Raw genomic sequence first — 57234 nt, 5'->3', positions numbered from 1 at the left:
ACCTTCGATAAATACGAATAGTTAAAAAGTCGAATTTATCAACCGAAACTTTGTACTGAAAAAGACCCTCGACAGTCAAAGGGTATTATTCGTTTTTTTACTTATTTTTTTCTCGAGGTCGCAGACTGGTGCTGACGAAGGGTCTCTGTGAGAGCCATAGCCGTCGCAACAGAGGCGTTGTAACTCGCCGCTGCAGAAGACTGCGGAATGTACACTAATTCATCACAAAGTCTCTCTGTGGTGACTCTCATTCCCTTGTCCTCAGAGCCAATCGCCCATACGACTTTCTCAGGCAGCTGGAGATCGAAGATCGACTTCTTTCCACGAGGGCTAAGACCATAGATCCAGTATCCCATTTTCTTAAAGTCTTCTGCGTACTTAGCGAAATTTGTGGTCTCTTCAACAGGCACGTGTTCTGCGCCTCCGCAAGCCACTTTGTGAACTGTCGGAGTGAGGCCCACTGCCCGATCTTCAGGCACTAAAACACCCTGAACACCGATCAACCAAGAGGTTCTGAGAATCGCACCGAGATTGTGCGGATCTTCGATCCCGTCGAGGATCAGCATGATGGATTTTTCGAAGTTTTCGAGGCCTTCCATGTCGAGTGTCGGCGCGCCATTCATAAATACCACGGCGCCCTGATGGGATGAGCCAAAACGGTCGATCACACTCTCAGGTTTGATTTCGATTTTCACTTTCGCCTTCAAAGCGAGCTCTTGAATCTCGCGAAGTTCGCCCGAGGACTCCCAGCCCTGACGGAGCCACATGATTTTTGCCATTTGCGGGCGCACATTCAGAGCTTCATTGATGGCGTGAGTGCCGATGACAGGACGCCAGTCTTTCGGAATCTCGGGCTCTTTGCCTCGACCCATGCCGCCTTGAGGACGCTGTCCTTGCTGAGGGCGAGAGCCCTGCTGTGGACGGCCGCCTTGTTGCGGGCGCGATTGGTTTTGAGATTTATTGCCACTGAATTTACCTGAATTATTTTTTCTCATAGAGTGCCATCACGTAGTCTGTCGCTGTTTCAAGGGGATTTTTTGCCTCGATGATAGGGCGTCCGACGACAAGAGCCGAGGCTCCTGCGTGGATGGCTTCTGCCGGGCCCATCACGCGCTTCTGATCTCCAAGGGAGTCCATACTAAAACGAATTCCAGGAGTTACAAGGTACAGGCCCTTATTTTGTAAAAGATCTAGCTCGTGCGGAGAGCACACAAGGCCCGTCATACCCGATTCAAGAACCAAGCTCGCCAGATCGGTCACGTGCTGGGAAATCGGTTGTTGTTTGAGATTCGAAGGCATGGAGTTTTGATCCCACGAAGTCAGAATCGTCACTGCGAGAATTTTAAAAGGACGCTGCTGATTGAGCTCTTTTTCGACGGCCGCCATCTTGGTGAGGGCCTCTTTTCCAGCGAGAGCATGGACTGTGACGAGGGTTGCGCCGGCTTCGAAGCTTGCACGAACAGCTGCCTCCATGGTCGAGGGAATATCGAAGTGCTTGTTGTCGACGAAGACCGGGCCACGCGCGGCGATTTCTTTAACCAGATCTTGGCCGTAGCGAAGACATAATCTTGGGCCGACTTTGAATCCTCCGACCACATCGGCGAGCTGATCTGCAAGCTTGAGGGCTTGCTCGCGACTGTCGACGTCAAGGGCTACGATGATCGGATTTTTCATGGGATGAGAGCGTTGGTTGGTCTTCACAAAGATCTCCTGGTTGACCCATGTTAGGAGTTTTCCCCAGGGGACTCAAGAGATAAGGCGGCGGGTGACGCCGCCGCCGCGGAGTGCGCTTATTTCATCAGCGCGAGCATGTGATCATACGCAAAAATACGAAATAAGAACGCCAAAACAACGATGGCCAACAATACTTTGATACCTTTTGCTTCTGCTTTAGTCATAAAAACCCCTTTTTAAACGAGAAATAAAACTGCCTGGGTCTTCCAGGACGATCTGGATTACTGAAACTGGAATGGTTTCGGTGAGCCTAATAGCTATGCACCGGAAACTATTTTTGCGAAGGGTTTAGATTGGCGGAGCACGGGAGTTGTACGCAGTGAAAATGAGCAATCGATTGAATTCATTGACTCGAGTTATGCGCCAAAAACAGGCTTTTTGTGGGCCGGATGTCGGCGTTGAGTTTGCGAAAATAAAGGGCTGAAAGTTTTTTTCCGGTGGGTGCAGCGTACGAACTGCGAGCGATTCCGTGGACGGTAGTGAGTGGATGAAATCATGAGCTGCGACTTTAAGGAACTGAGCTTGCACGAGAGAAAGCCACCTCTCTTGCGGGAGGAGATAGCTCATAAACAAAATCGCTAAAATAAAATGCAAAGCCTTCACGGGCTTGAGTTTAAAGTCCCAAGGGAGGATTTATCACCGTCCCCGCTTAAAAAAGCTTTTACTTTCCTTTAAATTCCGGAGTGCGCTTGGCTTTGACGGCCTCGAGCGCCTCGAAATGATCCTGAGTCCGCTGTGTGATTCCCTGGAAGGATGCGAGCAAATCTAGAGAAGTTTGCAAGTCATGCAGATAGGAGATCTTCATCGCTTTTTTTGCCATTTGCTGAGCCACCGGCGCGTTGTTGGCGATTTTCGTCGCGAGCTTTTCGGTTTCAGCTATGAGCTGCGATTCTTCCACGAGAAAATTCATCAGGCCGAAGTCTTTGGCTTTTTGCCCTTCGTAAATATCTCCGGTCAAAGTCATTTCCATCGCCTTGGAGTAACCCACTACGCGTTGAACGAAAAAGGTGCCGCCGTCACCAGGGATAAGTCCGATTTTTGTAAAGGTCTCGCCAAATTTTGTGGTGCTTGTGCCGATGCGGAGATCGCACATCATTGCAAGGTCGCAGCCAGCACCGATCGCAGCACCATTGACCATCGCGATCATCGGCGTTGAAAGATCTTCGATCGTTTTGGGGATTTGCTGAATGCCGTGCATGTAGCGCATACGAAGTTCATTGCTTTCACCCCGGAACATGCCGTTTTTTTCCTGCATCGCCTTCACATCGCCGCCGGAGCAGAAGTTTTTTCCTTCGCCAGTAACGATAATCACGCGGATGCTTGGATCGAAGTCGGCGTACTTCAAAACTTTGCAGAAAGAGTCGACCATCTCAAGAGTGATCGCATTGCTTTGCTCGGGATTGTTCAGCGTAATCCAAAGCTGATGATCACGGCGTTGAAGTTTGATGTGTGGATAAGTTTGCGAATAGAAAGAATCCATGGGCTACCATTTCTCACTGCGCATACGTTTTTTCTGCGAGTCTTTTTTCTTCGAATCCAAGCGCTTGCGCTGAGAGGACTTCGTCGGTTTGGTTTTGATGCGTTTTTTAGGCACAAAGAGTGCTTTTTCGAGAATCTCTTCGAATTTACGAACGGCTTCTTTGCGATTGCTGTCTTGATCGCGATGAACTTCGGCGCGAATCAAGAGCTCTCCCTCTTTGGTGAGCTGGGAGCTGAGTTTATAGATCAAACGATCTTTTTCTATTGGAGAAAAGGCGCGGGTTTCGAGGAGGTTCCAGCGCAGAATCACGGCGGATTCTGTGCGATTCACATGCTGGCCCCCGGCGCCACGGCTGCGGGTGAACTCAAAGCTGATTTCTTGATAGAGCTCATTCTTCATGAGCTCTATTCTAGAGGCCTACAAAGAGGTCATTCAACTGTTTTTGCAGTTCCGTTTCAACATATGCGGCTTCGTCTTTGAAATACTGATTCAAACGCGCCTGTTGATCGGCTGTCAGCTGGTAGGTACGGCCCTTGATAGTGCCTTGTCCTTTTGCAATGGAATCCAAAACCATTTGCAGGTCTGTCGTTGTCCAGGAAGAGCTCACTGGCGTTAGCAAGTTCTTCGCATCAGCGAACGTGCCGACTTCCGCAAGATCGTCTTTCAGCATCTGATCCAACGCGGGATCCGCGTCTGATTTCAAACCGCGTTGAATGACATTCTTCCACTTATCGAGACTGACAAAACCCGCATGGTTCTTTTGCATTTCAAGATAGGCCTTGAGATCTTTGAGCCCCAATTCCGTGTGGTTTTCGTTCAGGATGATATCGAGGTTGCCGGTGTAGACCTCTTGATCTTCAGGGAAGAGCGACGCAAGGATCGCATCATACTTCGTCTGCAACATACTCTGACGATTACGTAGGTGATTATTGATAAGGGATGTCAGCGTGCTGCCAGTCGCATCACCTTGCTGGCAATCGAAGATGGTCACGTTGTCGCGACCTTGAGAAATGATCAAGTCCTCGTCGCTGCAGTATTTTGAAACTGCAGGGTTCAAACCGTCGACCCCTTGGGAGTAGGCCCACTTCATAGCCATCTGGTCATAAGGAAGTGGGTGGTTTTTGATATATTTACCCAAAAGGATGTCTTCCGTGCCTTTGAGGTAATCCATAACTGTCGTGCCAGTCATAACGCTGTCGTTATTAGCGTCATGGAGGTAATCACTGACGGCCTTCAACACACCTTTTTGTGTAAGCGATACGCTCGCAGAGGCCGCGAAATTGTGGCGCAAACCAAGTGCATGCCCCGCTTCGTGAGCAACAACAGAGCGAACATCGTCTTGAGCAATGCGGAGCTCATCCGGGTTGCTCGGAAGGAAATCGCCTTTGTTGTAGGACTTCGTCAAATCACACGCCACCAGAGGGTTGATCACTGGAGTGAGCTTTTTCACATAACCTTTTGTGTGCGCGAAGGCCGGAGTCAGGAACAGCTGACCGCGGAGCATTTCACCCGTGAGTGGATCGTTCTGCGCCTGCGCGTATGCAAAGCCCGCGTCTTCCCATGGAATCCACCGAACCATGACGGCGTGCAATGGCGGCACTGAAGAGTCATCCACGCCCGTCTCTACACGAACGGCCTCGAAGCCGAAAACTTTGTTCCAGTAGAGCAAGCCCTCACGAACAGACTCGAGATATTCTTTTGGCGTATTTGCAGAAACCAAAAAGCGCACAGGGCCTTTTGGCGCACTGAAGTCCCACTTCGTGATGAAGATCTGTTTTTCATCTGCAACTTCAGGAGTCGCGATCTTCGTTACGAAGAAGCCAACGGTACGGGACTTGTCGGCTGCTTTTGGTGTGAAGTTCGGATTTTTCGAGTAAGGATAGAATTGAACATTGATGTTCAATGTGCTTTCCGTCACGTCGATCTTTGGCTTTCCTTCGTCTTTAGGATCAAAAGGATTGTCTTTCTTTGAAATGAGCTTTGTCTGAAGGATCTTGGAGATCTGACTAACTTCGATGAGATCTTTTGAAATACTGACACTCTTCACAAAAGAGTTCAAAATCTGCAAAGACGAACCGTTGGTGCCGTCGTCATCACCCATATCGATCTCAGTATCAAAAGTACCTTGGGTTCGAAGACTTGTAATACCGGCACCCCAATCGAAAGTAACGGAGTCCGCGTCGTCGGCGATGACATCGAAACTTTGGATCAAGTTCTTTGCATCCTCGTTGCCGTAGATAGCTTCGGTTGAAACTGCGAAGAGGCCGACCTGCGCGCCTGACTGCTGGAAGATCACAACAGAAGGTTTCAAGTCCATCCATTGAGGTGTTGTGTCGATTGACTTACCGGAGATCATCAACAAAAACGTTTTGTTCAAAGAAGACTTTGCGATTTTCACGCAGTTCTTTTTTGCACACGTTGCAGTTGAGAAAGACTCGAGAACATCTTTTGGCGGATATTGGTAAACGATTTCTTTTTCGGTTTTCGTGCATGCAGTAAGAGCTACTGCCAATGTCATTGCTACGACCGAAATTCCCATGAGACTTTTCATAAGATCCCCCTCAAAAAGCTTGAGAGTGATTATGTCTAATTCTGGGAGCTGTCAATCTATACGGCGATTCGAAGCGGTCGATTTACCACAGGAGCAGTCCCACCCGCGGTTGCGCAACTGATCTCTAGATCCATAGTTGCGTTCTGCAGAGTCGGCTGAACGATTAAGAAATTTTCATCTCCGTAGTAAAAAAGCTGGTTGGCGTCGTCCTTGCGATGCATGGCCCGGCCGGCAGAGCTGCTATGAATACCACTGGAAGTGATTTCATAGGTTTTAAAGCCAAAGAAAGACTCCGGAATCTCTTGCACCTGCGAGCAGTGAACGTCGCCGGAGAATAGGGCCACCGGTTTTTTCCGGCTGCGCAACATCGTTTGCAGTCTCAATAAACTTGGTTCGGCGCTTTTTTGCAGAGATTCCACAGTGAAGAAATAGCGGAAGAACTGAATGCCGTTTAAAAGCCAAACCGGAAGGTTACTGGAGTTAAAATCTTGATTAAACCAAGCTTCTTGAGCATCTCCCCATTGAGTTTTCTTTTTTTCAAAGAACGAGCGCCCATCCATGAAATAAGAGTCCATGCCGAAAGCTCTCAAGCGAAAGGCGGTCCCTGGGCCGAGCGAAAGGCGGCTATGCTGATCCGGGAGCGGATAGAAAGAACGGAACATTTCTTTCATCACTGCTTTGTAAGGATGATTGGCTCCACCATTGTTGGTTCCATAATCATGGTCGTCCCAAACTGCAATCGTCGGGATCAATGGCTCGAGCTGGTACATGTTTACGGTATTCCATGTTTGCACATAGCGCTCGAGGGCCGTGCTTGGGTCTTCGGGTGTCCCGATCACAGAGCTGACTCGGGAATTGCTGTAAACGATGTCACCGATAAAGAAAATCATATCCGGCGACTGCTGTTGAACTTGGTTGTACATCGCCTCTTGCAAATCGAGCTTGCGATAATTTGCACAGGAAGCGACCGCAATCCGTGGCGACGACATTTGAAGATCAATCCCCTTTAGGCTGCGTGTATCGAGGAGGACTCCGTTTGCATCATAGACGCCGATGGGGCTATAGGCGATCGTGGAAAGGCCCGTGACCTGCAGACGGTATAAGACGTAATTTGTATTGCTGATATTCTGAGTTTTGACGACGTTGACTTGAATGCGGCTCCCGGAAAGAGATTTAAAAGACCATCCCGCGGCACCTAAGACAACAATCAGACTTTCCGTTTCATCAGTCCACCCTTGCAACATCGGAACCCTGCGAGCTTTTTGAAGCGAGGGATCTGTTTCTTGAGCGGACGCCGCGCCGAAGGTGAGCATCAGTGGTGCAGCAGCCAAACCTTGGAGAAACTGGCGTCGCGCCAGTTGGGGATCTTTTTTGTGAGCCATAAATAAATGCTCTCAAAGTTGTTTGCTGAAGGCACTTGCGACGAAGTCCAGTCCAGTGGTAACAAGAGAGAGCAGATGGAGGCCTCATGACAGACTCATTCACCCTACTCACCGGCGCGAGCAGTGGCATTGGTTTTGAACTTGCGAAGATTTTCGCAGCTAAAAACCACAACCTCATCCTGACAGCCCGCTCGAAAGAAACCCTTGAGAAGCTGGCTGAAGACTTACGGAACACGCACAAAGTAAAAGTCGAAGTTGTTGCCTTGGATTTAGGTCTCGATTCTTCGCCTGAAACCTTGTTCAACTACTGCCAAGAACATGGCCTGAATGTAGATATCTTGGTGAATAATGCCGGTTTCGGAGACAACGTTGTTTTTGCGAGATCAGAGTGGCGCAAGCAGGCCCAGATGATGGACCTCAACATGAAATCCCTGACCCATCTTTGTCACCTTTTCATTCCCGAGATGATCGCCAACCGCGAAGGGGCCATTCTGAATGTGGCATCGACGGCGGCTTTCCAACCTGGACCTTTTATGGCGGTTTACTATGCGACGAAGTCCTATGTTCTGAGTTTCTCGGAAGCACTGAACGAGGAGCTTCGAGGCACCGGAGTGCACGTGACAACTCTGTGCCCGGGACCGACGATCTCCGGCTTTCAAGAGGCTGCCGGCATGGATACGACGTTGCTTTTCAAAATGCCGATTCCAAACAGCCGCATTGTTGCTGAGTATGGCTATCAATCTTTGATGGCGAAAAAATCGGTCGCTGTTCAAGGCTGGGCGAATAAGCTGATGGCATTTTCTGTACGCCTTTCTCCGCGCGGGCTGCTTGTACGAGTGGTTCGTCTTCTGCAAGAAAAGCGCATGGGAGCATCCTGACATAGGTCTAAGAATCCACTGAGAACTGTGTACAGAGCTTGGTTCAGAGAATTTCCCGCTAGATGATTTCAGTCTGGAGGGGATGTCCTATGAATGCACTCAAATCACTTTTCGTGATCTTGCTTTTCTCACAAATTACTCAAGCAGAATCACTCATCAACGTTAACAATCTCAATGAAACCCTAACGAAGAAAAATGCCACTTGGTTTGCGCGGGAAAACTCACTGACTCGCCTGCCGAAGCAAGATCTTCAGCGCATGATGGGCGTAAAAGATGATTTCTTTTCGGATGTCGAATTCGAAGCTCCCGAAGAGCTTTCTATTCAGCAATCTCTTCCTTCTTCTTTGGACTGGCGTAATAAAAATGGTCGTAACTGGGTGCCGCCGATTCGTAATCAAGCCAACTGCGGAAGCTGTGTCGCTTTTGCTTCGATAGCAGTGATGGAGACTCAGCTCAATATTTCGGCGCTGATCCCAGGGATGAATATCCGCCTTTCTCCGCAGCATCTTTTTGCTTGCGGTGGCGGTAGCTGTGACAACGGCTGGTATCCACTCGGCGCAATTGAGCAGTTGCAAAATGTCGGCGTCGCTGATGAGGCTTGCATGCCTTATACTTCAGGTGCAACTGCGAAAGATGCCGCTTGCGATGGCGCTTGTGCGGATGCTGCGAAACGTGCGTATAAAGTCACCGACTTCGGCACTCCAACTCGCTTCTTTAAAAATGTCACTGCGGTTAAAAAAGCTCTGCAACATGGTCCTGTGATGGCAACTTTGAGAATCTATACAGACTTCGTTGGTTATGCCGGCGGAGTTTATAAGCAGACTACGGGTGATCTATTGGGTGGCCATGCGATTGCCATCGTCGGATATGATGATAGCAAACAGGCTTACATCATTCGTAATAGCTGGGGCACGGATTGGGGCATCGACGGTTATGGCTATGTCGCTTATGACAATGGCGGGGCTCAGCTGGGTAAATCTACTTGGTGGATGGATGTTGATCTTGGGAATGGGGCTGCGATCGTGAACTACCCTCGCGATTACAGCTATATCACCGGCAAAGTTTCTTTCGATGCTTCTTCGACGAATAACAAAGCAGAGGGCATGCGCTACTCGGTCTTTGATAAATCCGGCAAGTCTGTTTGGACTGGAGAATGCCAGGGCCGCGGAAGCTGTAAAACGGACTTCGACAGCACCGCTTTTGCAGAAGGCCGCTATGAAGTTCAGGCTGTGGCGGTGAATGCGCACGGCGATAAGCTGGTATCTTCTACAAGACAGTTCTTCTATGTGGTGAATCAGAAGCCGACGATCAGTCTGTCTTTCAAAGGCGCTGACGGCGTTGATTTCAGTAAACCACTGGTTGATCGCCCGGAATTGCTCTTGAGTGTAAAATCGTCGAGCGTGCCTTTGAGTGGCGTTGAGTTCCATATTAAAACTCCGGCTGGCAAAGAGATCATTCGTAATTCCGAGACAGTTTTGGATCAGATGAAAATAGGCTTTAGAACCACGATTTTCCCGAATGGCAACTACGAAATTTGGCTCGTCGGTCGTGTGAAGAGCAACACAATGGACGTCTTCACAGAGACGCCGCACTTAAAAGTAAAAATAGCCAACTAGATTTCTATTTCAGAGCGCAAAAAAAAAGAGGAAGCCTTAGGGGCTTCCTCTTTTTAATTTTAAAAGATTCTAATTAGTAAGACTTCGCAAAAATAACACGTTTCTTAGACGGCTTACCAGTAAAGATACAGATGCCGTCTTCCGCCGGCCCATCGAGAGGGATACAGCGTGGAGTGACTTTTAACTTCGCGAGGATCTCGTGACCGATCGCCGCCTCATTCCAGTGAACAAGCGCAAAGCCACCCGCTTGAGACTCGGCATCGCCACCGAAGAAGGCTTCGAAGTCTTTCAGATTATCGATCTTCTTGGTATTGGCCTCACGATGTGCTTTAGCTTTGTTGAAGATGTTTTGCTGAATTTCTTCAAGGATCTTCGGCAAAGATTCTACAAACAAACCACGAGCCATTCCTGATTTTTCTTTAACACCTTTATCACGACGGCCGACGAATACTTCGCCTTTCGCCATATCGCGAGGGCCCACTTCTACACGAACTGGAACACCTTGCTTGATGTACTGCCATGCTTTATCGCCGCCGCGGATATCGCGGTCGTCGACTTTCACCATGATCGGTTGACCATCGTAGCGTGAAGCGCGGATTTCTTTTGCCAAAGTATTTACGTACTCAAGCACTTGTGTGCGCTCTTCATCGTTACGGTAGATCGGCATGATGGCTACGTGAAGTGGGGCAATTTTTGGCGGCAACACCAAGCCGTCGTCATCACTATGGGTCATGATGAGGCCGCCGATCATACGAGTCGACATACCCCAAGAAGTCGTCCATGCAATCTCTTCTTTGCCCTCTTTACTGAGGAACTTAATGCCGGAAGCTTTTGCGAAGTTCTGTCCCAAGAAGTGAGACGTGCCTGATTGCAAAGCCTTATTATCCTGCATCATCGCTTCGATAGTGTAAGTATCAACTGCGCCTGGGAATCTCTCGTCTGGAGTTTTCATCCCTTTCGTCACTGGAATCGCCATGTAGTTCTCGGCAAAGTCAGCGTAAACGTCCAACATTTTCAGAGTTTCTTCTTTAGCTTCTTCAGCTGTCGCGTGAACAGTATGCCCCTCTTGCCAGAGGAATTCCGCTGTGCGGAGGAACATACGCGTACGCATTTCCCAGCGCATAACGTTGCACCATTGATTCACGAGAATTGGCAAATCACGGTAAGACTTAACCCATTTTGCGTATTGGTGACCGATGATCGTTTCGCTGGTTGGACGAATGATCAAAGGTTCTTCGAGTTTACCGTCTGGAATCAATTTGCCGTCTGGTCCGGCTTTCAAACGATGATGAGTAACCACCGCGCACTCTTTTGCGAATCCCTCAACGTGTTCAGCTTCCTGCTCAAGAAAGCTCAATGGAATCAAAAGTGGGAAGTAAGCATTCATGTGGCCGGTTTCTTTGAACTTGCCATCGAGAACCTTTTGCATGTTTTCCCAGATCGCATAGCCCCATGGTTTAATCACCATGCAACCGCGAACCGGCGAGTTCTCAGCCATATCAGCGGCCTTGATGACCTCCTGATACCATTCTGGATAATTTTGCGCGCGTGTAGGAGTAATTGCTGTTTGTGACATTATGATACCTCGATGCCGTAAGACTTAATCTTACGATGTAAATAGCTTCTTTCAAGTCCAATCACTTCAGCGGTCTTGCTGATGTTGCCGCCGTTTTCAGCAATTTTCTTGAGAAGGTATTCTTTTTCGAAACGCGCACGAGCTTCACGGAAGGTCGACATCGCGTCCATGCTCATTTTATCGTCTTCTTTGCCGACAAGACCGGCAAAGCGCACGTCATGCAAATCAACGAACTCGCCTGGAGTGAGGATGTACACGCGCTCGATGAAGTTCTTCAACTCGCGCACGTTGCCCGGCCACTCGTATTTCATCATGGCCTCCATCGCTTGCTCCGAGAAGGCCTTTTTCAAATAACCACCCTCACGAGCTACGTGGTCGCTGAAGTAAGAAGTCAAAACTGGAATGTCCTCTGGACGCTCGCGCATGGTCGGCATACGGAACGGGATGATGTTGAGTTTATAGTAGAGGTCTTCACTGAAACGGCCTTCTTTAACCATTTTTTCAAGATCTTTGGTCGTCGTGGCGATGATGCGAACGTCGCCACGGATTTCTTCAGAGCCACCGACACGGTAATAAGCTTTCGTCTCGTAGAATTTTACGAGACGGTGTTGAACTTCCGGAGTCAAAGCCGCGACCTCATTGAGGAACAACGTCCCGCCCTGAGCGAGATCGAGCTTTCCTTTTTTAACTTTTTCCACACCGGGCATTGCGCCCTTCTCGATACCGAAGATTTCGCTCTCGAGAAGATCTTCAGGAATCGTACCGCAGTTCACGTCGACGAAAGCTTTACCTGCGCGCGTGCTGAGGTAGTGGATGTTTTGCGCCGCCAGCGCTTTACCTACGCCCGGCTCGCCGGCAACGAGAATCCAAGACTGCGTCGGCGCCATCTTCGCGATGATTTGCTTTGTCGCCATGATCGCCGGCGCTTCACCGATGAGAGCAATGCTCTTACGGAGTTTATTTAAGAGCAAAACCTTCTCTTCACGCTCAGCTTGGTAGTTCAAGATGTTTGAGATGATGATCGTGATCTTGTCCATTGAAAGCGGCTTCTCGATAAAGTCGTAAGCGCCAAGCTTCGTTGCTTTTACGGCAGTCTCGATCGTTCCGTGGCCGGAGATCATCACGAAGTCCACTTGCGGGAATTCTTTGCGGGCTTGATTCAAAACCTGAATCCCATCGAGATCGCCCGGCATCCAGATGTCGAGGAAGACGATGTCAGGATTAAACTGACGAATCGCCTGAAGGCCCGAAACGCCATCTTGGGCGCTAGAAACGGTGTAGCCTTCATCTTTGAGAGTCGCGCCCAAAACCTCGCGGATCGGTGCTTCGTCGTCGATAATCAGGATTTTGTATTTTTTGTTTTCGCTCATACTTTATTCCCTGCCTTTGACGGGCTCCAGGCGTCAACGACGTTTACTGGAAGTTCCATCAGCATTTTAGTTCCTTTAGGCTCATTCGCAGTCGCGCGGATGAAGCCATTATGATCTTCAATAATTCTTTTAACGATCGGAAGGCCGAGACCGGTGCCTCCCTCTTTAGTGCTGTAATAAGGCTCAAAGATGCGGTTGCGTTCTGCTGCCGGAATCCCCTCGCCGTTGTCTGCCACGGTCAGGCGGACGATCTTAAGATCCGCATCGTAGCGAGTGGTGATCGTAATCACAGGCTCAGCCTCTTTGCTGAGAGCTGCCACGGAGTTGTCGATCAAGTTCACGAACACGCGACGGATTTGATCCGGGTCGAATTTAAACTCTGGCAAGTTCGGATCCTCTTGGAAGTCGAACTTCACATTCGGATGCGCCTGACGGAAGACCATCAGAGACTCTTCGATGACTTTGTTGAGCGTTCCCGTCACAGGTTTACTTTGCGGCAAGCGGGCGAACTGACTGAACTCGTTAACCATTTTCTTCAAATCATCGACTTGGTGAATGATCATGTTCGTGCATTCGCTAAATGCCGGATCCGTGACCTGCGCACCAAACTTGCGTTGCAGGCGTTCTGCAGAAAGTTTGATGGGTGTCAGCGGATTCTTAATTTCGTGGGCGATACGACGAGCGACTTCCGTCCAAGCCGCCGCACGCTGAGCATTGACGATTGGGCTCATGTCGTCGAAGACGAGAATCATACCGACTTCCTGACCACGTTCGTCTTTCAAGATCGATAGATTCATTTGCAGCGGGATCGATTGGCCTTGAACATTCACATGGAATTCTTTCGAGATGTTTTCAATCTTGTGATCCTGCATGGTCTTGAGCAATTCAGAGAAAGTGCGGAAATATTCAAGAGTCAAAAGCTCACGCACTGGACGGCCGACGTATTTCGCTGGATCGATCTTAAGCAGATCCGCCGCGTGACGATTGATCGTTGTGACCTGGCCGTTTTGACCTACAGAGATCACACCCGTGCTGACGTTCCCGAGCACAACTTCGATGTAGCGATTGTGCTGATCCAAATCTTGCAAAGTATTATGTAACTCACGCTCGGACGTTGCGAGAGTCTCAGTCATTTTATTAAACGACGTGATCAGCAATGAGATCTCTTCACTGCCGGAGCTCGTTTCAATTTTCTGTGTGTAGTCTCCGCCGGCAACTCGCAAGGTCGCTTTACCCAGCTGCACGAGCGGCACCGCCAGCTGACGAGCGAGGTAGAAACCAAACCAAGTCGCGGCGAGCAGAATCACAAATGTGATCAAGAACAAGATGATCAGGTAAATAGATTTGAGCGGATATTCAAGCGGATTGATGTCGCGGAACTCTTCGTAGGCGGTCCCCACGTCGTTCATCCGCGAAATCAACGACAGCGGAACGAAGCTTGATACAACGATGGCACCACGATCTTCGCCCTCTTTCACCGGCACGATCACGCGAACGAGATTTCCTTCACCGAATTGATGAATGGTACTCCACTCGCGATGGGCCTTGACGCCCTTCTGTAAGAACTCAAGAGAGACCGGCGGAATTGGCGGAATGTTGTCATCCTCAGAGAACGACGACATGCGGCCCTGGAACAACGAAGGATAGTATTCAACCGAATCAAGAGCATATTCTTTACGAAGCTGATTGATGGTTTTTTGAATTGCGGCCGGGTTCCGTTCTTTTTGAACACGGTTCGCGATCTGGTGAGCAAAGTGATAGTTCTTGGTCTTTGTCCCCGCGTAGTACGCGTTGGTCACTTCGAGCGAACTCTTAAGAACTCCGACCATTTTTACGCTGAACCACTTATCGAAGCTCGAGTTGATATAAAACACCGAGATCACGAACATCAACAAGGTCGGGATTGTACTAAACGCCACGAACGCGGCAATCAGTTTGGCCTTCAAACTGCTGCCAAAGATCTTGCCCCGTCGCTCAACGAAAACTTTTACGACGTTACGGAAAATCAGGAAGATCAAAAGCAACAACAGGATGATGTTGAAGTTAACCAGACCAAAGAAGAAAATGCTGTGTACGAAAGGCAGCTGCTTGCTGGTTGCAAGAATGCGGATTTCAAACCAAGTCAGAAAGAAGACGAGCAAAGACAGCAGCGCGATGGTAATGAGCTCTCGGCGCCGTTTGCGGAACTCCATCTTCGGAGAAAGATCCACGACTTTGGCTTCGCGGATCTCGCTGTCTATTTCGACTTGGTTTTTCTTGTCTGCCATTTATGTAAGTTTATTTCTTTTTTGCTTTCTTGGTAGGCTTTTTTGCGGCCTTTTTCTTAGTGGCTTTTCCACCACGACGCTCTTGAGCCGACGAAGTCTTTGGTGCGCTCTTCACCGCGGCTTCTTTGCCGAGCTCAGTCAAAAGACCCATCATCTCTAAAACAACTTGAGCCGCTTCTGCACCTTTGTTGCCGTGTTTACCACCGGCACGGTCCATCGCTTGCTCTTCGTTTTCTGTCGTCAACACACCGAAGCCGATGGGTCTGTTGTATTCCAGCATCAGTGCTGTCACACCGCGCTCAACGCTGTTGCAAACATAATCATAGTGAGAAGTCTCGCCACGGATCACTGCACCCAAAGCAACAACACCCGTGCAGCCAGCATCGAATAATGCTTTACACGCCAGAGGAATCTCTACTGCGCCAGGAACTTTCACCGCTAAAACTTCAAGGCCTGTGCCTTCAAGATAGCTGAGAGCTCCTTCTTCCAATTTGTCTGTTACTTCGCTATTGAAACGAGCCGTAACGACTCCGACTTTGAATTGTGTCATGCTGATCCTCTTACTGAACAAGTTGTTTACCGGCCTCAGTTGTGCGGCGGTATTGAATCAAATCGACAATCGTGCCGATTTTTAGATTGTGCTTCTGTGCAAATTTTTTGAGATCCGGAACGCGCGCCATGGTGCCATCATCATTGATGACTTCACAAATCACCGCCGCCGGATTAAGCCCCGCAAGAACTGCAAGGTCCACGCTGCCCTCCGTGTGACCCGGGCGCTTCAACACGCCACCGTCTTTTGCACGGATCGGAAAAATATGACCCGGCATATGAACATCGGCCGCCTTCGCGTTTGGATTGGAGGCGACACGAATCGTGTGCGCGCGGTCTGCAGCCGAAATTCCTGTTGTCACCCCTTGAGCCGCTTCGATACTGACGGTGAACGCGGTTTTGTTAGATGAATGATTTCTGTCTTCGGGAACCATCTGCGGCAATTGCAGACGCTCCACTTGCTGGGCGCTCAACGGCAAACAGATCAGACCGCGAGCTTCACGCGCCATGAAGTTGATCGCTTCAGGAGTGACGTGATCCGCAGCCAAAACAAGATCACCTTCATTTTCACGATCTTCGTCATCAACCAAGATCACCATCTTGCCGGCGCGGATATCTTCGATCAGCTCCGTGATAGAATTGAAACTCACACTTAAACTCATGGAGCCTCCACATTTCTGGTCGCGGCGACGACAGCACGAGCCATGTAGTCTGGCTCGATGTTTGCGACCTGACCCACTTTGAGTGCGCCCAAGTTTGTACGTTTTAAAGTTTCAGGGATGAGACAAACTTCGACCACGGAGCCTTTGAGCTCATTCACCGTGAGGCTCACGCCGTTGATTGTAATGCTGCCCTTTTTCCAAACATACGGCAGAACTGACGACGCCACTTTCACATCAAGGAAAAAGGACTCGCCTTGCAATTCTGCACGAGTGACTTCCGCGAGACTATCGACATGACCGGTAACGAGATGACCATGAATGCGGTCTCCGAAACGCAAGGATCTTTCAAGATTTACTTGTTTGCCGATCCAGCTAGTTGGATTCCAGTTCAGAACGCGGATGGTTTCAGCCGCCAACGCAAAGGTCATTTGCTTTTCATCAAAGGCCTCAACAGTTAAACAAACGCCATCAACAGCGATGCTATCGCCTAAATGAAGATCATTGAAGTGCGTGGGTTTATTGATCTGAATGCGGTAAGCATTTACGAGCTCTTGCGAGCTTTGAATTTCGCTGACAGCCTCGACAATCCCTGAAAACATAAAAAGGCCCCTTTTGATGGGCCGGAAACTACACTCTTTACAGGGACTTGGCAAGAAAACGGGGGCCTTTTAAGCCCCCTTTTTTGTGGTTTTTTCACTCTCAGAGCGATTCAGCACTACTTTGAGCTTTTAGCCGCCGTTTTTGCCGTCGCGTCTGGAGCCAATTTGAGAATTTTCACCTTCGCGCCAAGGACAGGATTTTCATCTGTTTGGCTGATCACTTTACCGAAAGAAATCTCATCTCCAACTGAATCGAGTTCGATGGTCGCCACTGGGTTTGAGCCAGCGCCACCGTAATATTTTGAATTACATGGATCGCCTTCCCAGTAGTAGATCTCGTTGTAGATATTGAACTGATCACCGACTTTGGCGCCCACGTTGTTACCACCGAGGATCACCAAGTGAGTGTCGTGATCCATCAACACGCGAGAATACCATTCTTCTTTTGCTTTCAAGCCGTCGTACAAACTATTAGACGCCGTCGTCAGAGCCGTCTGCGTAACTTTTGCGAGTGGCGTTTGATAGTATGCGCTTGGGCCAATCGAGAACGCGCCGACATTCAAAGTGAAATTCACTTTTGTTTTCGTTTGCTTTGAAGTCACGTTCGCTGCTGACAAAAGACCCGCTGTCAGCGGATGAGTGGCCATCATGCTTAGATCCAGTTGTGCCCATTCAATATCAAAACCCAAACCCGTCAAACCGGACACATCCAAAGGACCCGCCGCATTGAAACCGATTTGCACGCCCACGCCACCGATCATCTCGAAGGCATTTACAGATCCTCCGATGCGCGCGTTTGGCAAGTTGATCAAGCACTCTGCATCTTTAGAGTACTGAGGTTTCTCGGACACACCATTATTCAACGCCGATGCTTTCATCATCACTTGGTCATTGCGTGATACATTCAGAGCTTTAGACTCCACACTGCTTGTGCTGACAGGAACTACTGGAGTTCCATATCTCAGAGCAAAGTGATCGCTATTTTGTAGTACGGCGTAGATTTGTTGATTAGCGACGTATTGGAAGTCGAAGCTACCGCCTTGAGGCAATGTAATAGACGGAGCGGTGATCTTACCCATTTCAACGATACGTTTGAGTTCGCGGGTTGCAACTGCTTCTTCCTGGCATGATTGGTTACCCATCATCATACCTGCTGCTGAACAAAGCATCCCGGCCTTTAGTACGTTCTTCAAAAACTTATTCTGTGGTCCCATCTGTTCCTCCCGTTTCCTTTGGTGACGATGGTGATTCTCTTTTTTCACTCGACTTAGATCCTTTCGGCCGGACTTTTGGTGCAGTTGAGGACTTTTTTCAACCAAAGTCGGGATCATGGAGTTTCGTCAAAAAGTTTTCCTGTATTAAAAAATCTGCGCGTGGCCACACAAAACACCCGTGGTCCAGTTTTCAAAATTTCGATCAGAGTTTAGCCATCTCGCTTTGTGATGCGTCTTTTTCAAGACGACTGTCGGAGCCAGAAAAGTCCGCAGCGAGAGTTCCGGAATGTTCGCAAACAACAGTTCCACATTTAGTGCAAATAATTGATTTTGTTAAGTTTATAACAGCGCCGCCGATAATTTAAAAAGGCAAAGGAAGTGTTCATGAAAGCTTTAGGGTTAAAGGCAAAAATCCTTTTATCAACAATTCCCCTGGTAGCAGCGGCTATCTTAGTGGGAGTCAAAATCTATCAATTTGGATTGGTGAAAGATCCTGAGATTGAACGCGCACTCGAAATTTCACGCATTATCAGTCAACAAGAGCTGCAAATGGTGAAGATGTCAGAGCATCTCCGCGGTTATCTTTTAAATCCGCAAAACAAAAAAAACTATGAGCTCAAAAAACAGGCCGATGATGCCTATGCAAAGTTGTCCGAGGATCTCACAGCTTTAGTTACAGACAGTGCTGAAATTACCGAGATCAATAAAAAGATGGCCGACTATGACGCCACAACTTTAGATAAAAAAGAAACAGAAGTGGCTCAGCTTGTGGAAAAAGGCGATGCCGGAGCGCTCGCCTATTATATGAACGAGTACGTCCCTGCGAGAAAAATCCAAGAGGACAACTTCGCCACGTTAAAAGAGAGCGCCGATAAGTTTTCACATGAGTTGATTGAAAAGATTGAAAAGCGCAAAGCCCAGTCCTCATACACGGCTTTGGGTGTTTTGATTGCGAGCTTCCTAATTGGTTTTGCGATTATCTTCCTCGTTCTGAATTCCGCGGTGACTGCGTTCTTAAGATCTATGACGACGCTAACCAAGACGACTCAAAACATGGACTCTACAATTGTGAACTTGAACACCCAAGGAGTGAACCTGTCCGGCAACTCAAATACGGTGGCGGCTTCTCTTGAAGAGACCGTGGCTTCCTTGGAAGAGATGACGTCGATGATTAAGATGAATTCCGAAAACGCAAAACAAGCGGCTTCTTTATCGACTCAAGCGCAGGAAGTTGCGGTTCGCGGCGAACAAGGAGTTCAAAATCTTGTGTCTTTCATGAATGAGATCGCCAAGTCTTCAAAGCAAATTGCGGATATCATCAATGTGATCGATGATATCGCCTTTCAGACCAACCTCTTGGCGCTCAATGCGGCAGTTGAGGCCGCTCGCGCCGGTGAGCAAGGCAAGGGCTTTGCGGTCGTTGCAGATGCAGTCCGGACGCTGGCACAAAAGAGTGCCGAATCGGCAAAAGGCATTTCAACTTTGATTAAAGACTCGGTTGAGAAAATGGATAAAGGTGTTCTCGTTGCCTCTGAAAGCGGCACGGTCCTTGCCGAAATTGTTCAATCGATTAAGAAAGTCAGTGCTTTGAATGAGGAAATCTCGACCGCGAGCCAAGAGCAATCACAAGGCGTTGGTCAACTGACTCAAGCGATGAATCAAATTGACCAGTCTGTGCAGTCTAATGCCTCTGCCACGGGCGAGATCAGCAATATTGCAAAAGAAGTGAATGGCCAAAGCGAAAGCCTCAAGACCGTCGTTCAACAGCTCACTCACCTGATCACAGCGGCTTAATCGCCGCCTGGGAATTAGTTACCTCTGTCTTCGTGATCGGTGTCGCCATAAACGACACCGTTCAAATACACGTAGCCGTCAGGGCGATTGTGTTTTGGGTCATCATGCAACCAGTGGATTAAGCCGCCGTTGGGAGTTTGAATATACTGACCACCCACGCCGAACTTATCGCCAATCTTAACTGGAACACGAGCTCCCATATCTGAATTGTAAATCACCGTGATCGTCTGACCATCCGAAAGCTTGGCTTGCCATTTCTGATGTGGCAAACCCGTCGTATCATCAGGCAAAATGTTTGAAACCGTGAGATTCCCGGCCTCGACATAATACACATTCTGATGACTTTCTTCGGCTGCTACGAGAGCTGAATCGTCCGAGATTTTTCCTGGATGATCGCCGCTTTGGGCGAAGCTCAAAGAAGTGTTAAAGATCAAAGCTATCGTGATAGCAATGAGAAACTGCTTGTTCATGATATCCTCCGTAGACGGACTTTTGCGGAGCCCGGTAGAAACACCCCGCCAATTCGGGGTTTATACGTTTGGCAGGAATAAGATCATGGTCTACAGCCGACTGTCATCACCAGAAAATGGGTCTGAACGAGAAGTAATCTTGGTGTAATGTAGAGTTAATAAAAGCGTCTATTGAAGCTTTGGCAGAGCTCAGCCCGCCCGTTGAAATTAATTCCTGATTCCAAGGCTATAAAAAAAGCCCGGTTCATCACCGGGCTTCTTCTTAGTGAGCATCGACCACTTTCGTAGGGCCTTCTTTCAGACGAATTCTCCACAGAGGGATGAAACCAATGGCTACGATGAACATCAGGATAAAACAGAGCTGTAAGAAGCTCATCATGAAGACTTGATTTTGCACGCGTCCCCAGATGCTCTTAATCGCTGCTTCAGTTCCATGATAGAAGCCGACTCCGTCGGACATCTTGCTGTTCATGCCGTTGACAGTGTTGTAGTACTGCGCTTGCACAGCGGGATTCAACAATGACACCTTGTTAGAAATATCCGCGTAGTTCTGATAGTTGTGCTTGGTAAGAATGGTCCCCACCATCGCGACACCAATGCTGCCGCCGATTTGACGGAAAAGATTCAGCAAGCCTGATACCTGCCCTAGATCCGGCCCCTTAAATTGGCTAAGGATCGATGAATTGATTGGCACGAACAAGAAGGCCATCCCGAAACCGCGCACATAAAGCAGATTCAGCACCTCTGCCTTCGACGATTGTGGAGCCAGGCCCGACATCATCCACAAACAGACCTCCAGGGAAAGGAAGCCGATCGCAATCAGGTACTTTGGATTCACACCCTTCATCATCATGCGACCGATAAACGGCATCATTAAGGCCGTTAAGAGCGAACCCGGAATAAACAGAGCCCCCGTCTGGGTGGCATCGTAATGGAAAACGCGCCCCACAAAGACAGGCAAGATAAAGACCACGGCGTATAGGAAAAATCCCAAGCAGCCCATCAACATCACACCGTTTTGCACGAGGGGATTTTTGAACATGCGCATATTGATGATAGGATTTTTAACTTTTAGCTCCCACCAAATAAAGGCCGGGATACACACTGTTGCAATGATGGTATTGAGCAAGATCACTTTTGACGAGAACCAGTCGTCGGCTTCACCGCGTTCAAGGACGAATTGCAGACAACCGATACCGAGGACCAACAAAGCAAATCCCGTCCAATCGAGTTTTGGCTTTTCAGCAGCGGCTTCACCGGCTTGCGGAGCACGATCAAAGATGACACTCATACCAACAACCAAGGCCAAAATACCGAGTGGAAGATTGATATTGAAAATAGATCTCCAACCGAAGTTATCAGTCAGATAACCACCCATCACCGGACCCAAAGTAGGGCCGACCATGACACTCATCCCGAAGATGGCGCCTGCAATACCTGCTTTTTCTTTCGGGAATTGTTCATAAATCAGCGTTTGAGATGTCGGCAACAAAGCGCCACCGAAGAGACCTTGTAAGATACGGAAAACAATTAACGTCGTTAAATTCGGTGCGAGACCGCAAGCCACGGACGTCAAAGTAAATGCCGTGATACATCCGAGGAAGTATTTGCGGCGACCGATGCGTTCACTGAACCAGCCAGAGATCGGCAAGACGATGGCGTTCGCGATCGCATAGCCGGTGATCACCATACTGATATCCTCGAGCGTCGCCCCGAGATTCCCCATCATGGTCGTGAGTGCCACGTTCACGATGGAGGTATCGATGATTTCCAGCAATGAGGCTAAGACCGCGACAAATATAATCAGCGGATTCGGCTTATTCATAAAACCCTCAGGTTATTAGTTCTTTTTCACTTTCACGTAAGCAGAAAGACCGGCGCGCAAAAGCTCAAGATCCGCATCCGCGAGATTCTCAAGTTTGATTTTCACTGGCACACGCTGCACCACTTTTGTGAAGTTGCCTGTCGCATTGTCTGGAGGCAAGAGCGTGAAAGTAGCTCCCGTCGCCGCACTCAACGCTGAAACGCTGCCGTGATAACTTTTGCCACCGATGGCATCGATTTCAACATCCACGGTGCTGCCAACTTTGATAGAGCCGATTTCGGTTTCTTTAAAGTTCGCCATCACCCAGCGCTCAGAGCCGCCGACAAAACCAATCAAAGGAACGCCTGCCGAAGCCAACTGACCGACTTCAACCGATTTCTTTGCAATCGACCCATCCATCGGAGCTTTGATTTTGGTATTTTCAAGATTCAACTTCGCTTGATCGACTTGTGCAGAAACAGCTTCATACTTCGATTTTACTTCCGAGTAGTTTGCAGTTGCCGTGTCGTACTGTTGAGTACTGACGGCGCTCTGTTTGTAGAGCTCAGAAATACGCTGGTAGTTGCGCTCGGCGTCTCTGCGGCGTGATTCAAGGCTGAGCAGCTCACTTTGGACCTGCTTCAAAGTGTTTTGGTAATCGCGGCTGTCGATTTCAGCCAGCACATCCCCGGCTTTTACCTTTTGACCCTCAACCACTTTGACCTCAACGATATAACCCGGCACTTTCGCCGCTAGCATCACCACCGGCGCCTCGATCTGCGCGTTGTCCGTTGTGACATACATGATTTGCTCGAACCCGAAGTACGCAATTGCGACAGCTGCAACCGCTCCTGCGCCCATTAAAATCTTCTTCTTATCCATAAATCCCTGCTTTCAAAAAATTCTTAATTAAAATTCAAATATTTATTACCGGTGGTGAGTTCTAGATTGACCAAGCTTTCAAGGGAACCCATCTGCGCATTCACCATCAATGCGCGGGCTCTGAAAAGCTCCGCTTCGGCATCCAGCAAATCCGTGTCAGTTCTGGTTCCGACTTTCTTCCCTTGGCGAGCCAAGCGAACGGATTCTTCTGCTTTTACAACGTCGTTCTGACGAGCCTTGAAAACAGTTCCATAATAGAGATACTTTCTTTTCCAGAACTCAAGATCCTGCTGCGCTTTCAAACGCGCCTGTACGAGAGTTTTCTCTGTTTGTACGGATTGCTCAAAAGCCTGATGGTCACGGGCAATCGAAGTCATCCCGTCAAACAGGTTCCAAGTCATACTGAGACCCACTTGATAGGCATTACGGAAATTATCCCAGTCATCGTACTTATCATTACGGTTATTATAATATTGATATTGGCCAAATACAGACAAACGTGGCACCCAGTAGCTGCCGGCCGCTTTTGAAAGGCTTTGCGAACCCTCGGTGCGTAATTCCAACGCTTGCAAATCAGGACGTGAGCTCAAAGATTCTTTACGAAGACCTTCTGTGTTCTTAGGGTTAAACGCCGGCCAAACGCCAGTCAGAGCGCGCTCGTCTTTTTCAAGACCCATCACTTCTGCAAGCTTCGTGCGGGCCACCGCAAGGTTGTCCGTCGCATTGAGAACTTCAGACTCAGCTTCACTGACTTGCACTTCGACGCGAAGAACGTCATAGTTCGTCGACATTCCTGCTTTCTTAAAAAGATTCACGTCACGCAAGTGATCTTGCAACGTCTTTAAGTTTTGCTCCGCGACCTGAAGAAGATCTTTTGCCGCGAGTGTTTTATAAAACTGAAGAATGACCTCACGGCTTAATTGAAACTCCGCCCAGTCGTATTCTTTTTGAGCTGCAGAAGAGAACGAACTTGCCGAAGAATAACGACGAACGCCCGCCATGCCTTCAAACAACGGATAAGTTGCTGTGATGGCAAGATTTGTCGTTGGAACAACGCCCGGTACAGAAACCGGTGCGCCACCGAGAGAGATATCCGTAAAGACATATTTCTTATCAAAAAGGTAACTTGCTGAGGCCTGCACAGAAGGCAGGAAAGTATTTAACGCTTCGGTCTTTTTCCAAGCGACTTCTTCTTGCGCAGATTTTGCTTTCTGAATACGCGGCGAGTGAGTCTCAGATTCACTGATCGCTTGTTGCACAGTCAGCTCTTGCGCAAACGATGTCGATGCAAGTAAGTGGGCGGCGAAGAAGGCAAAAGAAAGACGTTGACTCAACTTGAGAAGGTGCATGAGGACCTCGGTCGTTTTACTTATCGTTTAATTCCCAAATGGTTTGCTGAACTAACCATTTGTGTTAGAATCTATCATATATGACGACAAAATCACCAAAAAAACCAAAGCTGGCTCAAATCAAGAACGAGATGATAGGTGCCCATCGGAGAGCGCCCCCGTCGGCGGGCGGAATGCTCCACCCGGTTTTGGAAAAGCACCTAGGCTATTGTCTATATAAGGTGGCTTTAAAATTTAGATCCATCGTCGACGGATACCTTCTCGATGCGGGACTCGTCGCCCCACAATTCGGCATCTTGAATATTCTTAAAGAATCGGACGGTCTTAACCAGGTTTCATTAGGCCTGCAAATGGGCATCGATAAGGCAACCATTGTGAAGCTGATCGACGGTCTTGAGAAACTCAGCTATGTCGTGCGCGTGAGTTCTGAAACCGACAGACGCGAGAAATACTTGCAAATCACTCCGCGTGGTCGAAAGTTCCTGGATCAGATCACTCCCGAAATGCGAAAGCTTGAAACCGACTTCCTCGAACCACTCAGTGCCGAAGAAAAGAAGATCCTGCTCGGAGCGATCCCAAAATTGATGAAACCGCGAACATAAAAAAAGCCCCTCAGAAGAGGGGCTTTTTTAGTTAGAAGATTGTTTAGCGGTTATTTTTTGCTGATCTTGAGTCCGCCATCGCCGGATTCCACTTTCACTTGATCTCCCGCCCGCACATCGCCGGCAATGATCTGCTTTGAAAGCGGGTTCAGCAATTCGTTTTGGATCACGCGCTTCAAAGGACGAGCACCATATACCGGGTCGTAGCCTTTCTTCGCGAGATACTGAATCGCCGAATCTGCGAAGTCGATCGCAATCTTCTTCGCTTTTAGACGTTGCTCAACCAAATCAAGCTGCACTTTCACAATGCCTGCGATTTGTTTTTCGCCAAGGGCTTTAAACATCACGATCTCATCGATGCGGTTTAAGAACTCAGGACGGAAGTGCGCACGCATTGCCTCGTTGACGGCTTTGGTTTTTGCTTCTTCGCTCATATTCGGATCGATGATCGCATGCGAACCAATATTTGAAGTCATAATCAGGACCGTATTTTTAAAGTCTACGGTACGGCCTTGACCGTCGGTTAAGCGTCCATCATCCAAAACCTGCAGCAGGATGTTGAAAACATCCGGATGAGCTTTTTCAACTTCATCCAAGAGCACCACGCTGTAGGGTTTACGACGAACGGCTTCCGTCAACTGACCGCCTTCTTCGTAGCCCACATATCCCGGAGGCGCGCCGACCAAACGAGCCACAGAATGCTTTTCCATGTACTCACTCATATCGATACGAACCACGGCTTGCTCGTCATCAAACAGGAACTCCGCGAGAGCCTTTACCGTTTCGGTTTTACCGACACCCGTCGGACCCAAGAAAATGAAAGTCCCGATAGGACGGTTTGGATCAGAAATCTCAGCACGCGCCCGACGAATGGCATCCGCCACCGCTGTCAGCGCATGATCCTGACCGACAACGCGTTTCTTCAATTGCTCCTCCATGTGGAGAAGCTTGTGCGACTCGCTCTCAAGCATTTTTGAAACTGGAATGCCCGTCCATTTCGCGATGACTTCCGCCACGTCTTCAGGACTGACTTCTTCTTTCAACATGCGAGTCTCATTCGCCGACTTCTGACTGCGAGCCTCGAAGTCTTTGAGCTTCTTTTCCATCTCAGGCAGTTTGCCGTATTTTAATTCCGCCGCCTTGCCGAGATCGCCTTCGCGCTCTGCTTTTGCGACTAAATTTTTAGCCTCTTCGATGTCGGCTTTGATTTTCTTAATCTGTTCAATGCCGCCTTTTTCAAAATTCCATTGCTCGCGCAATTGCTGATTCTGCGCCGTCAGATCTTTGATTTCTTTTTCAATGATCTGTAAGCGGTCCTTGGCACCCTCGTCTTTTTCTTTCTTCAAAGCTTCTTTTTCAATTCTGAGCTGCATGAGTTCGCGCTCGATCTTATCGATCTCTTCCGGCACGCTCTTCGTTTCGATACTGAGCTTACTTGCCGCTTCGTCGATCAAGTCGATCGCTTTATCCGGCAAGAAACGGTTTTGGATATAACGATGCGAGAGCTTCACCGCCGCAACCAGTGCGGAGTCCATGATACGGATCCCGTGATGGAGTTCGTACTTTTCTTTGAGACCACGCAAAATCGTGATCGCATCATCGACACTTGGTTCATCGACAAGCACAGTCTGGAAACGGCGTTCAAGAGCCGCATCCTTTTCGATGTACTTGCGATACTCATCCAAAGTCGTCGCACCGATACAGCGCAACTCACCACGGGCCAATGCCGGCTTCAACAACTGACCGGCGTCCATCGCACCTTCAGTCTTCCCCGCACCCACGAGATTATGGATCTCGTCGATGAAAAGAATAATCTGACCGTCACTTGAGGTGACTTCTTTGATTACGGCTTTCAAACGGTCTTCGAACTCGCCACGATATTTCGCGCCGGCAATCAAGGCGCCCATATCGAGCGACATCAGTTTTTTGCCAATAAGATTTTCGGGCACGTCCTGTTTCAGGATGCGCACGGCAAGACCTTCCGCGATTGCGGTTTTACCCACGCCTGGCTCCCCGATCAGAACCGGATTGTTTTTTGTACGACGTGAAAGCACCTGAATCACGCGACGGATTTCTTCGTCACGACCGACCACGGGGTCGAGCTTTCCTTCGGCCGCGAGTGCCGTTAAATCCCGGGCGTACTTGCCAAGGACTTCGTATTTGTTTTCTGGATCATCATCTGTCACTTTTTGGTTTCCTCTAACTTCCCGAAGAGCCTGAACCGTTGGATCATGCTTCACGTGATGCTTTTTAAAAAAAGCATTCAACTCACTATCGCTCATTCCGAGCATTGCTAACAAAAAGTGCTCGGTGGAGATATAGGCATCTCCCCAGTCTGCAGCCACCTGATTAGAAACTGTAAACAGTTTTTGTAGGCGGTTGCTGGCAAAAATCTTTTGACCGCCACCGCTCACGCGGGGCAGTTTATCGATCTTCGATTTCAAGTCTTCTATCATTGATTTGACGGAGAGATTTTGCTTCTCAAGAACACGAGGAACGATGCCCTCAGACTGTTGCAAAAGCTCCAGCAAGAGGTGCTCGGGCTCCACTGAGGGATTGCCGCGAGTTTCAGCGTTTTGGGCAGCGGCCTGCATGGCCTCCTGACTTTTACGCGTCATTTTTTCAATGTCGTTGCTCATGATGTCCTCCGTCTGTATTAAGAATGAGGCCTCAGGAGAGATTGTCAATGTTCGGCGGTAAACCTAACCCAAAATTTCAACCAAAACGCATACATCCTTCCATTAAGAAGGACGGGATCAATCCAACGGATTATCTCAAATATGACTTCCGCACGGCCTGCGAAGACTGCTCGCATTTTAATTCGATTTCGGTGACCTGTACGCTCGGCTATAAGACGGGGCCGCATCTGCGTGCGCAGCAGCAGGCTGATTACAATATGTCAGGTAAAATAGCTCAGTGTCGTTTTATTGAGATTGATTAGAGCTCCCTTAACCATACTGGCTGCGCCGAAGTACATCCATCCATGTGAATCGAGGACTCTGTCCTCGAGCTCCAGCTACAGCCGGCCATCGTGGCCGGCTGTCCAACGTACAATGAAGACAAGTACTAACGCTGCTCTTGAGCTCCCAAGTGACGTCGGAAGGGCGGCCACGACGGCCGGCCTTTACGGGGTTCGGGGCAGTCGCCCCGATTGCAGGATGCAGAAAGAGGTGCGGAGCCAGCAGAAAAAGCCACCCCACACCGCCTAACTAAAACCGACTAAAATCCATTTTCCAAAACAAAGCCCAGTAACAAAAAGTCCCCGCTAATTTTTGACTCATCCAAAGTCCCGTTTCCCCTCTGAAAATCCACCCAAAGTATTGTAACAGACTGACGCAGGACAATCCTTCGTCCTGATTCCCCTCTGAGAGTCCCACTATCCTTGGGCTAGTATTGTAAAAAAAGCGCAAAACCCGCCTACAGTCCTGTCAAGACTTCGTCGCGAATCCCGATCTTAAACGCATCAATGAGTTTTTGTATTCACACTTACTAATGTGGATCCAGGACGGACCGGAGAGAGAGCAACAAGGTCACACTCTCTCCTAGTAAACCGAAAGGAGGGCCTTCACGGATGAGATAAAAAACGAACAATAGAATGTTCAGTTAGTTTTCTTAAATAGTAATAGGCCAAAGAAAATAAAAATCGGCTCGGATGCCGCCCCCACAAAAATGGACTCGGGGGAAATAAAAACAAGGAAGGTATTGAGATGAAAAAAATAAATTATTAAACGGAGGAATTTTAAATGGGAATGCGTGTAACAACAAATATTTCGGCTTTGAACGCTCAAAGAAACTTGATCGGTAGCCAACGTCAAATCAACAGCTCTATGGCTCAATTGGCTTCTGGTAGCCGTATCAATAAAGCTGCTGACGACGCTGCAGGTTTGGCAATCAGTGAAAACTTGAAAGCTCAAATCCGCTCTGGTGTACAAGCTCAACGTAATGCGAACGATGGTATCTCAATGGTGCAAACTGCTGAGGGTGGTCTTAATGAGATCGGCAACATCGTAGTTCGTCTTCGTGAGTTGGGTATCCAAGCTGCTTCTGATACAGTTGGACAAACTGAGCGCGGTTTCGTGGATAAAGAGGTTCAACAGTTGAAATCTGAGATTCAACGTATCGCTTCAGTAACTACTTGGGGTACTACAAAATTGTTGGATGGTTCTACACCAGACTTCGATTTCCAAGTTGGTTTGTTCAACAATCAAGAAGAAGATCGCATCACTTTCCACGCTGGTGAAAACGTTGCAACTCTCGATGCTCTCGGATTGTCAGGTCTTGACTACACTTCTAAAGAAGGTGCTCAGTCAGCTCTTGCACTCCTCGATGCTGCTCAAACTTCAGTGAATGGTACTCGCGCTAATCTTGGTGCCCTTCAAAATCGTTTGACTTCGACTGTTGACAACTTGGGTGTTGCTACTGAGAACATGTCTGCGTCTAACTCACGTATCCGTGACACTGACGTAGCTCAGGCTTCTTCTGAGATGACTCGTAACAATATCTTGTTGCAAGCTGGTACTTCGACTCTTGCTCAAGCGAACCAAGTTAACCAATTGGCTTTGAAACTGATCGGTTAATAGTCAGAAATAAAAGCGGCGGGCCCTGCTCGCTGCTGAGCTCGATAAAAAATAAAATGCCGATGGCCAACCCCATCGGCATTTTTCTTTTTTCGTAGCCCACGGCACTGGCCCTTTTGTGGTCGAAAAAATTGGAACAGGACCTTTTTTGGAACACATGGGTACAATTTGAAATCCTGATTTTGAATTTTCAGTATTCGCCTTGAGCGGAGCGTTCCTAAACTTATTCTATGGAACATCAGCGCCGCCAGTTTTTAAAGTCTGTTCTCGCCTCTTCGGTTTTACTCACTTTCAAAGAAGCTTTGGGAGGAATGATTCCGTTTGCTTTCTGGAAACAACCATCGGCTTCAACTTCTCTCAGCTTATGGACCTGGGGAGAAAACGGCCTCGGTCAAATGGCCGACGGCACGATCCTCGACAAATCAGCACCTGTGCAAATCGGCGCACTCACAAACTGGAGTGACATTTGCGCGGGAGCAAACCACGCTCTGTCACTGAAAACCGACGGCACGCTTTGGAATTGGGGCACCAACAACAACGGCCAGCTCGGTGACGGCACTCGCACCAACCGCAGCTCACCGGTCCAAGTGGGCGCTCTCACCGACTGGGCGTCGATCATAACTAACAACAATCACTCGCTCGCTCTTAAATCCAATAACAACCTCTATGCGTGGGGAAACAATCAACAAGGTCAGCTCGGAGACGGCACTCGCACGAACCGAAGCTCTCCGGTGCTGATTGGCTCGCTCACCGACTGGAGTAAAATCTCTGCGGGGGGCTCGCACAGCGCTGCCATAAAAACGGATGGCACAATGTGGAGCTGGGGATCCAACACCTACGGCGCCGTCGGTGACAGCACATTCATCAATCGCAGCTCTCCGGTGCAAGTGGGCACGGACACGACGTGGACCTCGATCACCAGCGGCGGCTGGCATACAATGGCGGTGAAAACCGATGGAACTCTTTGGGGAATGGGTGATAACTCCTGGGGGCAGATCGGCTTTGTATCAACAACACCGATACAAGCAAATACAGATTCATGGCTTGAGGTTTCGCAAAGAAATATCGATAGCGAGCAAAACACCATCACCGGCATCGGCGGTGGCTTAGGGGTGCGTGCAGACGGCACACTCTGGGCTTGGGGAAATGGTTACGACGGCCAGTTGGGTAACGGACAAAATACCACTGTCAGACAATACCCCGTTCAAATTGGCGCCCTCACGACATGGACAAAAGCCACCGTCAATACCTGGAGCTCGATGGCTCTAAAAAGTGACGGCACACTGTGGTCTTGGGGCCTTGATCGCAACGGCAGTATCGGCGATGGCGCAACGACGAGCCGAAGCTCTCCGGTGCAAATCGGTGCGGGCTCGACGTGGGTGAAAATTGCCGCGGGAACTTCTCATAACGTTGCGATTAAATCAGATGGCACCCTCTGGGCCTGGGGCGCTGGTTACGATGGCCAACTGGGAGTCGGCGGGTACACCGCTTGCTCGGTCCCCACCCAAGTCGGCACAGACACCGATTGGCAAGATGTTTCCGCAGGTTCTTACTTCACTGTTGCTGTGAAAACCGGCGGCACCCTTTGGAGCTGGGGCAAGGCCAACTCCGGTGAACTCGGCCTAGGCTCCGCCAGCCAATCCATCACAAGCCCTGTTCAAGTCGGCACACTGACTGACTGGAAATCCGTCTCTTGCGGCGTTTGGCACACGCTTGCGATAAAAACCAACAACACGCTTTGGGCGTGGGGATGGAATTCCGACGGCCAACTCGGAAGCGGCAACAGAACTCACCGCAGTTCGCCGGTACAAATTGGGTCGGCTTCTTGGAAATATGTTTCCGCCGGAGCTTTCAATTCCGCAGCGATTAAAAGCGACGACACTCTTTGGGTGATGGGCTACGGTGGCTTCTTTACGCTCGGCCAAGGCAGTGGCAATAGCCGCAGTTCACCAGTGCAAGTCGGCAGTGATACCTGGTCCCGGGCCTCTGTGGGTTACGCCCAAATGATGGGAGTTAAAATCGATGGCTCCATGTGGGGCTGGGGCATCAACACCTTCGGCGAACTCGGCTTCCTCTACAACTTCCCTCGCCAAGTCGGAACCGTGACAAACTGGAAGCAGATTTCCGCCGGTGAATCTTTCACCATCGGAATTAGAACCGATGGCACGCTGTGGGCTTGGGGCCGCAATGACGGCGGCCAGCTCGGATTTAATCCCGGCTCTGATCAATATGCTTTTTCGCCGGTTCAAGTCGGCAGCGGCACAACGTGGAGTAAAGTGAAAGCCGGAGCGTCACACGTCATCGCGCAGAAAGCCGACGGCAGCCTCTGGGCTTGGGGCACCAATCCTTCGGGACAGCTTGGAACTGGAAATACCACGACCACGTCCTCCCCTGTACAGATCGGAACCGACCTGACATGGGCGAAGATCTCAGCCGGTGGCTCACACTCCCTCGCACTCAAACCATAAGGCGCGTAGCTGATCCCGGTTTTTTCGCCAAAGTTATCGACAAGCCCGGCGTTTGGTCCGGGGATTTTGAATTTTTCTGTATAACTATTTTACTAATAATATCAAATATTTAACTAAAGTCTGCCCGACCTTTATCCGAAAAATAAGGTGTCGGGAGGACTTATGTTACGACCAACCATCTTCAAAAGTTTAGCAGTCACTTGCGCGCTTCTGAGCCTTACTGCATGCGGCAGCAACGGCGGTTTTGAGTTTGCTAACTCGGTTTTCGACAATAGCGGCAATCGCTCTAGCTCTGTAGGCAATGGTGGCGTAGATCCAGGTGTCAATCCAGCCGACCCGGATGCATATCAAAAGCTCCAATATAAAGGAACGATCTCTGGCGGTAGCGATGACGGTACTTTGGTCGTTGATATCGACAAGACAAACAATGCGCTTTTACTGATCCTCCCACTCCAGGTAAATCCATATATCGAAAGTGCTCAGGGAACTATTCCAGACCTTCCAGACGTCACTTTCATGACTTACAAAGACGACAAGGGAGCTTCTTACCTGGCGGTGAGTGTTCCTTTACGCTATGTGCGCAAAGGAGCAAGCTTCTTAAACCCTGCTCGTTTGCCAAATGGAGATGCACTTCCGCAGGTCGCCAGTGGCGAGTTGCCAAGCGTTGCGATTGCGATTCCAGGCAAAAATAACGTGAAGTTCAATTTTTACATCGGCGTCAATGTGGTCGGAGTGTTTCTTTCCAGCCCATTTGATCCTTATGTTGCAATCAATTTCCCGATCCGCAGAGGCGTGGACACGATTGGTTATTTCGCCACAGTGCCTGCGAAGAGCGGTTTCAATGGCGGCTTCTTCATGAATACGCAAATGCCGGATTCTATAGCAGCAATCATCGATGACCACTTCCGCTTCTAATGACCATAGTGTGACGTAAAGGACTTAGGTCAGGAGACTGTGAGAGTATAATTATCTATTGCTTGCCCCCTAAAAAATCGCTAGGCTCTATTCCATGCGATTTAACTTCTAAGGGGGCACCTCATGGCAAAAAAAGCATCGAAAACTAAAAAAGCAAAAAAAGCGGCGCCAAAAAAGGCTGCCAAAAAAGCAACTAAGAAAGCAGCTCCTAAAAAAGCCGCTAAAAAACCTGCAGCGAAAAAAGCGACTAAAAAGGCCGCTCCAAAAAAAGCTGCTAAGAAAGCTGCCCCTAAGAAAGCAGCTAAAAAGCCTGCAGCGAAAAAAGCGGCTGCTCCGAAAAAAGCAGCTAAAAAATCTCCAGCTCCAAAAGCTAAAGCTGCGGCAGTCGGTGCGGTTGTAGGTGCTGCAACTGTTGCTGCAATCAAACCTGAAACTGCTTTGGATGATATCTCTAACGAGTTCGACGACGAAGCTGAACTTGATAGCATGGTTGATATCGAAGAAGAGCCAATCAACGAAGAAGAAGGTTGGGAAGACGCTGAAGAGCAAGAAGACGATTCTTTCGAAGACTTGGAAGATACAACGAACAAGTCTGACGATGATGAAGACGATGACGATGAAGACGAAGAAAACGACGACGATGAAGAAGGTTACTTCTAATCTCTGAGTTCACTTCTCGTGAATAAAAAAGGCCGCCTCTGGGCGGTCTTTTTTTTTTGCTGTTTCCCGCCTGTATCCTTCAAGCCCTTGATACAACACAGAGTTTAATAATTTAATTTTCTGTCATTTTCATTGCCGCAATCATCAAAAAATGACAAAACCTGTCCTCGATGAGTTTGTTTGATCTCGGCCAAAGCCTTTACCATCAAGGAGAATTTTTAAGAGCACTCGATGCGCTCGAAAAATTCTGTGGTGAGACGGATGCCACAGATACAAACTACATCGAGGCTCTTTTAATCCGCCTGAGAATTTATCTTGAGCTCGAAGAAACCGACAAGCGCCTTAGTCTTATTCACGAGATCTCTCCTCACCTCGCGACTCTTGGTAAAAAAGGTTTAGCGACCCATAGTTATCTCTTAGGTTATCACGCGATTACTGAAGGCAAAGCCACCGAGGCCCTGCAGCTTTTTGAAGAAGCTCTCAGCTCTGCAATTGAAGGTAACTGCCTGTTTACTTTAGCGCAGGCACTTTTCGGCTGTGTGCAAGCCGCTTACCAACTGAAAAGGCCTCCGGCGGAGCTGACTGAAAAAATTAAACAGCTTGAGATGATCACTCAGCAAATCCAACGCACCGATTTGCAAATTTCCGTCCTGCTATTGAAAGCCAATCAAGAACTCGCACAAAAGAATAATGTCCGCGCGATTGAGTATGCCTGGAAAGCGTACGACCTCGTGAAGGTTTTGAAAAATCATCACTATGCTTTGTCGGTCACTGCGAAAATTGGTCACATCTATCTTGAGTCCGGAGACAACGAGACTGCGAGAATTTACCTCAATCTCGCTCATCGCATGATCGACCCTGTGAATTTCAAGCGTCTTGCGCGCGTTACTAATAATCTCCTTCGTAGAGCCGGAGACGCACCAACCCAAGGGTTTGATCTGATTTTAGATTTGCAGAAAAAGACTCTGATTGAACGTAATAACGGAATGATTGAACTCAAGAACCAATTTATTCTGATGGATTTGATGAAGCTTTTAATGTCCAATCCCGGCGTGCCCTTTTCTAAAGAAGATCTTGCAGAGAAACTGTGGCAACAAAAATACAATCCTGCCATTCATGACAATGGTATCTATGTTACGATTAAGCGCATTCGAACTTTGATTGAACCAAACCAACAACAGCACACTTATATTCTGAGATCACGCGACGGATATCTGCTGAATAAAGACACCAAGATTTCAATTCTCTGAGGGATATAACCATGAAAGCATTTTTGATTTTTCTGACACTTTTAAGCTTCTCTCTCAGTTGGGCCGCCCGCTTAGGACCTGGCGATGATCCCATTCCGTTTCCATTGAATCAAGCACCTAGCGATCTTGTCGGACATTGGAACGGCCCAGAAGCCGATCAAGAAATCGTCGTGAAGCTCATCTCGCCTAAGAAGGGTGAAAAAACAAAACTCTTCGTCACGACTTATCAAGACGGCCAAAAGAATGGTCAGGGGTATTTATACTTCTCAGACAATAAAATGTACTGCGGCTACATCCACCACAGCGGTCCGGCTTACACATTGTGTATCTGGAAAGAAGAAGACATCCTCAAGGCGCAAACTCTGCGCGGCGGTCAGTGGCAAGAAACTCTGTGGACTCATTAGTGGATATGAATAAGTCGTCAAGACTTCGTCATTTGCAGCAGGCACCTCCACGCGATAGAAAGGCTGTATGAAAAATATTTTACTGACTCTCAGCACGATTTTTTTGTTCAATGCCTCGCCCGCCCTCGCCTCTGAGGACGCGTGGATTCCCGTCGTCGCGACGACCTTGCTCGAAAACCAGCAGTCGCCAAAATACACCGACATCCTCATTCACAATCCGGGCACTTACTCGGAGGTGAAAGTCGTTGTCGGCAGCGATGCGATCATGGACCGCTTCGATATCATTTCATTCTTCTTGTGGGGCACTCAAGTGTCGGGCCTTGATGGCGCTATGACGGCCGGCCATGAGTACACCGGCTACTTCAAATCCAGCAAAGTGAAATTCGTGCGCATGTATGTGCGCGCGAAGAACCCGGGCATGCCTCTACCAGTGCATGTGTGGATGCGCTAAGGTTTTAAAAACTTCGGCGCCTTGTCTTGCAGCTCTTTTAAGATGCTCTTATGCAGGCGTGAATAATAAGGTTGTTCAAAGTAATGCAATACCACGGGGCGCTTGTAAGCCCCGTATCCTTTGATCAGTTTCACCTTCGAGTTATTCACAATGAGATGCTTACTCATCACCGCGCGGCCCAGGCCCGCTTCAACACCATCAATAATGCCATAGACATCACCCATGAATGAACGACGGTAAAACTCGGGAGCCTTGCCCTGCTCACGGAAGAACGACTCCGTTGCATTGTCTTCAGGTCCGTGATCCAAGTAGAGATCCACCGGCGTTTCTTGCTTGGCACTTTCAATCACGACGTACTCTTCATGACCTAGAGTCTCTTCGAGGATATTTTTCTTTTGCAGGGAATAATCCATCACTGCGAGATCCGCCTTGGCCGATTTTAAAACGTCCGGCAGTTCAAACATCTCATAGGACTGAAAATCGATATGCACGCCCGGATGCTTTCGCAGAAACGGCACCAAAGCCGGAATAATCACGGATCGTAAAACGGAAGAAAAGCCGGCGAAGCGGAAAGTCCCCGCGAGTTCTTGCGCATGCCCTTTGAGCTCAAACAAAAGCTCTTCTTCGACTTTCTGATTCAGGCTCGCAAAGCGCAGGACCTTGTGACCCGCTTCCGTGAGCTTAAGCCCACGCGGCTCACGAATAAACAGCGTCACTTCGAGGTCTTTTTCTAAGGCCGCGAGACGCTGCGAAAGTGCTGACTGGGTAAGGCCCAGGTCGGCAGCAGCTTGAGTGATGTTAAGAGTCAGTGCTGTCTGAGTAAAGGCCTGCAGGCCCTGGCTTGAGATCTTCATAGGTATTAATTATTTTAATGTATATGTAAAAACAATTAATTTTTCTAATTTTGGAAAATCTCCTAAATTTCATCTGAGAACAACCCTACTAAAAAGGAGACAATTATGATGAAGATGATCACTCTTGCAACTCTCGGTTTGGTTTTGGGCCAGCAGGCTCTGGCAAACTATCACTGCAAGAACTACGGAAACGGCAACACACTGACGATCCAACACCCAGCTCAAGAAGGTTTTGCCACTGGTGAAGGCGTTGTCTCTGTGATTTTAAATAACACGCAGACTTGGACAGGCACTTATACGCAAACAACCGGCTACAATCTGAATTCGACAGATGGCCAACCAGTGGCCTTGGAAGTCAAATCGGTTCCGCGCTATGGTGGCGGTTGCCGTCGTTGTGCAGGCACGACCTTGTCTGAACCCTCTAGCTGGGATATCTATGCAAAACTCACGGTGGGTGCGAGTGAACCTGAGACTTTTTCCTGCACCTACTAATGAAAAAGTTCGCGCAACTCGCAATTGCATTGACGATGGCCCTGGCTCTTTTGAGTGCGGGCCTTTGGCTTTGGGTGCAAACCAATACCACCGGCATTTTCATCGAATCCGAAGAATCCAAGAATCCCCAACTTGAATCGGTCTTTAACGAGATCCGTTGGTTTCCAGGCGCTGATCGCGATGTTTGGATGATGAATCAAAGTCATTTCGGACGGAAACCTCCGCCCGAAAAATGGGATCGCATCGCCATTGTCATCGACAAAACGAAATCGCCGAAGGTCGCCTACTTTTATCAATTTAAACCGGGGCCTTTGGAATGGAACGAAGATTTGCTAAAACAGCAGATCCCTTATCGCGCGAGCTGCTTTCTTTGTCACAATAATGGACCGCGTGCGATCCGGCCGATGACTGAGAGCTCTTCTGCCCCGCTCACACTCCGCGAGAAAATAAAGACAGCCTGGTGGAATTTACGAATCAAAACTTACGGACGGGTTCGCTACGATGCGGCTGAAGACCGAGAAGATGCTCATCGCGAAGTGCCTTTTCGTTTTCGCGGCCCCCCTCATGAAGATGAACTCAGAGTCGGCGTGTGTGTGAAGTGCCATCAAAACGAGGGTCTTTTCGCAAGAGGCACACTCCAACGTCAGCAGCGCGGCACCATTCAGCACATGGTCGAGGCCGGTCACATGCCGCCACCGGGCTTTGCGCTTTCGCAGAAAGAACGAAGTGAGCTCCAGGATTTTCTGCATGGCTTTTAGGGGATGAAAATAAAAAGCCCCGTGTTTCTGCGACACAGGGCCTTGAGGAGTTCTAAATCTTCAAAATTAGAAGCAACGATATTCGTCTTTACCGTTCACGTACACAGAACCGTCGTGACCCGGAGCAAAGATTTGTTGTGGCACGAGCAAGTAAGTGCCGTCAGCCAAGCGAACGTCGAAGTTGATGTCGTTGCTCAAGTATTGACCAACAACTGACTGGCGTTTTGCTTCTGGCAATTCACTCCAGTTCATATTGTAGATAGAGACACTTTTCATCTCGATATTCATTGGATTTGTGTAGTCGCCTTCAGCAACGATATCCATTTGAATTTCAGAATTGCTTGTGTAGAAGCAAGTGATTGTTTGAGCTGCGTGAGCCGCTGTTGTCATCAAAGTCAGAGCAAGAACCATAAGAGCTTTCATAGAGCTTCTCCTTAAATATTGATTCACAAATTTCCGCGAGTATAACAGATGGGAGCACAAAGGAACAGCCCCTGAGAGCTTTATTAATAGAATCCTGACAGGAGATCTAAGGCTGGAGCAGGTTTGGGGCGGTTGGGATATGAGGAACATCCTGGCAAACGATAGGAATGTTCTGAGCCTGCACAGGAGCGGACAAGAGATCAATGCGGGCCGCTTCGTCCAAAGATTTGATATGCCCTTTGAGAATTTTTTTCGAAATGAACTTTGTTCCGTAAGCACTCAATCTACTTCCCGCCATCACTTGATATTGTGGAGCGAGTCCCGCAATTCGGCGCGCGCTCTCGAGAAAATGGCGAACCATGCAGTTAAAGCGCGGCTCTTTATTAAGCTCTTCTATAGACTGAGTGGCGATTTCAATCATGGATTCAAAATCATCAGACTGTAAAGCCGCCGTCAGAGCTGTTTTGACAGACTGGATATTCAGTGGATGAAATTGCGACAGCTTCGGCGCCCCTTGCGCAAATGAGTTACGGAACGACGGAGTTTCGCTCATGTGAATGTAATCAACACAAAGAATAGGAATGCCGGAAAGCTGAAACGGAAATGCGGCAGCATCCGCAAGACTTGCACTGCGGAGCAGGCCCTTCTCGAATGAGATCATGGCCTCGCTGACGATAGCACTCTCACCATTGCTGAGGCGATTATAAATCGGCGCTCGCGCCTGATTCAAAATCATCGCATCATCAATGTGACGGTACATACAAGAATGCTCAGCCTTGGCAAAGGCTGAGCATGTCAGGAGCGGTATAAAGAGTGTTAACAAACGATGCTTCACTCGGAAACCTCGATGAAGAATTACTTCATTGGTTTAGAGTGAACAGCGAACTTCTCAAACTCTCCGTACTCATGGAGTTTGTTATAGAGAGTCTTGATCGTGATTCCCAAGTTGTTAGCAGCTTGAGTTTTGTTGCCACCGAAGTGAGCTAGCGCCTTGAGAATGTAACGCTTCTCGAGCTCATGAAGAGTCAAGCTTGGATCGTAATCAATGATGTCGTCCGCTTTCTCTGGATTGCGAACGTTCTCTGGAAGATCGTTCACCATGATCGTGTGACCTTCGGAGAGGATTTGCAAACGTTCACAAACGTTTTGCAATTCACGGATGTTACCCGGCCAGTCGTATTTTTGAAGCACTTTCAAAGCATCTTCAGAAATATTACGACCACGGTTCAAGTATGAATGAGTCGCGCTTCCCAAGAAATGGTTTACCAAGGCTGGGATATCTTCACGACGACGGCGAAGAGGTGGAGAGTTCACAACAATTGTATTAATACGATAGAACAAGTCTTCACGGAAGTTACCGCGTTGAACTTCAGCGTCCAACTCACGGTTTGTTGCAGAGATCAAACGGATGTCTACTTTGATTGGATCTTTGCCACCAACGCGATAGAGCTCACCCTCTTGGATGAAACGGAGAAGTTTCGCTTGGATACCTGGGCTCAACTCACCGATTTCATCGAGGAAAAGAGTTCCACCGTTAGCAGCTTCGGCCAAACCGATTTTTTTGTTGTAGGCGCCTGTGAATGAACCCTTCTCGTGTCCGAAAAGTTCGCTCTCAAGCAAAGTCTCGCGAAGAGCACCACAGTTAATAGCAACAAACGGCTTATTACGACGATTTGATTTTTCATGAATATGACGAGCGATGAGCTCTTTACCCGTACCAGACTCACCCAAAACGAGGATGTTTGCCGCAGAAGGAGCTACGCGATCAATCATCTTCATCAAAGAACCCATGATCTCTGATTGATAGACAATCGTCTTATTCTCGCTCGATTTTTGGACTGAGTTGTTCCAAAGAACTTGCTGTGAGTTTTGGGAAGAAGGTAAAACAGTATGTGAGGATGATGAACCGTTGTTATTCTCCATTACGTGCCGCCTTTCGAGTAATCTAATTTTGATACATTGCGTCTAACGTGATGCAATATACATGGTGGGCTGTAATTTATGCAAGCGATTTTTTGCATGGCATTATACTTTTTTTAGGACCCCGTAAAATCTAAAGGAATGGATTTTAGGCATGGCCACCAAGTACTTAAACCTCTCCGATTGTATATCTAAGTACTTGAAATACATGAATTTTGTAAAATCTTCATCCCCCCTCACCCTGAAGGCTTACCGTAAGGACCTAGAACAGGCCTTCGGTTCCGAGGACAAAGCGGGATCGTCCCCAAACCCTTCCGAAACTGAGCTTTTGAACCTTGCCCGCGAGGCCCTGAACGGCTGGGCCGGGCTTTCTTTGGCCTCCCGGAACCGCAAAACCGCCACTTTAAAGAGCTTCTTCGGCTGGGCTTACCAGGAACAGCTTACAGAACGCGATTTAGCGACCCAAATCCATTGCCCGAAAGTACCTAAGAAGCTTCCGCATTTCCTCAGCGTCGATGAAGCGCTCGCAGTTCTGCACTCCTATGACAGTGAGCCTGAAACTCCCCACAAGCTGCAAGACCGCGCGATGTTTTTAGTTCTCTACGGAGGCGGCCTGCGGGTGAGTGAAGCGTGTGGGCTGAAGTGGTCTGACGTGCACTTCTCTACCCGAAGCCTGCGTTTAAAAGGTAAGGGCGGAAAAGAACGCCTCGTGATTCTGCCGAGCATGGCGATGGATGTTCTTCAAAAACTTCGCAAAGAGGGCGAAGGCGACTACGTCTTCGGCATGGAGCCACTCAGTCCGCGCGTGGCTTATGAGTGGGTTCGTCAACGAGGAGCAAAAGCACAGCTGATGAAACCGCTGCATCCCCATGCACTTCGCCATAGCTTTGCGACACACTTACTAAGCAGTGGCGCGAACTTGAGAACCCTGCAAGAGCTGCTCGGCCACGAGAGCCTGCAAGCGACCGAGAAGTACACTCATCTGGGAGTGGACCAACTGGCGCGCACGCTCGAGACTCATCATCCCCTGAGCGCGGTTCCCAGTAAGCGTAAGAAAGCTTAGTGATTTTCTGCGGTCTTTAAATACTGCTGAGTTGCGGATTCAATCGAAGACATATGCAGAGCAATGTCTTTCTTCAGATTCTTATCATCCACAAGAGTGTTGCTTTCCATGATGTTGGTGCGAAGGAGCGGAGTCATCCACGGCTCGGGCGTCAGAACCCCCTGCTGCATCATGAACTTCAGATAGAAATGCATTCTCAGCAACATCACGTCCTGGGTGCTTTCAACCGCTTTCAGAGTATTGCCTAAAAGATTGAAGAGAGCTTCGGAGTTCTTATCGCCTTCTTGGCTCACACGCGAGATACATTCAAGAACATGCAATGCGAATTCGAGATGATCGTAGTCCTGACGAATTTTTTTGAAATCGTTCAGTAAGGTCGCTTCGTTCAAAGTATTGATCTTACCTTCGCTGGCCTGCTTATAAGTAAACTGCACGAAGTGCGAAGGTTCGAGCACGCCGCCACCGAAACGTTTTTTACTTTTCAGTGCGCCACGGGCTAAGAACGACAGTTTTTCACCCACCGGAGAAATCGCATGCAGAATGAGATCCGCTTCGGAATACTTCATTGCTCGCAATATGATGAAACGTTCTTTGATTTCCACTGAATGGCCCCACGAAAGAGGCCTCAGATTGGGTTTGCAAAACTACCAGCTCTGCTCGGCCTTAATCTCTTCATAGGTCGTTTTAAGGATCTTGGCAAAATCTTTTGTGACAAGCCACCCAGAGTCGATCACCAGCAAGGACGCCAGATCTTCTGTAGACGGTTTTGGCTCCCACCAGCTGGTGAAAGTCTTAAAATGCAGCCAACGGCAGAGGTTTGTGGTGTCTAGAGTTTCGTAGTATTTCGAAGGATCCACTTGCAGATGATCAAACAGCCTTTGCAACAAAGCTTCGGCATTTACATCGTGGAACCTTAACAACACACGGTCATAGAGGCGCGCGGTGGGGCTTGCAAACCACGGTGCCGCGATCTCGGCAAAAGACTTTTCAAAATTTTCAACCAAGGCCTGATCTTGTGGGCTAACATGAATTTTGCGAACAGTCTCCAGAATCTGCGAAGGGTGCCAACTCATCTGTGGTGCAATCAACGACGGCGTCTTGTAACGTTCACCGCAGAATGCGACCGCTAGATCATTATTCAAATAGCACATCCGTACTGAGTACGGGCGGAGCTCCTTCTTTTCGTAATTGTGGCGAAAGTGCGAAATTCGGAATGAGAAGATTTTTTTCTCGTTCAAAAGTTCGTCGAGGCGATCATAATTATAGATCTCCCCGGTCACAGGATGATCTTCGGCGTGCAGGACGAAGATCGTGTCTTTCTTAAGACCACTCACCCAAGCCTCAGGATCCGTCAAAGCCTGGTGATTGATGGGTTGCACACCGTAAACTTCTTTATAGAAATAGGGCAACAGAGACTCAAAGTAGGGAGTTTGACCTCTGACGACACCGAAACTGCGCTTATGAGACATGAATTGCGCCGTCCCCTGACCGACTTCAAAAACCGCATGGGCCATCCCCTTGTAGATTCTTACCGAATTGTCGGCTGCTAAATCAAAGTGGATTTTTAATTGCTCGTTGAGTCTTTCCCATTCTTCCAATGGGACGAGGGCTAACTTCATAAATAAAAGGTATCACAAAGAATTTCTAAAACCACGAGAACCCTTCGCGCAAAGACCAAGGTCCGTTTTGGATTTTAATTTTGGACCCTCAAGAAATCCCCGAGATACAATGAAATTCTGATTTCCTCAGGAGGAAAAATCCGTATGAAACGTCTACTTCTTTTTGCAATCACAATTATTACGGGCTCTTTAATTTCCGCACCGGCTCACGCTTTGTTTGAAGCCCGCCTCACTTACGGGCTGCTGGCTTCAAAACCTGATTTGGCTCCGCTCTTTCCGGGTCAAAGTAGCATCCCGACCGTCGCCCCAACCTATGGTCTAGGCGCGGACGTCATTGTCTCTCCGCCGCTCTTCCCAATTGGCTTCGGGGTTCGTTATGAAAACATGGGTGTTGATGCCAGCAGCAGTGGCCTTGAGTTTAAAGCCAACTATACGCGCACTGCACTACTTTTAAACTATCGTTTGATTGATACTTTGCTCTTTTTGGGACCAATCGTCAGTTACGGCCTGTCTCATTCTGGCGAAATCAAAGCGATTACAAATTCAACAGAAACCGCGAACTTTAGCTCTAGCAAAATCTCTTCTTACAGCATTGGTTTAGAAGCCGGCGTGAAGCTTATTGGCTTCCACGTTGGCGCTGAGGCCGGTTATGAAGACTTCCGCTGGAAAGACGCTCACGACAAGACTGGGAACCTCTCAGATCAAGATATCAATATGTCTGGCTCGTATATAAAAGTACTGCTTGGCTTCGGCATCTAACTCACTTAGAAATACATTCGAAAACAAACAGAAAAAGGCTGGCCTAATTTTAATAGGCGCAGCCTTTTTTTCGTTTTTATTCAGTTAATTGTCAAAATGGTATTTCCCATGGAAAAAAGCCCCCTTTACGGGCACAATAAAAATCAGTTGGAGGAATTAACTTAATGCAAAAAAAGTCTCTAAAACAACGGTTCAAACAGTGGCTTGCGCAATATGACCTCACTGTGTCTTTGTTTTTGATTTTGAACCCCCTTTTCTCTGTGATCCTTACTGTTGCTTACTTCCTGACAACGGACCACGTCCACTGGGGTATCCTCGCATTTGGTTTAGTTTTCGCCGCCGCGACAAATCTTAGCATCACGGCAGGCTACCATCGTTTGTTTTCACATAAGAGCTACGACGCGCATCCGATCATGAAAGCCGTATTCTTATTAGTCGGCGCATCTGGCTTTCAAGGTTCCTGCTTGAAATGGTCTTCAGATCATCGCCGTCACCATTCTAAAATCGACAGCGAAAACGATCCTTACAATATCCATGAAGGTTTCTGGTACGCGCACATGGGCTGGATGTTCCGCAAAGACAGCGTGAACTTGCCAATCCAAGCTCCGGATCTTGAAAAAGATAAAATGGTTTACTTGCAGGACAAGTACTACGTTTGGGTTGCGATTGCGACGGGTTTTGCATTCCCGATGCTGATCGGCTACTTCATGGGAAGCGCCCTTGCGGGCCTTGCGATCGCTGGCGGTCTGCGTATTGCTTTGACTCAACAAAGCACGTTCTTCGTAAATTCACTGTGCCACACTTTAGGCGATCAAACTTACTCAAAAGAAATTTCGGCGCGCGACAGCTTGTTCGTTGCTTTCCTGACTCACGGTGAAGGCTATCATAACTTCCATCACAAATTCCAAATCGACTACCGTAACGGTATTCGCTGGTACCACTGGGATCCAACCAAGTGGACGATCCTCACGTTGAAGTGGATGGGTCTTGCGACAAAGCTTCGTCAAATTTCTAACGCCGAAATCTTGAAAGCCCGCCTGCAAGTCGAAGGTTTGAAAATGAAAAGCCGCGGTTTCTCTGAGGAGCAGTTGGAAAACCTCCGCGAGAAAATCCTGGCGGCTCAAATGAAAATGAAAAAGCTTGCGGAAGATTACGAGCGCATGAAAAGCGAACTCCAAGACGCTTCAAAAGCAAAGCTCTCACAAATCAAAATGGAAATGCAATTGGCCCGCCTTGAATTCGAAATGGGCATGCGCCAATGGCAGCTCTACATGAAAATGGCGTAGCTCTCCACCTCCTGCCGGCCTCCCAGGCCGTCAGGCTTCTTGAGTTTTCGGAGCCATTACAAACTATCGCACAAGCAGAGAAGTTTCCGTCAATGACAACAACGTCACTTGTCGTCGCCCACGGTCCCGAATAAGTACTCGATTCTATGAAAAAACATTTTATCTTTCTCGCTTTACTCGCGGGCGTTGGTTGCGGTCCCAATGTGCATCACAATGCTCAGTTATTAACTTCTAATTCAAGTTCGATCGTCGGCGGCCAGGTTGTCGATCAAGAGAACTTCGCCAAGCATGTCGTTGCAATTCACAATGCGGATCTTGGGTACTGGTGCACCGGCACTCTGATTTCTAAAAATACGATTCTGACAGCGGCTCACTGTATCGACGAAGCGACCGAAAGCAGCTACACCATTCACTTCAGCAAAAGTCCTCGCACTTTTGAAACCATCACACGCAATGTATCTTCCATGAAAGCCAACTCCGGATACAATGCTGTAGCTTATGATGACCGTAAAGATATCGGTGTCATTCGCTTTGAAGGTGAAGCTCCCGAGGGCTTCGTGCCGATGGATCTGCCCACGGCACGGGATCTCAGTCGCATGGGCAACCGCTTCTATGCTGCCGGCTATGGCACGGTAACGGCTCGCAGTGATATTCCTCGAGGCAGCGGCGTTTTGCGGTATACGACTCAAACTGTGAAAGGCAATCGTGTCACCACCGAGCAGTCGCAATTCTTAGTGGACCAAACGAATGGCCATGGAATTTGTTACGGAGATTCCGGCGGCCCGGCTTTCACAGATATGGGTGATCATAAAGTCGTATTCGGAGTGGCTTCGGCTGTCTACTCGACAAATACTGAGGCGAAAAAGCGCAAAGACTTTGATGTCTGTCGCTACAATGCGATCTATACCAGCGTGTTCTACTACCTCGACTGGATTAAAAAAGCCTCAGCGTCTCTTCGCTGAGGCTTCTCGTAAGTAGTTATTACTACGAACTGAACTACCGACTACTCCTTTTTAATCGTCGCCGTGTGATTCAGGATGAAGGAGACCGGGTTTCCTTCATTCAGGCCAACATGCTGACGAGTCACCGTCACTCGTGCCGTCACGGTTTTACCTGCGCGGAGCTGGTCCGTCACGGCTTGAGCTGGGACACCCAAGTCAGCACCCAACAACATGCGGAAGAAGTCTTTTGTCGTCACGATCATGTTTTCGCGTGCAATTTCTTTAACTGCGAGAACCTTCGTGCTGGTTTTATCACCCGCAAGAATCTCGATCTTGTAAGTCGTGCTGACACCTTCGTCTTTTGGCGATTGATCACGGAAGAACAAACGGGCTTCTTCTTTTTCACCGCGGATCTCGAATGTGTTCACCATCGCCTTATTCGCATAAACGCTGGCGTCTTTCAGTGAAGACAGCTTCTGAGTTGCAGACGCCACCACGTCGATGTCGGCCGCCAAAGGCAAACCCTGACGAACAACGCGAACATCTACTTGGTAGGTTTTGTTTTCGACCAAAACCACTTGCACAGGAATCACGACTTGCGCGTCTTGAGCGTTCAATGAGCCTTGCGCCAAGATATCTTGAGCGCCGACCTCATGGATTTGGTAACTGTAAGCAGAGGTTACACGCGGACGCAAACCTTGATCGGTAAAACGGATTTCAGCGCCGTCCTTCGTCAAACGAAGGCCAAGACCCTTGATGCTCGCAACACCTAATTGGTCTTGCGTATAAAGAGCCACACGCTTTAAATCAATAACCATCGCGCCACCGCGGAACTCCTGGTGATCGATCGCGTAGCCAAACAAAGTCGTTTTCGGTACCAACTGAACTGCCGGAGCCGCTTCAGTTCCTGAGAAAGAGACTGTGAAGCTTTCTTGCTCATTGCCAACCAAGACTGTCTCTGCCGGGAAGTTTACAACCACTGGCATATTGAATTGGTGATCAAACACGTTTCTTGTCTCAGTTTTGCAGCACACTTGCTTGTCACGATACTTAGTCACCGTGCGAGTGCGTTGCTCTTGACGGTAGCGAGTCACCGTGCGCGTGCGCTGTTCTTGACGATACTTCGTAACCGTGCGGTACTTCGTCACAGCACGTGTCTTAGTCACAGGAACATTGCCGCAATCTTGATAACGGCGAGTCACGTTTTCACATACAGGTTGTGTTGTGCAGACGCGGTTCGGTCCACCACCAGGGCCTACACCCGGAGCGATATGGCAGCTCTCGACGTCGTGACAAACGCGCTCATCGCGGCTGCGCTCCTCACAACGATATTCGTAATCTGTGTATTGCTCGTAGTCTGTGTAAGCTTCTTGATCTTGATAAGGAACATTCTCGTAATAAGTCTCAGTATCTTGGTAAGGAACGTTTTCATAGTAAGTCTCAGTGTCCGTGTACGGCTCTTGAACCGTGTAGGGAACTTGAACTTGATCTTGTCGAAAGACGTTTTTAACGAGTGAGTCTGTGATTTGAACGCCAGAAGCGGCTGTTCTTGTGAGTGTCGTTGTGAGCTTCTCTGAAGGTGTTGCCGCATGAACAGAAACACTGAAGCTCATCGCTGCCATTGATAGAACAGCAACGTATTTTTTAAGTTGGTGCATTTTGATTCCTCCCCTTGGTGGTGTCACACGCGAGGGGAGCAAATCTTATGCCGGAACAGTTTCTACAGATTTGGTGTCAGTTTGTTATGACTCTGTGAATTACTAACGAATTCGTTGGATCAACTGGTCGTCAGTGAAACGAACTTTCTTGGCACTTTGGAAACCATCTTCCGCATGACGATAACCGAGAGCCACAGACGCAACAGTTTTCCAACCCGTACCTTCAAGATTCAGAATCTTGTCGTACGCCGCAGGGTCAAAACCTTCCATCGGACAAGCATCGATTTTAAGGAGTGCTGCCGTTTCTAGCAGGAAGCCCATCGCGATGTAAGTTTGTCTTTGCGCCCAGTTCTCGATTTTCTTTTCATTTGGATTCATGACGAGATTTTCAATCATCATGTTTTTGTAGCCATCCAAAGAGGTCAGCGGAACACCACGTACTTCCGCCACCCGATCCACATACTTTTGAACGTGGTCAGCATCCATTTTCTCTTTATATAAAAGCACAACGTAATGGCTCGCATCGGTCACCTGGGTTTGGTTCCACGAAACGGGCTTTAGTTTTTCACGAACTTCTGGGTTCTCAACAACCACGAATTTCCACGGCTGCACGCCATAGGACGACGGCGCCATTTTGAGGGAATCCTCGAGGATCTTCCAGTCGGCTTCAGAAATCTTCTTGGTTGCATCAAAGCGCTTCGTGGCATAGCGCCACTCTAGGGCCTGTTTAATCTCATTGTGGGTCATCTCTTCTCTCCTATTTGAGCATAAATGTGCCAGAGATACGCACATTATGAATTAAACCTCTTTTAAATGCAACAATAAAAGATACAATTACAGTCTATTGTATAGAACCGAGAAATATCGTATATTTAAAGAATGAACGACCAACGCTTTTCAGTTTCAGTCCATATCATGACATCTCTGGCCTTCCATAAAGGCGAGAAGATGACATCGGACCAATTGGCCGACAGCATCCGGACCAACCCCACGGTTGTGCGCCGTTTGCTGGCTAAATTGTCTGAAGCGGGTCTTTTGGATTCATTCAAAGGTAAGGCCGGCGGGGTTATTCTGAATAAGTCCCCGAAAGAGATCACACTGAAAGATATCTATATGGCGACGGTGGAAGACAAGAAGCTGCTTTGCACTTTGTCTGAGAAAGAGCCTGCGAAAGGCTGTGCCGTCAGTTGCTCGATGAAAAAAATCCTGACGGATGTGGTCGACGGATTTGAAGAGAATTCGTTGAGCTATCTCTCCAAAATCCGCCTGTCTGATCTTACTTCGAAGATTTCGAAATAGCGAGAGCTCCTTCTTTTTGCAGAAGACCGATTTTGGTTTCGCTGCCACCACGATATTTAAACACATTGCCACCTTTGCCGATGACACGATGGCAAGGGATCCAAACACACACTGGATTCTGACCGATCGCCGTGCTGACGGCGCGAACCGCACTTGGCTTTCTGATTTTTTTCGCAACGTCTGAATACGTCACACAAGTCCCGCGTGGGATCTTCAAGAGCTCAAGCCATACCTTCATTTGGAACTCAGTCCCCTGAAGTTTGATTTTATGTTTTTTGGTCCAGAAGTTTCCTTTGGTCCACTTTGCCGGCTGGAATTTACCGATGTGGAAGTGATAGTGCTGATGCAAGAACTTTTCCAAGAACGCTTCCATCTGCTTTTTGCCTTGATTGTAGCTGTCCAAGTAAATCAACTCGTCCTTTTCAAAAACTGCGAGCCAATCGCCGATCTCAGAAGGGACTTTATAAAGATAAAACTCCAAATCACCCATTTTGCACCTCTTTAAAGGCATGGGAGTACTTCGGGGAATGCAAAAAAGCAAGGAATGGCGACAAGAACCTTGTCATTGGCCACTTTTCAGGATGCAATTTAGGTGCTGTTTACAAATAATCAAGGAGGCCACCATGAAACTAGTTCTCTCGCTAGCGACCACTATGCTTCTCTCCCTATCAGCTTTTGCAACCGAGATCCAGACACCGATTGAAATCACTTTAAATCCCGGAGCTGCTCAGCCCTTCGCCGACCAGTACTACAGTTATAATTTCGGTTCTACGACTCGCAACTTCCCGCTCTATACGGATTTTACCTTGAACAACCATGGCCCGGGGCCTTTATTCATTCAGCGTATCGCCATCGGTGGCGTTGATTTCGATGCGGTCTATAACTGTCCCGCGACTTTGCCACCGGCAAGTTTCTGCACGATCCGCGTTCGCTTTCAGCCCTGGCGCGAAGGTTTTACCTCTGGCCGCTTGTTGATTACAACTAACGAAGGCCACATCATCATTGATCTGTCTGGCTGGGGACGTAGGTTCTAATATGGCGACGATCATGACTCACGGGATAGTTGGTTACACTTTGGCGCGCATTTGCGTGCGTAAACCCGTGAGTCCGATCTATTGGATCATGGCCTTCATTGCGCCGATATTGCCGGACCTCGATGTTCTGGGGATGAAGTACTATGGCATCCCTTATAACGATTGCTATGGTCATCGCGGAGCTTTTCACTCCATTGCCATTGCCCTCATCGCCGCTGTTTTTCTGCTGCTGATTTATAAAGCCATGGTGCGCACCGAAGGTTATCGTCTGAATAAAGACTGCTTCTGGGGGTTTTTCTTAGGGATTTCTTCGCACGGGTTGATCGATGCCCTCACCAATGGCGGACTCGGGGTCGCGGTCTTCTGGCCGGCGAACTGCAATCGCTATTTCTTTCCGTGGCGGCCTCTCGAGGTTTCACCATTGAGCCTGGATCGCTTTATGGAGCAAGGAATCTTCATCATGAAGAATGAGTTCTACTATGTGTGGATTCCGTGCCTGGTGATTCTCTTCTTAGATTTCGCGATTCAGAAGTTCTCGATGCGAAACCGCGCTTAGGTTTTAAAGACCTTCATCAAATAAAACAAGCTGGGAAAAATAAAACAGCTTCCTACGATGAGTGCAATGACAAGCTGGAGCTGCGTCGCTGGCGGTGCCGCCGCCGTGTAAAAGCTCATGGGGCCTTCCGTTGTTATCAGTGCGTTGGGCGCGTATAAAAACAGCCAGCCACCGAGTATCAAAGTCACCTGGGCTGCGGATAAGATTCGCACCCAGAGCGTCTTTTGTCGCCGGATTACAAACCACAGCAACATATACATCAGAGTTGCAAACACCATCATAAGAAGAGCAATCTTATGCTTTATAAATTCCTGCAATAAACTACTGCTCTCCGCCTCGGCACTGGCAAAAACCAGACCCCCACATAGAACTACAAAAATATTCAAGAAAAAGGCCCGACGCGTGAACATCCTCTTGAGCTCTAAATCTTGCGTTTCCCCGATCAGATAAACGCTGGCAAGAAATGCAAAGATAACAACTACAAAAACCCCCATCGTCAGTGGATAAATCCCGAACCAAGGAGCCACATAGGCATCATAAAAATGTTGCGTATGCATATCCATACGCCCACGATTGAGACTCGCAACAATAATCCCCAGCCACAAACTCGTCCACACACTAGAGAGCGCAAAAAGAATCGTGTACACACGCTGTGACCGAGGCTCTTGAACTGCATCGTAATGCCTAAACGTAAAGGCACAACCGCGAATAACGATCCCCACCAACAATGCCACCATGGGGATGTGCAAAGAAATCATCAGCGTTGTAAAAACTGGCGGAAAACCCATGAACAGAATCACCACGACAAGCACCAACCACATATGGTTGGCCTCCCAGACAGGGCCCATGGCTTCGTTGATGACTTTCTTTTGAGCCTCGCGCAATTTGCCAGCGGGAAGCATCTCTAAAATCCCCGCGCCATAGTCGGCGCCACCAAAGAGAACATACAAAAGCAATGAAGCACCGATAAAAAACAGTAAGATCTCAATCATGTGGGACCTCGAATTTTTTTTGCGTAGCCTGGATCATCCTCTTTAATAACCACACCGTTACAAAACCTAAAAAGAGATAGAGCAACAGGAACAAGTAAAAATGAAACTGCATTCCCGGAATCGGCGAAAGCGCCTCGCTGGTTCTTAAAAAACCTTGGATAATCCACGGCTGACGGCCGACTTCGGTGACCACCCAACCCGCCTCGATACCGATAAATCCCAACGGAATACACGCACACAAGGCTCGTAAAAAATTGTTCGGAAATTTTTTAAGATAAAGGTAATAAAAATACAAAGAGCCCAAAATTGCCATCAATGTGCCGATGGCGACCATGACCTGAAAGCTGATATGGGTAATAACAACTGGCGGCCAGTCTTCTTTCGGAAATTGATCCAGCCCCTTCACCTCGGCATTAAAATCATTGAAGGCCAAAAAGCTCAAAGCACCGGGGATCGGCAGCCCGTAGTCCATCTCTTGATCTTCAACATCCGGAATACCGCCAATATACAGATCCGCCGATTTCTCAGTTTTGAAATGTCCTTCCATCGCTGCCAATTTCGCCGGTTGATATTCAGCCACTTTTTGCGCGGCAAAGTGACCTGCAAATGGCTGCACAATAGCCGCCGCGGCACCAAAGGCCATGGCTATTTTCATGGCCTTCAGATTGAGATCTCGGGCTCTGCCTTTTAAATACAAATAGGCGTGGATTCCGCCCACAGCAAAGCCGACCGCCTGCAATGCCGCCAATTGCATATGTAAAGTCTGATGAAGCCAAGACTTGTTAAACATCGCCGCCACCGGGTCAACATTGGTCACGACTCCGTTCACCCAAGTAAATCCCTGAGGATTGTTCATCCATGAATTGGCCGACACCACAAAGATGCCTGAGGCAAATCCTGAAATGCCAACGACCAACCCTGTCGCCCAATGAACCCACGGATGCATTCGGTTCCAGCCATATAAAAACAAACCAATCGCAATGGCTTCGAGAAAAAAGGCAGTCCCCTCCCACGAGAAAGGCATGCCGATGATGGGCCCCGCATACTTCATAAATCCCGGCCATAACAAACCGAGCTCAAAAGATAAAACAGTTCCCGAGACAGCCCCCACGGCAAAAAGAATGGCGACGCCCTTCATCCACATCTTGGTGAGTTCGAGATACTCCGGCCTTTTTCGTTTGAGATAAAAATAGTGAGCGGCTGACATAAAAAACGGCATCGTCATGCCGATGGCAGCGAAAATGATATGAAACCCAAGAGAGAACGCCATTGTCGATCGAGCAGCTAATAGGTCATTCATGCCCGCCACTCTAGGCTCGTCCTCTCAAGCGGTCAAGCTTACTCCTTCAAGTTGAATTCGAGCGAGCCTTTCTTTGCAACGCTGCAACTGAAGTGAGGCAAAATGTTGCAGTTGATTTTACTCGGACTTCGCGAGGACCCACCCAGGGTGGCTTTGAGTTCTTTTCTATGTTTATTCCAATTCCACTTCAGAGGCACCGGACTAAAAGAGGCGGCCTTGCCATGCTTACTGACGGTGTACTTCTTTTCACTTTGCAGATCGCAAGCCGCGCCTTGCGATTTGCGTTTTTTGCACTGATACAGCTTAATATCGACATCACAGCTTGGTGAGCGACCGCACTTCATATCGCGATCTGAAGCACTCGCTGTGATCATGTAACTGCCATCTGGAGAAATCGTCACAGCACCTTCTGTCACCCGATATTCTTCACCACTGATCAGATCGTACACGCGGTACTGGTTAGTCGGCGTTGGCTCGCGCATCACATGCTGGAAATAGATCAGACCGTGCTTGCAATCGATTCGCGCCAGAGTCGTCGGTGCATCGTAAATGGAGTCTTCTTGATTGATGATAGAGAAACGTTTCTCTAGGTTTGCCGGAGTCACATAATAGGACTCGACCGTTGAAACCGGATCAGGATTCATCGCAGCCTTTTTCCCTTTCCTTTTTGCAACCTTAAGCCAAGGATTGGCACCGGACTTGACCGGGATTCGCTCAGAGCACTTCCCAAAACTAAAACCTCTAGCGGGAAAGTCCTGAGGATTGACATTGCTGCTGCCGCCGAAACCTTCTTTAGGAGTTTCTTGAATTTCAATCGCCCCGCTTTGCACGGCAAGGCACATAACCATTGCAAATAGAATATGTCGAATCATCATACATATAATTTTAACAACAAGTCCGCAGCGATGGCGAGTTGAAAAAAACTTTCCGAAATCCTGGAATGGATTCCTAACTTTTGGAAGAACCCAGCTTAAAACCACTAGGTTTCTTTTTACATTCAAAAACATCGGCACCGAGCTTGCTTTATCCCTTCTGCGAAAGGATGACCCATGAAAACCACACTCTTAATCACTTTGTTTGTTTTAACTTTTCTTCCTCACCAGAAGGCCTCAGCTCAAGGTTTGCTGATGGACAGCTGTGCGAACGGCCCGACGGCCCCCGCATATCAGGCCTATATGATGGCTGCTCCCCTGGGTTCTTCGAACGGGCTCAGCTGTGAAACCATTCATGCCCTGAACGACACTGTTTCAGTTGTGAACCTGGCTCTTCTCCCAGCAGTGGCATTTATTAAAAACCCTTCGATCTCGGCGGCCCTCGCCGCGGATCTGGCCACAGCCGGAGTGACGTTCGCAAACCCAGTGGTTCTCGGAGTCACCATCGTCGGTGGAGTCGGCATCGCCACTTTCTATGTGGTTTTACGACAATCACTTGAAGACTGCGAGCAACAAGAACGTGAAGTCCTCAAACAGGAAATCCTCTCGGAGCTTCAGACAAAATATGGCGCCGCCGCGGGTCCTAACGTGCAACTAGAAATTAAAAAGTAAGGATATTTTATGAAAACAGTTTATCGACCTAACATCACCTTACTTGCTTATACCGCGATGGGCTCAACGGCTCTGGCATATGCGCTCCTCGGCGGACTGACTCTTTGGTTTGGCTTTCAACCACTCCTAAAATACGGGGTCGGTGAATACCACCTTGCGATGAGCGCGATTTTCTTTACCGCATGGGCCTTGGGTTTTAAAAAGCTCTCTTACTGGCCTCTCGCGGTCGGCTTTAGTATTTTTATTATCGATGGACTTTGTATGTTTCGCTCTATCTACATCTTGAATGGAAAGACTTATGTGTTTCCGTTCTTAGTATGGGGCTATATTGCATACCATTGGCTTAAGGGGGTGCGTGAAACCGCTTAATGAACAACGCTTGTGTTTACAGGAAAGCCCTCTTAGCATGAAAGAATGATGCGTTATCAGCAGGTTCTTTTAGAAAGTCTTTCCAGTAATCAGACCTCGATTAATATGAATCCATTACTTACTCTAACCTCCCCCAGCTCCTCCACACTGGGGGATTTTTTTGTCAGCAATGCTTTTCTCGGAAGTGCGCTCGAATTCTTACGCGATGAAGAGTGGCTGCAAAAGAAAGCCCACGCCGACTTTGGACTTTTTCTGATCGAAGCTTTTAATTCTGAACTACAACCCATCGCTTTCTTACAAGGGCTCATCACAGCATCTGATAAAAAAGAACTTCGCAGGCTTGCTGAAAAATCTCATGAGATTGAAAGAGCTGTGATCTCACTCATCAAAGCGCAACCTCCTCAAACTCAGAAAGAATTTTCAATCCGGGTTTTTGAATTGATGGCTGTACACTTTAAAACCGAGAATCAGCAAAAACAGGATGATTCAAACCATGGCCTCGGACTAGGGCTGACCCTGTATCGCACCTTCGATGGGATGGATGAGGTTTTTGGCCTGACCTACGTGGCCGATGAAGGCATGAAGGCGACTTCGAAAGAACGCCTCTATGAGGGCGCAGGCATCGGCGTGCAGTCTTCGTACTCGACACTGCTGAATGCCCTTCGCGAAATCAATCCAGCTCGCGGCACGCGCTTTATCGATTTAGGCTCAGGGTACGGACGCGCGGGTCTCGTCATCGGCCTGCTTCGCCCGGATATAGATTTCATCGGCTATGAGTATGTACCTCACCGCGTAGAGATCGCGAACTCTTCAGTAAAAAATTTCAATATGCAATCTCACGTGCACTTCTATGCTCAAGACTTGGCGGCGCTCGATTTCAAAGTTCCAGAAGCCGACATCTACTACATGTACGATCCCTTCACGAAAGAGACCTACAAGTACGTTCTCGATCAATTGCAAGAGATCGGTCGTCATCGCCGCATCACGATCGCCACCAAAGGCAATGCCCGCGACTGGATGGATGAATTCTCAAACCGTGCAGGTTGGCTCCCCGTCCAGGAGATGGATGGCGGAAATTTGTGCCTCTATCGTTCAAAATAGTTGGTAAAAATAAAAAAACCCACAGTGTTTCCACCGTGGGTCATGTCGGTACTTAAACTTTACTCATTGCGTCCGGAAACAGGACCTGGCACCTATTAGATGCCGGCCTTGTGGCGTTCTTCGTCGTCTACGTGGGTGAGGATTCCACCCTTCAAGCTTGGGCGATACGCCAAGTGGTTGATGTCGTAGATGAAGTTGTTGCCATTCACGCCCGGAGTTTGCCACTCAGGACCCATGCGGATGGCGTCTACTGGGCAAGCCTCTTCGCAGAAGCCGCAGAATACGCAACGAAGAATATCGATCTCGTAGCTGATTGGGAATTTCTCAACAGTGGGATCGTTGTGCTCAGCTGCCGTGATTTTGATACACTCTGCTGGGCAGTTTGTCGCGCACAACATACAAGCTGTGCAACGAAGAGATCCGTCTTTCTTTACTGTCAAAACGTGGTTCCCTTTGAAACGTGGAGAATATTCATACTTCTCTTCCGGGTAATTCAAAGTAACCATCTTCTTTTTGTTCAGAAGGTTCTTCACCAAGTGTTTCATGGTGATGCCCATACCGCCCAAAATACCGATCAGATACCACTTATTTTTTTCGGAATTATTCTGAACTACGCTCATAGAGACCCTCTCTTGAATACGAATTCATTTTTCTTTCTGTGTTCAAGCATCACTTCGTCTGGACGACGGTTCGTCTCAACGAATGTTTCAACTTTAGCTGGAACCGCGATCTTGATCTCTTGGCCCGCAAGCAAGCTTGCAGCTTGATCCAAAGTCAAAGCTTCAGAAACGATCGTTGTTGCACGCTTAAATTTTTGCTCAAGACCTTGATGATTGATGAAGGTACCGTCTTTTTCCACGAAAGTTTTCAGTGGAATCAAAGTCACGTTGCCTTTCAATGCTGCCAACTGGTCATTAGAACCTGCTTGCATCCAAATCAAGTTTTGCGCTTTAGAAAGTTCGTTAATACGGTCTTTCATATCTGGGAAGACCGCTTGGTTTTCAGGACCCGCTACTACCACAGTTTTGATAGAACCGTTTGCGATCCCCGCCGTCAAATCACCCCACGAAGCTGTGATTCCGTGCTTTTCCAAAGTCTTCAACAAACCTTTCGTGTTTGGATTCTTGTCACCGCGAAGGAGCAAGCCATCAAACGTTTCGAAAGTTTCTTTGTTATTGATCCAGAAGAAGATCTTTTTAGTTTTGAATGTGTTCACGAAAGTTGAAACGATCGCTTCGTACTCTTCAACAGTGTACTGAGCTGTCAAAACCAACGCCATCGAATCACCGGCAGCAGATTTCAAAGATGCTGACAATTCTTTCGCCGCCGCACCCGGAGCCATTTCTGTCCAGTTGCCGCCTTGGCCTTTTTTAGCTTTCAATAAACGCACTTCTTTATTTGTGAACTTATAGATGTCGCGACCTTCATCGCACATCCAGTGACCGTTCACTTGCTCATTGAACACAGGCTTCACGCGGAACATACCTTCTTTATTGAAGTATACTTTCACGTTGCAACCCGTAGAGCATCCCGTGCACACAGTCTCAGAATCTTTGAGATACCATACGCGCTGACGGAAACGGAAATCTTTCGAAGTCAAAGCACCCACTGGGCAGATGTCGACCACGTTGAGTGAATATTTGTTATCAAGCTGAACGCCTTCAACAGTGCCGATCTCAGTGCGATCGCCGCGGTTGAAAAGACCCAATTCAGAAGTTTTAGAAACTTCGTCAGTGAAACGCACGCAACGAGAGCACAAGAT

General features: G+C 48.4%; 56 protein-coding genes and 1 riboswitch (1 of these 57 cut by a window edge). Of the genes, 24 read left to right on the top strand and 32 right to left on the bottom strand.

What is annotated here, in order from left to right; translation table 11 throughout:
- Positions 1 to 101: 101 nt before the first annotated feature.
- The 6 genes from rlmB to JSU04_17745 form a co-directional block, all read right to left on the bottom strand.
- Positions 102 to 995 carry a 23S rRNA (guanosine(2251)-2'-O)-methyltransferase RlmB gene (gene rlmB, locus JSU04_17770; protein ID MBS1972164.1) on the bottom strand — a complete coding sequence of 298 codons (894 nt, stop codon included), beginning with the start codon at positions 993 to 995 and terminating at the stop codon, positions 102 to 104.
- Positions 982 to 1674: an orotidine-5'-phosphate decarboxylase gene (gene pyrF, locus JSU04_17765; protein ID MBS1972163.1), complete on the bottom strand. Its 693-nt coding sequence runs from the start codon at positions 1672 to 1674 to the stop codon at positions 982 to 984. The genes rlmB and pyrF overlap by 14 nt, the downstream gene beginning before the upstream one ends.
- A gap of 721 nt (positions 1675 to 2395) precedes the next feature.
- Positions 2396 to 3214 (bottom strand): enoyl-CoA hydratase/isomerase family protein, encoded by an 819-nt coding sequence (locus JSU04_17760; protein ID MBS1972162.1) that lies wholly within the window; start codon positions 3212 to 3214, stop codon positions 2396 to 2398.
- Between the two features lie 3 nt (positions 3215 to 3217).
- A complete protein-coding gene (gene arfB, locus JSU04_17755; GenBank protein ID MBS1972161.1) occupies positions 3218 to 3613 on the bottom strand; it encodes an aminoacyl-tRNA hydrolase in 396 nt (131 codons plus the stop codon).
- Positions 3614 to 3623: 10 nt separating this feature from the next.
- The gene (locus JSU04_17750; protein ID MBS1972160.1) at positions 3624 to 5765 is read right to left on the bottom strand and encodes a zinc-dependent metalloprotease; all 2142 of its coding nucleotides are present in this window, start codon (positions 5763 to 5765) and stop codon (positions 3624 to 3626) included.
- Between the two features lie 56 nt (positions 5766 to 5821).
- On the bottom strand, positions 5822 to 7147 hold the full coding sequence (locus tag JSU04_17745; protein MBS1972159.1) for an alkaline phosphatase D family protein: 1326 nt from the start codon (positions 7145 to 7147) through the stop codon (positions 5822 to 5824).
- Positions 7148 to 7233: 86 nt separating this feature from the next.
- On the opposite strand from JSU04_17745, the gene JSU04_17740 reads away from it, so the two are divergent.
- Positions 7234 to 8025 (top strand): SDR family oxidoreductase, encoded by a 792-nt coding sequence (locus JSU04_17740; GenBank protein ID MBS1972158.1) that lies wholly within the window; start codon positions 7234 to 7236, stop codon positions 8023 to 8025.
- Positions 8026 to 8114: 89 nt separating this feature from the next.
- Positions 8115 to 9641 carry a hypothetical protein gene (locus JSU04_17735; protein ID MBS1972157.1) on the top strand — a complete coding sequence of 509 codons (1527 nt, stop codon included), beginning with the start codon at positions 8115 to 8117 and terminating at the stop codon, positions 9639 to 9641.
- A gap of 73 nt (positions 9642 to 9714) precedes the next feature.
- Here the strand turns inward: JSU04_17735 and JSU04_17730 are convergent, their stop codons facing one another.
- The 7 genes from JSU04_17730 to JSU04_17700 all read right to left on the bottom strand — a co-directional run bounded on the left by JSU04_17730 (position 9715) and on the right by JSU04_17700 (position 17878).
- A complete protein-coding gene (locus JSU04_17730) occupies positions 9715 to 11217 on the bottom strand; it encodes a proline--tRNA ligase (protein MBS1972156.1) in 1503 nt (500 codons plus the stop codon).
- Entirely contained in the window at positions 11217 to 12587 is a 1371-nt protein-coding gene (locus JSU04_17725) for a sigma-54-dependent Fis family transcriptional regulator (protein ID MBS1972155.1), read from the bottom strand. The genes JSU04_17730 and JSU04_17725 overlap by 1 nt, the downstream gene beginning before the upstream one ends.
- Entirely contained in the window at positions 12584 to 14779 is a 2196-nt protein-coding gene (locus tag JSU04_17720; protein MBS1972154.1) for a HAMP domain-containing protein, read from the bottom strand. Before JSU04_17720 ends, JSU04_17725 begins: the two co-directional genes overlap by 4 nt.
- An 85-nt stretch (positions 14780 to 14864) precedes the next feature.
- Complete coding sequence (locus JSU04_17715; protein ID MBS1972153.1) at positions 14865 to 15404, bottom strand: 6,7-dimethyl-8-ribityllumazine synthase; 540 nt, start codon at positions 15402 to 15404, stop codon at positions 14865 to 14867.
- Between the two features lie 10 nt (positions 15405 to 15414).
- Positions 15415 to 16053 (bottom strand): 3,4-dihydroxy-2-butanone-4-phosphate synthase, encoded by a 639-nt coding sequence (ribB, locus tag JSU04_17710; protein ID MBS1972152.1) that lies wholly within the window; start codon positions 16051 to 16053, stop codon positions 15415 to 15417.
- Positions 16054 to 16061: 8 nt separating this feature from the next.
- Positions 16062 to 16664 carry a riboflavin synthase gene (locus tag JSU04_17705; protein ID MBS1972151.1) on the bottom strand — a complete coding sequence of 201 codons (603 nt, stop codon included), beginning with the start codon at positions 16662 to 16664 and terminating at the stop codon, positions 16062 to 16064.
- 116 nt (positions 16665 to 16780) lie between these two features.
- The gene (locus JSU04_17700; protein MBS1972150.1) at positions 16781 to 17878 is read right to left on the bottom strand and encodes a hypothetical protein; all 1098 of its coding nucleotides are present in this window, start codon (positions 17876 to 17878) and stop codon (positions 16781 to 16783) included.
- Positions 17879 to 18427: 549 nt separating this feature from the next.
- On the opposite strand from JSU04_17700, the gene JSU04_17695 reads away from it, so the two are divergent.
- The gene (locus tag JSU04_17695; protein MBS1972149.1) at positions 18428 to 19672 is read left to right on the top strand and encodes a chemotaxis protein; all 1245 of its coding nucleotides are present in this window, start codon (positions 18428 to 18430) and stop codon (positions 19670 to 19672) included.
- A gap of 14 nt (positions 19673 to 19686) precedes the next feature.
- Here the strand turns inward: JSU04_17695 and JSU04_17690 are convergent, their stop codons facing one another.
- The 4 genes from JSU04_17690 to JSU04_17675 form a co-directional block, all read right to left on the bottom strand.
- Positions 19687 to 20142, bottom strand: a complete 456-nt coding sequence (locus tag JSU04_17690) for a DUF3465 domain-containing protein (protein ID MBS1972148.1) — start codon at positions 20140 to 20142, stop codon at positions 19687 to 19689.
- Positions 20134 to 20230, bottom strand: a riboswitch (purine riboswitch). It overlaps the preceding gene by 9 nt.
- A gap of 174 nt (positions 20231 to 20404) precedes the next feature.
- Positions 20405 to 21967: a DHA2 family efflux MFS transporter permease subunit gene (locus JSU04_17685; protein MBS1972147.1), complete on the bottom strand. Its 1563-nt coding sequence runs from the start codon at positions 21965 to 21967 to the stop codon at positions 20405 to 20407.
- A gap of 15 nt (positions 21968 to 21982) precedes the next feature.
- The gene (locus JSU04_17680; GenBank protein MBS1972146.1) at positions 21983 to 22828 is read right to left on the bottom strand and encodes an HlyD family secretion protein; all 846 of its coding nucleotides are present in this window, start codon (positions 22826 to 22828) and stop codon (positions 21983 to 21985) included.
- A 23-nt stretch (positions 22829 to 22851) separates the two neighbouring features.
- On the bottom strand, positions 22852 to 24177 hold the full coding sequence (locus tag JSU04_17675) for a TolC family protein (GenBank protein ID MBS1972145.1): 1326 nt from the start codon (positions 24175 to 24177) through the stop codon (positions 22852 to 22854).
- Between the two features lie 80 nt (positions 24178 to 24257).
- On the opposite strand from JSU04_17675, the gene JSU04_17670 reads away from it, so the two are divergent.
- Positions 24258 to 24779 (top strand): MarR family transcriptional regulator, encoded by a 522-nt coding sequence (locus JSU04_17670; protein ID MBS1972144.1) that lies wholly within the window; start codon positions 24258 to 24260, stop codon positions 24777 to 24779.
- Positions 24780 to 24829: 50 nt separating this feature from the next.
- Here JSU04_17670 and clpB read toward each other — a convergent pair whose 3' ends face one another.
- Positions 24830 to 27397 carry an ATP-dependent chaperone ClpB gene (gene clpB, locus JSU04_17665; GenBank protein MBS1972143.1) on the bottom strand — a complete coding sequence of 856 codons (2568 nt, stop codon included), beginning with the start codon at positions 27395 to 27397 and terminating at the stop codon, positions 24830 to 24832.
- A gap of 68 nt (positions 27398 to 27465) precedes the next feature.
- Here clpB and JSU04_17660 point away from each other — a divergent pair, with 68 nt between their 5' ends.
- From JSU04_17660 to JSU04_17625, 8 genes are all read left to right on the top strand, one after another.
- The gene (locus tag JSU04_17660) at positions 27466 to 27720 is read left to right on the top strand and encodes a hypothetical protein (GenBank protein ID MBS1972142.1); all 255 of its coding nucleotides are present in this window, start codon (positions 27466 to 27468) and stop codon (positions 27718 to 27720) included.
- A gap of 802 nt (positions 27721 to 28522) precedes the next feature.
- Positions 28523 to 29356, top strand: a complete 834-nt coding sequence (locus JSU04_17655) for a flagellin FliC (protein ID MBS1972141.1) — start codon at positions 28523 to 28525, stop codon at positions 29354 to 29356.
- A 311-nt stretch (positions 29357 to 29667) separates the two neighbouring features.
- Positions 29668 to 31824, top strand: a complete 2157-nt coding sequence (locus tag JSU04_17650) for a hypothetical protein (GenBank protein ID MBS1972140.1) — start codon at positions 29668 to 29670, stop codon at positions 31822 to 31824.
- 162 nt (positions 31825 to 31986) lie between these two features.
- On the top strand, positions 31987 to 32739 hold the full coding sequence (locus tag JSU04_17645; protein MBS1972139.1) for a hypothetical protein: 753 nt from the start codon (positions 31987 to 31989) through the stop codon (positions 32737 to 32739).
- Between the two features lie 123 nt (positions 32740 to 32862).
- The gene (locus tag JSU04_17640; GenBank protein MBS1972138.1) at positions 32863 to 33399 is read left to right on the top strand and encodes a hypothetical protein; all 537 of its coding nucleotides are present in this window, start codon (positions 32863 to 32865) and stop codon (positions 33397 to 33399) included.
- Positions 33400 to 33569: 170 nt separating this feature from the next.
- A complete protein-coding gene (locus JSU04_17635) occupies positions 33570 to 34649 on the top strand; it encodes a response regulator transcription factor (GenBank protein ID MBS1972137.1) in 1080 nt (359 codons plus the stop codon).
- 11 nt (positions 34650 to 34660) lie between these two features.
- Positions 34661 to 35053 (top strand): hypothetical protein, encoded by a 393-nt coding sequence (locus tag JSU04_17630; GenBank protein MBS1972136.1) that lies wholly within the window; start codon positions 34661 to 34663, stop codon positions 35051 to 35053.
- 67 nt (positions 35054 to 35120) lie between these two features.
- Positions 35121 to 35504: a hypothetical protein gene (locus JSU04_17625; protein MBS1972135.1), complete on the top strand. Its 384-nt coding sequence runs from the start codon at positions 35121 to 35123 to the stop codon at positions 35502 to 35504.
- Here JSU04_17625 and JSU04_17620 read toward each other — a convergent pair.
- A complete protein-coding gene (locus JSU04_17620; GenBank protein ID MBS1972134.1) occupies positions 35501 to 36358 on the bottom strand; it encodes a LysR family transcriptional regulator in 858 nt (285 codons plus the stop codon). The two genes, JSU04_17625 and JSU04_17620, sit on opposite strands and share 4 nt — an antisense overlap.
- A gap of 105 nt (positions 36359 to 36463) precedes the next feature.
- Between JSU04_17620 and JSU04_17615 the strand changes: the two genes are divergently transcribed.
- Both JSU04_17615 and JSU04_17610 read left to right on the top strand, forming a co-directional pair.
- Positions 36464 to 36850 carry a hypothetical protein gene (locus JSU04_17615; protein MBS1972133.1) on the top strand — a complete coding sequence of 129 codons (387 nt, stop codon included), beginning with the start codon at positions 36464 to 36466 and terminating at the stop codon, positions 36848 to 36850.
- Entirely contained in the window at positions 36850 to 37608 is a 759-nt protein-coding gene (locus tag JSU04_17610; protein MBS1972132.1) for a hypothetical protein, read from the top strand. The genes JSU04_17615 and JSU04_17610 overlap by 1 nt, the downstream gene beginning before the upstream one ends.
- Before the next feature lie 66 nt (positions 37609 to 37674).
- Here JSU04_17610 and JSU04_17605 read toward each other — a convergent pair whose 3' ends face one another.
- From JSU04_17605 to JSU04_17595, 3 genes are all read right to left on the bottom strand, one after another.
- Positions 37675 to 38031 carry a hypothetical protein gene (locus JSU04_17605; protein MBS1972131.1) on the bottom strand — a complete coding sequence of 119 codons (357 nt, stop codon included), beginning with the start codon at positions 38029 to 38031 and terminating at the stop codon, positions 37675 to 37677.
- A gap of 106 nt (positions 38032 to 38137) precedes the next feature.
- Positions 38138 to 38791 carry a hypothetical protein gene (locus JSU04_17600; GenBank protein MBS1972130.1) on the bottom strand — a complete coding sequence of 218 codons (654 nt, stop codon included), beginning with the start codon at positions 38789 to 38791 and terminating at the stop codon, positions 38138 to 38140.
- A 95-nt stretch (positions 38792 to 38886) separates the two neighbouring features.
- Positions 38887 to 39954, bottom strand: a complete 1068-nt coding sequence (locus JSU04_17595; protein MBS1972129.1) for a sigma-54-dependent Fis family transcriptional regulator — start codon at positions 39952 to 39954, stop codon at positions 38887 to 38889.
- Between the two features lie 151 nt (positions 39955 to 40105).
- On the opposite strand from JSU04_17595, the gene JSU04_17590 reads away from it, so the two are divergent.
- Positions 40106 to 41014: a tyrosine-type recombinase/integrase gene (locus JSU04_17590; GenBank protein ID MBS1972128.1), complete on the top strand. Its 909-nt coding sequence runs from the start codon at positions 40106 to 40108 to the stop codon at positions 41012 to 41014.
- Here the strand turns inward: JSU04_17590 and recO are convergent.
- Both recO and JSU04_17580 read right to left on the bottom strand, forming a co-directional pair.
- Complete coding sequence (gene recO, locus JSU04_17585; GenBank protein MBS1972127.1) at positions 41011 to 41580, bottom strand: DNA repair protein RecO; 570 nt, start codon at positions 41578 to 41580, stop codon at positions 41011 to 41013. The two genes, JSU04_17590 and recO, sit on opposite strands and share 4 nt — an antisense overlap.
- A gap of 78 nt (positions 41581 to 41658) precedes the next feature.
- Complete coding sequence (locus JSU04_17580; GenBank protein ID MBS1972126.1) at positions 41659 to 42633, bottom strand: hypothetical protein; 975 nt, start codon at positions 42631 to 42633, stop codon at positions 41659 to 41661.
- 144 nt (positions 42634 to 42777) lie between these two features.
- On the opposite strand from JSU04_17580, the gene JSU04_17575 reads away from it, so the two are divergent.
- The 3 genes from JSU04_17575 to JSU04_17565 all read left to right on the top strand — a co-directional run bounded on the left by JSU04_17575 (position 42778) and on the right by JSU04_17565 (position 45640).
- Positions 42778 to 43392, top strand: a complete 615-nt coding sequence (locus JSU04_17575; protein MBS1972125.1) for a hypothetical protein — start codon at positions 42778 to 42780, stop codon at positions 43390 to 43392.
- 164 nt (positions 43393 to 43556) lie between these two features.
- A complete protein-coding gene (locus tag JSU04_17570) occupies positions 43557 to 44678 on the top strand; it encodes a fatty acid desaturase (protein MBS1972124.1) in 1122 nt (373 codons plus the stop codon).
- A gap of 146 nt (positions 44679 to 44824) precedes the next feature.
- Complete coding sequence (locus JSU04_17565; protein ID MBS1972123.1) at positions 44825 to 45640, top strand: trypsin-like serine protease; 816 nt, start codon at positions 44825 to 44827, stop codon at positions 45638 to 45640.
- Between the two features lie 41 nt (positions 45641 to 45681).
- Here JSU04_17565 and JSU04_17560 read toward each other — a convergent pair whose 3' ends face one another.
- Positions 45682 to 47277 carry a hypothetical protein gene (locus tag JSU04_17560; GenBank protein ID MBS1972122.1) on the bottom strand — a complete coding sequence of 532 codons (1596 nt, stop codon included), beginning with the start codon at positions 47275 to 47277 and terminating at the stop codon, positions 45682 to 45684.
- Positions 47278 to 47379: 102 nt separating this feature from the next.
- Positions 47380 to 48024, bottom strand: a complete 645-nt coding sequence (locus JSU04_17555) for an NAD(P)H-dependent oxidoreductase (protein ID MBS1972121.1) — start codon at positions 48022 to 48024, stop codon at positions 47380 to 47382.
- A gap of 132 nt (positions 48025 to 48156) precedes the next feature.
- Between JSU04_17555 and JSU04_17550 the strand changes: the two genes are divergently transcribed.
- Positions 48157 to 48576: an Rrf2 family transcriptional regulator gene (locus JSU04_17550; protein ID MBS1972120.1), complete on the top strand. Its 420-nt coding sequence runs from the start codon at positions 48157 to 48159 to the stop codon at positions 48574 to 48576.
- Here the strand turns inward: JSU04_17550 and JSU04_17545 are convergent.
- Positions 48554 to 49066, bottom strand: a complete 513-nt coding sequence (locus JSU04_17545; protein ID MBS1972119.1) for a methylated-DNA--[protein]-cysteine S-methyltransferase — start codon at positions 49064 to 49066, stop codon at positions 48554 to 48556. The two genes, JSU04_17550 and JSU04_17545, sit on opposite strands and share 23 nt — an antisense overlap.
- A 133-nt stretch (positions 49067 to 49199) precedes the next feature.
- Here JSU04_17545 and JSU04_17540 point away from each other — a divergent pair, with 133 nt between their 5' ends.
- The gene (locus tag JSU04_17540; GenBank protein ID MBS1972118.1) at positions 49200 to 49610 is read left to right on the top strand and encodes a hypothetical protein; all 411 of its coding nucleotides are present in this window, start codon (positions 49200 to 49202) and stop codon (positions 49608 to 49610) included.
- Position 49611: 1 nt separating this feature from the next.
- Positions 49612 to 50166, top strand: a complete 555-nt coding sequence (locus tag JSU04_17535; GenBank protein ID MBS1972117.1) for a metal-dependent hydrolase — start codon at positions 49612 to 49614, stop codon at positions 50164 to 50166.
- On the opposite strand, the gene JSU04_17530 is transcribed toward JSU04_17535, so the two are convergent.
- From JSU04_17530 to JSU04_17520, 3 genes are read right to left on the bottom strand one after another with little or no spacing between them, the layout of a single operon-like run.
- Positions 50163 to 51158: a cytochrome d ubiquinol oxidase subunit II gene (locus tag JSU04_17530; protein ID MBS1972116.1), complete on the bottom strand. Its 996-nt coding sequence runs from the start codon at positions 51156 to 51158 to the stop codon at positions 50163 to 50165. The genes JSU04_17535 and JSU04_17530 overlap by 4 nt on opposite strands.
- Positions 51151 to 52458, bottom strand: a complete 1308-nt coding sequence (locus JSU04_17525) for a cytochrome ubiquinol oxidase subunit I (protein ID MBS1972115.1) — start codon at positions 52456 to 52458, stop codon at positions 51151 to 51153. Before JSU04_17525 ends, JSU04_17530 begins: the two co-directional genes overlap by 8 nt.
- 38 nt (positions 52459 to 52496) lie before the next feature.
- Entirely contained in the window at positions 52497 to 53333 is an 837-nt protein-coding gene (locus JSU04_17520) for a hypothetical protein (GenBank protein ID MBS1972114.1), read from the bottom strand.
- 174 nt (positions 53334 to 53507) lie between these two features.
- Here JSU04_17520 and JSU04_17515 point away from each other — a divergent pair, with 174 nt between their 5' ends.
- The 3 genes from JSU04_17515 to JSU04_17505 are packed head-to-tail and all read left to right on the top strand — an operon-like array spanning position 53508 to position 55472.
- On the top strand, positions 53508 to 54002 hold the full coding sequence (locus JSU04_17515) for a hypothetical protein (GenBank protein MBS1972113.1): 495 nt from the start codon (positions 53508 to 53510) through the stop codon (positions 54000 to 54002).
- 9 nt (positions 54003 to 54011) lie between these two features.
- Positions 54012 to 54371, top strand: coding sequence for a hypothetical protein (locus JSU04_17510; protein MBS1972112.1), 360 nt, complete (start codon positions 54012 to 54014; stop codon positions 54369 to 54371).
- Positions 54372 to 54416: 45 nt separating this feature from the next.
- Entirely contained in the window at positions 54417 to 55472 is a 1056-nt protein-coding gene (locus JSU04_17505; GenBank protein ID MBS1972111.1) for an SAM-dependent methyltransferase, read from the top strand.
- A gap of 95 nt (positions 55473 to 55567) precedes the next feature.
- Here JSU04_17505 and JSU04_17500 read toward each other — a convergent pair whose 3' ends face one another.
- On the bottom strand, positions 55568 to 56092 hold the full coding sequence (locus tag JSU04_17500) for an NADH-quinone oxidoreductase subunit I (GenBank protein MBS1972110.1): 525 nt from the start codon (positions 56090 to 56092) through the stop codon (positions 55568 to 55570).
- Positions 56089 to 57234, bottom strand: the 3' portion of a protein-coding gene (locus tag JSU04_17495) for a (2Fe-2S)-binding protein (protein ID MBS1972109.1). It continues 441 nt past the right edge of the window; the window shows 1146 of its 1587 coding nt (coding positions 442-1587); the start codon falls outside the window, past its right edge; the stop codon is at positions 56089 to 56091. The genes JSU04_17500 and JSU04_17495 overlap by 4 nt, the downstream gene beginning before the upstream one ends.

The sequence above is a fragment of the Bdellovibrionales bacterium genome, assembly GCA_018266295.1.
Lineage (GTDB): Bacteria > Bdellovibrionota > Bdellovibrionia > Bdellovibrionales > Bdellovibrionaceae > JACMRP01.
Note: the sequence above shows the minus strand (reverse complement) of the source record. Positions and strands in the feature narration are given on the sequence as shown.

Bases quoted from the DNA above. Each gene is read 5' to 3' on its own strand.
- JSU04_17740 (MBS1972158.1), top strand. From the start codon at position 7,234: ATGACAGACTCATTCACCCTACTCACCGGCGCGAGCAGTGGCATTGGT.
- clpB (MBS1972143.1), bottom strand. From the start codon at position 27,397: ATGACGCGTAAAAGTCAGGAGGCCATGCAGGCCGCTGCCCAAAACGCT.
- JSU04_17545 (MBS1972119.1), bottom strand. From the start codon at position 49,066: ATGGGTGATTTGGAGTTTTATCTTTATAAAGTCCCTTCTGAGATCGGC.
- JSU04_17600 (MBS1972130.1), bottom strand. From the start codon at position 38,791: ATGTACCGTCACATTGATGATGCGATGATTTTGAATCAGGCGCGAGCG.
- JSU04_17725 (MBS1972155.1), bottom strand. From the start codon at position 12,587: ATGAGCGAAAACAAAAAATACAAAATCCTGATTATCGACGACGAAGCA.
- JSU04_17685 (MBS1972147.1), bottom strand. From the start codon at position 21,967: ATGAATAAGCCGAATCCGCTGATTATATTTGTCGCGGTCTTAGCCTCA.
- JSU04_17565 (MBS1972123.1), top strand. From the start codon at position 44,825: ATGAAAAAACATTTTATCTTTCTCGCTTTACTCGCGGGCGTTGGTTGC.
- JSU04_17520 (MBS1972114.1), bottom strand. From the start codon at position 53,333: ATGATGATTCGACATATTCTATTTGCAATGGTTATGTGCCTTGCCGTG.
- JSU04_17735 (MBS1972157.1), top strand. From the start codon at position 8,115: ATGAATGCACTCAAATCACTTTTCGTGATCTTGCTTTTCTCACAAATT.
- pyrF (MBS1972163.1), bottom strand. From the start codon at position 1,674: ATGAAAAATCCGATCATCGTAGCCCTTGACGTCGACAGTCGCGAGCAA.
- JSU04_17610 (MBS1972132.1), top strand. From the start codon at position 36,850: ATGAAAAAGTTCGCGCAACTCGCAATTGCATTGACGATGGCCCTGGCT.
- JSU04_17515 (MBS1972113.1), top strand. From the start codon at position 53,508: ATGAAAACCACACTCTTAATCACTTTGTTTGTTTTAACTTTTCTTCCT.
- JSU04_17525 (MBS1972115.1), bottom strand. From the start codon at position 52,458: ATGAATGACCTATTAGCTGCTCGATCGACAATGGCGTTCTCTCTTGGG.
- JSU04_17580 (MBS1972126.1), bottom strand. From the start codon at position 42,633: ATGAAGTTAGCCCTCGTCCCATTGGAAGAATGGGAAAGACTCAACGAG.
- JSU04_17590 (MBS1972128.1), top strand. From the start codon at position 40,106: ATGGCCACCAAGTACTTAAACCTCTCCGATTGTATATCTAAGTACTTG.
- recO (MBS1972127.1), bottom strand. From the start codon at position 41,580: ATGAAGTATTCCGAAGCGGATCTCATTCTGCATGCGATTTCTCCGGTG.
- JSU04_17500 (MBS1972110.1), bottom strand. From the start codon at position 56,092: ATGAGCGTAGTTCAGAATAATTCCGAAAAAAATAAGTGGTATCTGATC.
- JSU04_17655 (MBS1972141.1), top strand. From the start codon at position 28,523: ATGGGAATGCGTGTAACAACAAATATTTCGGCTTTGAACGCTCAAAGA.
- JSU04_17630 (MBS1972136.1), top strand. From the start codon at position 34,661: ATGAAAGCATTTTTGATTTTTCTGACACTTTTAAGCTTCTCTCTCAGT.
- JSU04_17750 (MBS1972160.1), bottom strand. From the start codon at position 5,765: ATGAAAAGTCTCATGGGAATTTCGGTCGTAGCAATGACATTGGCAGTA.
- JSU04_17635 (MBS1972137.1), top strand. From the start codon at position 33,570: ATGAGTTTGTTTGATCTCGGCCAAAGCCTTTACCATCAAGGAGAATTT.
- JSU04_17690 (MBS1972148.1), bottom strand. From the start codon at position 20,142: ATGAACAAGCAGTTTCTCATTGCTATCACGATAGCTTTGATCTTTAAC.
- JSU04_17570 (MBS1972124.1), top strand. From the start codon at position 43,557: ATGCAAAAAAAGTCTCTAAAACAACGGTTCAAACAGTGGCTTGCGCAA.
- JSU04_17535 (MBS1972117.1), top strand. From the start codon at position 49,612: ATGGCGACGATCATGACTCACGGGATAGTTGGTTACACTTTGGCGCGC.
- JSU04_17530 (MBS1972116.1), bottom strand. From the start codon at position 51,158: ATGATTGAGATCTTACTGTTTTTTATCGGTGCTTCATTGCTTTTGTAT.
- JSU04_17715 (MBS1972153.1), bottom strand. From the start codon at position 15,404: ATGACACAATTCAAAGTCGGAGTCGTTACGGCTCGTTTCAATAGCGAA.
- JSU04_17640 (MBS1972138.1), top strand. From the start codon at position 32,863: ATGGCAAAAAAAGCATCGAAAACTAAAAAAGCAAAAAAAGCGGCGCCA.
- JSU04_17760 (MBS1972162.1), bottom strand. From the start codon at position 3,214: ATGGATTCTTTCTATTCGCAAACTTATCCACACATCAAACTTCAACGC.
- JSU04_17670 (MBS1972144.1), top strand. From the start codon at position 24,258: ATGACGACAAAATCACCAAAAAAACCAAAGCTGGCTCAAATCAAGAAC.
- JSU04_17505 (MBS1972111.1), top strand. From the start codon at position 54,417: ATGATGCGTTATCAGCAGGTTCTTTTAGAAAGTCTTTCCAGTAATCAG.
- JSU04_17550 (MBS1972120.1), top strand. From the start codon at position 48,157: ATGAACGACCAACGCTTTTCAGTTTCAGTCCATATCATGACATCTCTG.
- JSU04_17650 (MBS1972140.1), top strand. From the start codon at position 29,668: ATGATTCCGTTTGCTTTCTGGAAACAACCATCGGCTTCAACTTCTCTC.
- JSU04_17720 (MBS1972154.1), bottom strand. From the start codon at position 14,779: ATGGAGTTCCGCAAACGGCGCCGAGAGCTCATTACCATCGCGCTGCTG.
- JSU04_17605 (MBS1972131.1), bottom strand. From the start codon at position 38,031: ATGAAAGCTCTTATGGTTCTTGCTCTGACTTTGATGACAACAGCGGCT.
- JSU04_17660 (MBS1972142.1), top strand. From the start codon at position 27,466: ATGTTCGGCGGTAAACCTAACCCAAAATTTCAACCAAAACGCATACAT.
- JSU04_17595 (MBS1972129.1), bottom strand. From the start codon at position 39,954: ATGGAGAATAACAACGGTTCATCATCCTCACATACTGTTTTACCTTCT.
- JSU04_17745 (MBS1972159.1), bottom strand. From the start codon at position 7,147: ATGGCTCACAAAAAAGATCCCCAACTGGCGCGACGCCAGTTTCTCCAA.
- JSU04_17620 (MBS1972134.1), bottom strand. From the start codon at position 36,358: ATGAAGATCTCAAGCCAGGGCCTGCAGGCCTTTACTCAGACAGCACTG.
- JSU04_17625 (MBS1972135.1), top strand. From the start codon at position 35,121: ATGAAAAATATTTTACTGACTCTCAGCACGATTTTTTTGTTCAATGCC.
- JSU04_17510 (MBS1972112.1), top strand. From the start codon at position 54,012: ATGAAAACAGTTTATCGACCTAACATCACCTTACTTGCTTATACCGCG.
- rlmB (MBS1972164.1), bottom strand. From the start codon at position 995: ATGAGAAAAAATAATTCAGGTAAATTCAGTGGCAATAAATCTCAAAAC.
- JSU04_17615 (MBS1972133.1), top strand. From the start codon at position 36,464: ATGATGAAGATGATCACTCTTGCAACTCTCGGTTTGGTTTTGGGCCAG.
- JSU04_17575 (MBS1972125.1), top strand. From the start codon at position 42,778: ATGAAACGTCTACTTCTTTTTGCAATCACAATTATTACGGGCTCTTTA.
- JSU04_17680 (MBS1972146.1), bottom strand. From the start codon at position 22,828: ATGGATAAGAAGAAGATTTTAATGGGCGCAGGAGCGGTTGCAGCTGTC.
- arfB (MBS1972161.1), bottom strand. From the start codon at position 3,613: ATGAAGAATGAGCTCTATCAAGAAATCAGCTTTGAGTTCACCCGCAGC.
- JSU04_17700 (MBS1972150.1), bottom strand. From the start codon at position 17,878: ATGGGACCACAGAATAAGTTTTTGAAGAACGTACTAAAGGCCGGGATG.
- JSU04_17560 (MBS1972122.1), bottom strand. From the start codon at position 47,277: ATGCACCAACTTAAAAAATACGTTGCTGTTCTATCAATGGCAGCGATG.
- JSU04_17675 (MBS1972145.1), bottom strand. From the start codon at position 24,177: ATGCACCTTCTCAAGTTGAGTCAACGTCTTTCTTTTGCCTTCTTCGCC.
- JSU04_17695 (MBS1972149.1), top strand. From the start codon at position 18,428: ATGGTGAAGATGTCAGAGCATCTCCGCGGTTATCTTTTAAATCCGCAA.
- JSU04_17540 (MBS1972118.1), top strand. From the start codon at position 49,200: ATGAAACTAGTTCTCTCGCTAGCGACCACTATGCTTCTCTCCCTATCA.
- JSU04_17705 (MBS1972151.1), bottom strand. From the start codon at position 16,664: ATGTTTTCAGGGATTGTCGAGGCTGTCAGCGAAATTCAAAGCTCGCAA.
- JSU04_17730 (MBS1972156.1), bottom strand. From the start codon at position 11,217: ATGTCACAAACAGCAATTACTCCTACACGCGCGCAAAATTATCCAGAA.
- JSU04_17645 (MBS1972139.1), top strand. From the start codon at position 31,987: ATGTTACGACCAACCATCTTCAAAAGTTTAGCAGTCACTTGCGCGCTT.
- JSU04_17555 (MBS1972121.1), bottom strand. From the start codon at position 48,024: ATGACCCACAATGAGATTAAACAGGCCCTAGAGTGGCGCTATGCCACG.